The organism is Rhizobium sp. K102 (genome assembly GCF_022385315.1).
In the GTDB taxonomy this organism is placed as follows: Bacteria; Pseudomonadota; Alphaproteobacteria; order Rhizobiales; family Rhizobiaceae; genus Rhizobium; species Rhizobium croatiense.
In genome coordinates this window covers 344,807-402,477 of the sequence record NZ_CP092432.1, presented here as the reverse complement: position 1 = coordinate 402,477, position 57,671 = coordinate 344,807, and the positions used below count along the sequence as shown (strand labels likewise).

Genomic DNA, 57,671 nt, shown 5'->3' with positions numbered 1-57,671 from the left:
GGCCGACGCTCTTTCGCTATAACTCCGCGGCGGTAGGTGGAATCTTTCGTCGGGTCCACCAGGGCGTACTCCGGAAAACCTCCGTTATTGTAAAGTTCCTGGCACAGCGGATAGGGCGCGTCCTTTTCACCATAGTGCGACCAGCTACTCATCTTGCAGACGCCGCGACAGACTGGATAAAACACGCAGTTGCCGCAGACGCCCTTAACCTCGCCACTCACCACCTCGCGTAGCTCATGGAAGAACGGGCTGTTGCGCCAGATTTCCATCAAGGGCATTTCGAAGGCATTGCCGGCGATCATTTCCGGATCATCGTAGGAGGCACTGCACATCGAAACTTGTCCGTTCGACAGTATGCCCAGTACGTTGTCGCCCCAACCGCAAGTATGCACGCCGTTCAGATACTTGAGAGGCATCAGAGCCGGCGGCAGAGTCATGTATGCAGCGCCACTCTCAAAATGGGGAGATTTCAAAAGATCGCCTATCAGTAGCTTGCATTCCTCCAAGCTTATCGCATTGTCCTCATGGCTGCGCGCGTTGCCCATCGGATGTATGTTGAGCAGCGTCCGATGCTTCTTGATGCCCCAGCCGAGCACCAAATCTATAATCGAAATCACCTTGTCATAGTTGTTGCGATAGGCAGTCGTCGTTACCACCGTAGAGATGTCAGTTTTTCCAAGCCGCTGCAGGACAATCGCAGTCTTGGCGAACGCACCCGATTTTGCTCTGAAAGCGTCGTGCGCCTCTGGGTCGAAATGGTCGAGGCTGATGAAGACCGTCAAATTGGGGAGCCTACTTAGCTGCTCGATCGTGAACTCGTCAAAGAGGGTTCCATTCGTCTCGAAAATCAGCTCCTTCAGCCCACAGGATGCGAGATATTCCATGACTGCCATGAATTCCTTGTGAACCATCGGTTCACCCCCGGAAACCTTAACCTTGCGCAGCCCATTGGGTAGTGCTTGCTCGATCAGTCCTTGGATCGCCTCCAGGTTGAAATCAATGCCCTTGGCCTTGGGCCCGACGCCTGCGATATAACAGTGGTGGCATCCCAAATTGCACTTGCGGGTTAGAAACAGATAGATCGTTTTAATTTCGTTTTCCGAGACGACTCGTTTCGAAAGTTCACTTGTGACGAGGGCCTGTAGCGTCTGACTGGCTACATGCACGTCCTGCGGTGTCGAAAGCCAATCAGGGGTATTCATGCGCTTGCCTCCTTACGTCTATGTTGCTGCGCTAGCACGTCATCGCACTGATCACTGGTGCGTCGTCCAATTGACGCCTGCCTTTCAAAACTTCGATTTCGAGTATGAATGCGTATCCGGCGATCTCTCCGCCTTGGGACTTGACAAAATTCCCAGTCGCCCGAGCAGTGCCACCCGTCGCTAGAAGGTCATCAGCAATCAGGCATCGCAGGCCGTCACCGATGAGGCCGGCAGTTACCTCCAGGGTTCCGGAGCAGTATTCACAGCTGTATTCAAATGAGAGGACGTCCCCCGGCAGTTTACCGGGTTTCCTTACCATGATGAAACCGCAACCGAGCCTATCAGCCAATGAGGCGCCCAAGATGAAACCACGCGCATCAACCGCCAAAATGGCATCGATTTCTGTTCCCGACACTTGGCTTGCGACGGTAGAAACGACTTCGCCCAATGCACCTCTACCAGCCAGCATAGGCGCTATATCCTTGAACAAGATCCCGCCTATCGGAAAGTTAGGAAATTCTCGTAATGCTTCTACACCGGATTGGTTAATCCGTGACGCCCCGCTATTTGGAACAGCTACAATCATTTTACTATCCCCCACATGTAACCATCTAAGAGCCTCGTAAGGTGCGATGGCCTCGCGCACTTTGTGGCCAGCCACCAGATGAGGCCCTGGCAAGCTTATCTGCGGCGGCCGCCGCCGCGCCTACCACGTTCCTCCGGGCCGGCACGGGTCCGCTCTCTGACCAGATCACGCCGGAATTCGCCAGCGCCGCGAACAGATGAAACATCAGTCGGCCGCATAATGTTGTCTCCTCGAAAGCGGCTCCGATCATGATTCGTCCAGCCCTGATCTTAGTGCCGAGTCAACTTTACGTCGCTTTGGGGTTCGTCAGGACCTTGTCAAAAGCATCCTTGACCGGCTTTGAGATTTCCTCCACCGCCCTGCTTGAGAGCTCCCGGACTTCCTTGGCGTGCTGCAAACTTGTCTCAACGCGCTTGCGGAAAAAGGTCGACTGCTGTTCGAGGATCTGCGACGGCGAATTCGCGCCCAGCAAAGCTTGCAAATGTGAGAAGCCGGCCTCGGCGTCGGCTTGCAGTGCAGCGATCGTCTTCCACCACAATTCGTTGCCGAATAGACTTGTCGTTTCGAGGATCGGAGGCAGCATTTTCTGTGTCGCTTCAGCGCCGGACGCAAATTTCAAAAGAGCCTCTGTCACCTGCTTGTTCCCCTTTTCAACGGATGCGCCGAACTGATCTGGCACCTTGAGCGACGATGACCCCGGGTTTTCGATCGTTTCAAAGGATCTTTCGGAAATCTTGGTCATTGCATTTTCCTTCTCTTTGAGTTGGTTGCAAGCTGTGACATCGGGATTGACCCCTTCCGCCGGCGGACTATGCATGGCCGCTTTGGTAGAACGCGGATCCGATGACGAACGGTCAGGTGGCCTCCGTTCCGTTCGTTTCATGAACCGGCATCATGCAGACTGCTTTCTGCCGCTTGTAACCAGGGATCAGCAAACACCATGCCAACTGCTCCGACGCGCCAAGAAGATGATTTTCGTTTATCGATGGGCGGGTTGAGGGCAGGTTGATGTGTATTTGGCGGAGAGACCGGCGAACAAAACGTTCCAGTCACGACAAATCTGACAAAAGTGGCGAATGCCCGACATTTGCGAAAAATGTCGACGGTTGCGCTGGGGACAAGGGAATTCACGCGGACTTCAAATCGCGCCAAGGATCATGTGCCTGTTCGTGGCTAAGGGGCGTTACTCGACTTCTCGTGAACGTCCCTGGCGGTCTTATCAACCCTTGTCCTGGTTCCTGCTTTGCACCACCTTCCGCTTGGAGCCATGAAGAGGGTCGTTGTTTCGATAATTTGAGGATGGGCTGCTTGGCGATTTGTTCGTAGCCCAGCTCGGGTCCATACGTCTCGGTACGGTTCGCCTGCCTATCCTGTTCACGGCACTTTCGAACCTAAGACCGAACGTCATCAGAGCGATCGCTGTGATGCGCAACATATTTCATTTGGTACGACGTTTGCTGGTGATCGGTGACGCTGGTTGACCATAGGCTCTGATGCCGATCTCGTCGGACAAGGACGCAATTGAAGTCAACTACGGAGGTTTTCGGGACCTGACACGATGATTGGTTCGGTGCATGCGGAACGCTTGGCGGCACGAGGATGACACCGAAAAGTACGTGGGGTCAAATCAATGGAGTGAAAAATGAAAAAGTATGTTTGCGAATTCTTCGGGACCTTCACACTTGTCTTCCTCGGCTGCGGCACATTGCTTTATATGCGTCAAGAGGTGGGCCTGTTGGGTGTCGCTTTAGCCTTCGGGACGACCGTGGTTGCAATGGCCTACACGATTGGCCCAGTCTCGGGCGCGCATCTCAATCCGGCGGTCAGCCTGGGTTTCCTCGTGTCGCGCCGATTGAGAGTGTGGGACTTTCTCGCGTATGTCTCCGCCCAATGTGCAGGAGCTATCGCGGCGGCAGGCACGCTCTACCTTATCGCTATGAACAAGGTCGGCGGTTACGATATCACCCTAGAAGGTTTCGCCCAAACCGGCTGGGTAGTCTACGGATGGAGAGCTGCGTTCCTATTCGAGTTTATCGCCACGTTCCTGTTCGTAACTGTATTCCTCAAATGCACGGCTGGACGCGGCGCTGTTGCACGATTGGCGATTGGACTTGCCTTAGTTGCGATCCACCTTGGCGGTATCACCGTTTCGGGTTCTTCTGTGAATCCAGCACGATCGATCGGCCCAGCACTTTTCGCAGGAGGGGCGGCACTCTCTCAACTCTGGCTTTATATATGTGCGCCAATGCTCGGCGCTATTGCGGCCGGCCTTCTTCAGCTCAGGGGGATCGTCGCGTCAAGCGAGCCGCAAAGTCTGCGCCAATTTGAATCGCGCGAAATGACCAGCGACATATCCAGCCCGGTTTCATTCTTTCGCCACCGAAGGAGAGGTATCCCAAAAAGGGAAAGCCACTGATCGAGGAGGGGGTCTCGACCTTGACAGGGGAGCGCATCCCCAGACACTGGCCGTTGCATCCCGCATATCTTGACGCTTACTGCGATCTTCCTACGGATTGGGACCACGGTCGTCTCTGACGTATCGACAAACGTCGCATACGGATCGACAATGGCAGCCCAACGTCCAGCTATCATTGGCGGCGATCCAAAACGGCGGCGATCGCGGCCAAAGCCTCGTGTATCGCGATACTCACCGACCTTCCGCTCAAGGTTGTCAAGGGTCCGCGATACTCATCCATACCGCAGATGCGTGTCATTAGGAGCATGAATTTTACAATGGTGAGGCTGCCATATAGGACACGTTGGGCGGCGGATCTAATGGAGCAAATCTCCAGCGTCTGGGGGGTTGCGCTGGGGTGCCGATCCACACCCAAGCGCCGGTAGGTGATAGACGATACCCACAGCGGCTAGGAGCCATTGAATCGGCAATATGTTCTTTTGATACGGTGTCGCGCAAGTTTGGCATGGAGAATCATATGCAATCGCAACAATAGCCGAGTGCAGAGTCAAGCAGCGCTACTTGCATACGCGCAAATGTCCGTTAGAAGATTTCGACGACGTGGCAGCCCAAGCAGTTGCGCGGCAGCGAGTTTAGGCGGGGCGTACGTTGCGGCGAAAAACAGCCAATGGACACGCCGAAAACGGCTACTGGGCCTAAGTCGCCACGGTCGCCCTGTGAACTTGGAACCCAGGCAAATTGTATGACCGTTGGCCGTCGTTCAGCATGCCGAAGTCGGAGCGCTGATCGGAAGCTGGATTAGCCTGCATGATGAACGAGAGGTTGGAAAATGCCGCTTTCAAAGGCTCCCGTAGGCATCGTGAGATGTTGAGAATGCGAGCAAGAATTGTAGGTGGAAAGACAGTGCCTGAGGCGCCAGAGGCCGACGATCGCGATCTAGCTTTAGACTTCGCCAAAGGAATACTCATTGTCTTGGTGATTTTCGGTCACCTGATACAATATATCTTTTACGAGGGTGATGGCTTCTGGGATTCGGCATGCTTCAAATCGATCTACATGTTTCACATGCCTCTCTTTATGGCGATAAGCGGATATCTCTCTAGATCAGGGCTACTAGGCAAATCGTTCAGGCAAGCCATCGGTGATCGCGCGCTGCAGCTCCTGGTGCCGACGCTGTTCTGGTGCACCCTTTTGGAGGCAGTCAAATTGCTCATGTTTCCCCGGCCGCCGGACGCACCTGGCAACCTGTTGCAATTCATGCACGATTTCGTCGGCACATACTGGTTCATCTGGGCTGCGTTTGCTTCTTTTCTTTTGGTCAAACTTATTTCGATCTTCAACTCCGGGTCGGCACGCTCTTTGCTTGTCTCATCCATACTGGTCGCAGTTGCCCCCGTGACGTTTTCTATATTCCCTCTCATAAAGTACACCTATCCCTTTTTCTGCATGGGATTTTCATTTGCGCAGTCGAGAGATTGGTGGACGAGCATAATGCGGTATCATAAGCCACTCCTGATGATGTCCGCCTCTATCGCGGCTAGCTTGTGCTTCATGGCGTGGCGCGAGGACACCTATGTCTACAACAATCTCGCCTTAATCCAGGATCTGCAGTCGGCAAAAGATATCCTTCTGATGTTTTTTGGCTCGACAGTGGCCTCTGCAGTGATGATCGAGATTCTGCTTCAATCCTGGAAAATTGGACGCTCGAACCGGGTGGTTCGCTTTATCGCCGTGGAAGTGGGGCAGAGCACGCTCGTGTTGTACCTGGTGCAGGCTACGGTATTCCGTCTCATGGATTTGATACAATACGGAGAACAATGGGCTCCCACAATGAGGTCTGGCGCGGCGGGAATTCTCGGGACGATGATCATTGCCGTAGCACTAGCAGTTCGCTGGAGCGTGCGCGACATTCCCTATCTGTCCCAGCTCATGCTTGGAACGCCACCCCGCCTCGTTCGTTTGCCGAGCAATCCTGCGAATAACTAGCGGTGTTCAATTCTCAACCTAAACTTCGTCAGCAAGCAAGCATGCCAAGGCACGCGTTAAGGGGCCCATTTTTAAAGGATCCTTTTGCACGAAGATCGGCTGAGGTCCGACTGATGTGCCAATCACGTATCGAGAATCCGCAAACCCCTCGCGCCCAATGCTCCGCGACGACGCGGGCGCTTGACCCCCAGGGTATCGACTCCACCCTCTTTGAGGTTGCCAAAGATTCGGTTTGCTTCGCACTTGTTTGGGGTCCGCTTGCCGCCAGGTCCCGTTGTCCCTGCTAAAATCGCGAGCGTTCGCTAAGGTACCAGAAACGCTTTTCCGGCCTGTGCTAAGCAATGACCGGAAACAGCGAGTATCGCCTCAGCGGTCACACCGAGGCAGCACTGCTCCATGACGGCCGCTGCCACAGTCATCCTCTTGCCGGCGCCGACGGTACCGGCCAGCTAGGTCGTGCCGGCAGCATGATCCCCCGGGTGCCGTGTTCTGGTGCGGATAGAGAGTGAACGCGGCCGACGCACGCCGGCAACTTAAGATACACGCCGCCGAGGCGCCCAGGGGCTGGTTGTTGAAACGGTCCTAAAACCTTGCGGCCGGTCGATCCGGTGGGCATCGGACCAGGACCCGGCCCTGAAGGGCCATCTGATCTTCGTGAGCTTCCCCTTTGCCGGCTACGTCTAACAGCCGTTCACTGTGGAAATTCAGAGCGTTGTTGAGCTGTCGCCGGCGTCGCGGGGGCCTATGCCGCTTTCCATTTGCCCGCGGCATTCCCCCAAATGACGGCGCTAACTGTCGAGGAAGGGAGCTCCAGCCAGTGATGCATGCGGGTCTCGGAGTCCATCACTGGGAGGCGCTGTGATCGCCAAGCAAAGAAGATCGACCGGCTGCACCTCGGCAAGCGGCCGGACATTGCGCCCAATCCGCGAATTGAGAGCGGAGCGGCTTCGGCGGGTGTCATTTGTTGCTGACGTGGCCGGAGAATAGGCTTCCGCCGCTGCACCGGGATGCCATTTCTTCGATCCCCACCGCGTCTTGTCCGGTTCACGACAACGTTGTCCTCGATCAATTCTTCATGGGCTAGCTAAGAAGCTGGAAACAATACAGATGCCGTGTTCCGAACCTCAGCGGAGGAGACTGGCATGAGTCTTGAACTCCCAGAACTACGCGGCGGGCAATCGCCTGGTGGAACGTGTGGCGTCCGGTCGAAGTCGATTTGAACCTTGAAGGGAAAATACATGGCAGGTCTGCATCAGTTCGCACGGAAAAGGGGGGATCGGCAAGTACACGGCCTCTCAAGATACTCTCACTGTCCTTGTCGACCTCGAAAAGCTGATTCCACCCCCCGCCTGATCCTCAATTCGAAAGCCCGAGACACGGTTTTACACCTGGCGGCGAATAGGTTGGTTGAGGGTGGAGTTCGCGGCGAAACCTACCGCCACTGGACTATCGCGACGGGAATCTCGCTTGTGAAGCGCTTTTCGTCAAGCCCGCCAGCGTTGCCCGCCGCTTGCCGTTGTTGTTGCGGCCGCCCCGTTTCGAGGGGCCATGTCATTCGTCCGGGCCAAGTTGCGTCGCCACAGGTCCCATCTGCCGCACCATTTTAAGGGATGGTGTTACCGGAAGCGGGTGTGGCCCTTAGTCAAACCGCATCCAACACTCAGGAGGATTTTAACTGATGTCAAACGTCACCCCTGTCCCCAACAATGCTCGATTAGATGAGAAAGATGCTCTCGCCACGCCTTTCATTAAGTGCCTCTTGCGTCTGATGCGTGCTCAAGACACCTTTGAATTGTGGCAAGAGAAATCGGACACCGATTTGCTCTGTGATTTCATCGTGACGAGGCAGCAGCGTAGGGCGATTCCTCTCATCGGGGGACCTGACCTAGAGGTGCAGTGGCGGCTTGAGATCTTCTATGCCGCCGTAGCACTTGCTATAGAGGAGCAGTCCGGACTGATGGCGTCACCGGTGTTGACTGTGAACCATGAGGGATTCGGTCGGATATTACTCACGGCGGGGCGGCTCGTAGTACTCTCGAAGACGCTCCGCGACGTACATCGATTTGGCTTCGACAACCTCCAAAAGCTCGCCGAGGCGGGAACTGGCCTGGTCGATAATGGCTTAACAACAATTAAGACCTATTCAGATGTAGCGCGCGTTTAAGTGCGGTTGAAACGGCTCATATAGGGCGGAATTCTTCGCTAATCTGCCCAGCAATCAAGCAATCCGGGGGTGTGCCCTAGCGTTCTTGGCGCGGGGGGGGGGCGACATGGAGGAACCTGCATGACAGTGCGTTCACTACTCACTACGGCTCCTCTTTGGCTCCGGCGTATCTCACAAGCACTGATCAAGCGACGTGTATTGGCTGCGCCCCTTGTTTTCTGGTCTGCCAGTGTTCGGCAGGAAGGTAGGTGGTTGGCCTTCAAATGACCTGTCACTGAATTTTCATCCGGCGGCGATTAGAGCCTCGGCGGTCTTGAAACGCTCCCAAACGTTGGACCACCGGATGCTAGAGTTTTCCGGCTTCATTCAGGGAGGCGGGCTGGTTGCGCCTCCCGAATTCACCAACGAGATCGGCACCTTGTTGCCGATCGCACCATGAGGTCTTTCCTCATTGTACAACACGACGACAGAACACCCACGGGACCGAGGTTCGCGAGCTTCTGTATCCGTGGCATCCCTGGTCCGGACGGCTTGTTCACGTGCATGAGGCGGTGTCTAAAGGGACGCATATTTTCCGCTGCAGCCTTTCTGGTTCTTCTTCTGGTCGACTTCTTGAGGTCCCGTCGTGGATGTTCGACCGATCAGTGAGTGGTTGTTGGCGCAGCCTGGCGGTCCCGCACGTCGATCTCGCAAGCCTGCATTCTTTGGCAAGATTGCTGAAGGACGCTGATGCCTCATCGCAATCTTCGGTAATGGGCGCAGCATTGGTCTCTCACGAAACGAGTCGGAGAGATGTTCATGCCTCGCCAGCCCATGACATGCCAGTTCGATCTGTTCTCGGCCCCGCAGCGGGGGAAGACGGCAGGGACGCCGCAATGGTCGGAGTTGCCGGAGGAGACCCGCCAAGCGTTGACGGTGCTCATCGTGCGGCTGTTCGTCGATCACGCAAAGTGCGGACATGCCTGCCAACAGAAGGAGGCCGGTCATGATGCATGAGAAGATCGCGCCGCATCATCTGGAGCGGAAGGCCATCCTCTATGTTCGGCAGTCCTCGGCTCACCAGGTTCTGCACAATCGAGAGAGCAGCGCCCTCCAGTACGCCATGCGCGACCGTCTGGCAGCGCTTGGATGGTCACATATAGAGACGGTGGATGACGACCTTGGTCGTTCGGCCGCCGGCGGCGTGACCCGCGCTGGATTTGATCGGATGGTGGCGGAAGTCTGCCTTGGCAAGGTAGGCGCCGTGGCCGCGCGTGAGGTATCGCGCTTCGCCCGGAACAGCCGCGATTGGCAGCAACTCATCGAGATGTGCCGCGTTGTTGATACCGTCCTGGTCGACCAGGAAGCAGTTTATGCGCCCCGCCAGGGCAACGACCGCCTGCTCTTGGGTTTGAAGGGCAGCCTCAACGAGTATGAACTCGATCTCTTGCGTCAGCGTTCCCTTTCCGCCCGCTATGAGAAGGCTCGCCGCGGTGAACTCGTCGTCACTGTTCCGGCCGGCTTCGTAAAGGCCGGTGACAGGATCGAGAAGGATCCCAATCGGCGCATCCAGGAAGCCATCGCACTCGTCTTCGACAAGGTCACCGAACTCGGGAGTGCCCGGCAGGCCTTGCTATGGTTCCTTGAGCAGGGATTGGACCTGCCCGTCAGGTGCGCCAACGGTGACGTCATCTGGCGCAGGCCAAATTATGCCACCATCCACCGGATGATTGCGAACCCGATCTACGGCGGCGCTTATGCTTATGGTAAGAGTCGTTCCGTACCAGGATACGATGGCCGATCTGGAATTCGCCGCAAGGCGCGTGATGAATGGCTGGCGCTGATCCCGGATGCGCACGAAGGTTACATCAGTTGGGAACGGGCGGAGGAGATCCGCAAGATGGTCAGCGACAATGTACCGGCCAGTCGCCATCATGGAGCGCCGAAGCATGGCGGCGCTCTGCTTGCCGGCCTGTTCCGCTGCAAAAGGTGCGGCCGGAAGCTGACGGTTCGTTACACAGGAGCCAACCATAACATCCCGCGCTATTCCTGTTGGCGAGGGTTGCTCGACAACGGCGAACCACGTTGCATCGCCTTCGGCGGTCTGCGGGTCGATGACGCGATCGAAGAGGCACTTCTCGGCGTGGTCGAGCCAGGAGCCATTGCCGCCGCCGTCGAGGCGGAACGCAATATGGCCAACCAACGCGATCAGGTTCAGGATGCCCTGATGCGCGACCTCGAGGCAGCACGCTATGTAGCCGACCGGGCATTCCGGCAATATGACGCGGCTGATCCGGAGAATAGGCTGGTGACGTCGGAGCTGGAAGCACGCTGGAACAAGGCGCTGACTGGCGTCGGTGAGATCGAGGCCAAGATTGCCAAACATCGGACAGTTACGCCGCATCCGTTCCCCATGTCCGCATCACAGGTAACCGCACTTGCGGGAAACCTTCGCGCCGTCTGGACGGCGCCGACAACCGATGCAAGGCTGAAGAAGCGCATCGTGCGCACGCTCATCAATGAAGTGGTCGCCGATCTCGATGATGGAACCTCTGAGATCGTCCTCGTCATTCATTGGGTTGGAGGCGTCCACACCGAACTGCGCCTGCCGAAGCGACACCGTGGCCAAAGAAATGCGACCCCTGACGACATTGTCGACGCTGTGAAACAGCTCGTCTTGATCGCCAATGATGATGTGATTGCCGGTGTCCTCAATCGCAACGGACTGACGACCGGCAATGGCAATCGCTGGACACGGGAGCGGGTCACCGCGCTGAGGTCATATCGCAAGATTCCGGTCTTCCGTCCGCAGATCGACGGGGTTGAGCCATGGCTTAATCTGGGCGGTGCGGCGAAGTTACTCGGGATATCGCCAAAGACGCTGCGTCTGGCGGCCGAGGCTGGCGATATTAAGGGGGCTCATCCGCTACCCGATGGCCCATGGATCTTCAGCCGTTCCAAACTCGCGACCCCGCAAGCACGTCAGATTCTCGATCGTGTACGGAAGAACCCTCGCCACCCCGCGGGATCGCCTCCAGATCAGGAAAATCTATTCCTTTCGATGACATAGGAAGATGGGAGTTATGAAACAGGATTGTAGTATCTACGCCAATCCTCCATCTTTTCGCGGGCATCCGCAAGGGTCAGGAACCAATGCTGGTTCAGGCATTCTGCACGGAAGCGGCCATTGAACGCTTCGATGAAAGCATTATCAGTCGGCTTGCCGGGGCGTGAGAAGTCCAACGTCACACCCTTGGAATAGGCCCGCAGGTCCAAGTCGCGCGACACGAACTCGGTCCCTTGGTCGACACGGATCGTTTTCGGATAGCCGGCTTTTTGGCACACCCGTTCAAGGGTTTGCACAACGTCTTCGCCTCTATAGCTATGACGTGGATCAAGCACCGGCACGTAGCGCGAGAAGGTGTCGACCACCGTCAGCACGCGCAGTTTCTTACCCGTTGCGAGTTGGTCGTGAACGAAGTCCATCGCCCACGTTCCGATCACCGCCGCTTCAAGTTCACAGCCGACAATGTTGCCATGCTGCTTAACCGTGACGTTCACAACCGTTTTCAATCCTCGAGCCGACAGGGCCTACACGGATCACGACCTTGGCGCCCGCCATAATCGAGCGTAAGGGCCATCAGTTCTCACTAGGTCAGCGTGCTTTCCCTCCTCAATGACCCGCCCCTTGTCCAGGACCACAATATTGTCCGCCCCACGAACGGTGCTCAACCGATGAGTGATGACTATGATGGTCTTCCCAGCGCGAGACAGATCCTCAACAACCCGCAGCACAAATTCTTCGGCTGCCGAGTCCAGAGAGGAGGTCGCTTCGTCAAGGATTAGAACGTCGGGATCCCGGTACAGGGCCCGAGCCAATGCGAGGCGCTGCTTCTCACCTCCGGAGAGGCGAACCCCGTTCTCGCCCAGATGGGCCTGGAACCGCCCGGGCCAGCGCTCGATGCACTCCCGCAGTCCTATTCGATCACAGATGCGTACGATCTTATCGAACTCCGGTTCGAACTCGCCCAGGGCGATGTTCTCGATCACGGAACCGGAGAAGACGTCTATCGATTGCGGTACTGCAGCCATGACCTTGTGCAGTGATGCGCTCGAGAAATCCTGGAGGGCATATTGGCCGATCCGAATGCATCCATCCTCAAGCTGGTAGACATTCTGCAGCAGAGCCGCAAGGGTGCTTTTGCCCGAGCCGCTCTCACCCACGACGGCCGTCAACTCTCCTTGGCGAAAGGAGACGCTTAGATCGCTGAAAACCTCCGCCTGCGCGCCATAGCGGAATGTGACGTTCTCCAGGCGAATATCTCCGAGATCGGTCTTCGTAGCATCGATGCCGCTGCTGCTTGCCGACTCCAGTTCAAAGATCTCGAAAAGTCTATCCGCCGCGATAAACGCGTCTTGAACGATCCGGTTGGTCTGGATCAGGCGGGCGACCGGCCGGGTGATATAGCCAAGCAACGTATAGCAGGACAGCAATTCGCCGGGCGTGACGGCCTGTTCGAGCGCAAGCGTGGTTCCAAACCACATCAGCACGATGGTGAACAGGACCGACAGCAACGTCGAGGCGTTGTCGCCGCAGATTGAGATCAGCCCGGAGCTGTAGACGGAATGCAGCATCTTTACGAAGCGGGTCTCCATTTTGAAGTTTGCGAAGCTCTCGACGCCGGAAGTCTTAATGGTGGAGACAGCTCCGAGTGATTCTACCAGTTGCGCCTCGAGTTTGGCGTCATTTTCCATGATAACTCGTTGGAGATTTCGATTCATCCGATTGATGGCCCAATATACCAGGATGTACATTGGAATGGCGAGCGCCACGATCAAAGCAATATTCCAGGAATAGATGAACATCATTCCGAACGAGAACAGTATCATTAAAATGTCAACAAACATGTTTATCGAAACGTCGTTCAGGAAGCTCCTGATTTTCACAGCGTCGTTCATGCGCGACACGATTTCTCCCATGCGCATGCTATCGAAGAACTTCTGGGGCAGGGCCAGGATGTGATTGTAATAGCCGAGGATCAAGCATACGTCGATCTTCTGCCCCGTCTGCAGGACGAGTCGGCCTCTTAGGAGGTTGATCAGGATCTGTATCGCTAGGATCAGCAGCATTGCGATGCTCATCAAGTTGAGCAGGTTGCGGTTTCCCGCTGGGATCACGTGATCAACGATCTTCTGAACGTAGATCGCCGTCGAGAGACTGAGGACGGTCGTCACAAGAGCGCCGACGAGAGCCTGCGCCATCACCGTGCGGTGTGGCGCGAGTAGGCGGGCGAATCGGGCGAGGGGCGACGTGGTCTCGTCTCGACGATTGAATGTGTCTGCCGGAACCAGCAAAACCAGAACGCCGGTCCATTGCTCCATGAATTCCTGATGCGGCACTTTGCAGATTTCGCCCAAGGCCGGGTCCATGACGATGACCCACTTGGCGTCGATCGCATGGACCACTACGAAATGGTGCAGGTCCTCCTTGACGACGTGCGCGATAGCGGGCTTGGGGATCTTGTACAGGCTGTCGAAGCCACCTTTGACGCCTTTCGCGATGAAGCCCAGCTTCTGCGCCGCTTCCGTGAGCCCCAGCACACTCGTACCGGAGCGGTCGGTCGACGCATACTGGCGGATGCGCGCCAATGGCAACTTGTAGCCATAGAAGGCTGCGACAGATGCGAGGCTGGCGGCGCCGCAATCCGTGATGTCACGCTGTTTGAACTTAATGGCCTTACTCGACATGGAGGCTCGCTGGCTGTTGGGACAATATTAGCGCCCCGCCAGCATCGGGTTGAGCCAATCGTCTGCCTCGTCGTAGAGCAGTTGCAGGAGAGTGCGATTGGCCAACAGAAAGCGAGCCCGCACGGTCATGCCTTTCTTCAGGTGGCCGATGGCCCCGCTTTTCAGCGCGAGTTCGCTGCGAGAGAGCGCGCACTGGACCTTGAAGACCGGGTTCCCGTCATGCAGAGTGAAGTCCTGCGCCACCTCGACCACCCTTGCTTTGATGACACCCCATTGGTTGTAGTTAAAGGCATCCACTTGGAGCCGCACCGGCTGACCAGGCTGCACAAAGCCAATGTCGTTGGGGGAGACGTAGATTTCCGCCACCAGATCGTCGTTCGGCGAGATCCAACCAACGGTTTGCCCGCTCTGCACGTAGCTTCCGTGCGCGAGGCCGGAGAACTGCTCGAGAGCACCCGATACTGGGGCGCGGATGCGGTGCAGGTCCCGTTCGTGCTCGAGCTGATGCAAGGTGGCCGTGAGTTCCTTTAAGCGCAGGTTAGCATCAAGGAGCTTCTGGTTCCAATCAGCGGTTTTGCGTCGCACGAGGATCTCGCCTTGGACCTCGATATTTTGGAGAGCGAAAGCCTTCTCGTCAACGGTCTTCGCGGGCGCCGCAGCAGCCGAGACAAGTCGCTTTGCGCGGTCGAGTTCCGCCGCGGCGTTACTGCGCGCATTTTGGTTCTCGCGCAGCAAGTTGAGAAAATGCACCCTTTCAGCCGTCGCGGATTCGGTTTGGAGGGGGGGCGAGACGCTGAGCCTTGCGCCGGAAGAAATCAGCGTTTGGAAGTCATGGGCAAGATCGCTCTTGGCATGAATGTCGGCTAAAACCCCGCTGAGCTTTTCCTCGATTACATGATCGTCAAAGGCGATTATTTCCTTCCCCTTAGCAACGACATCGTTCTCAAAGGCAAGGACACGGGAGATGCGTCCGGAGACGGGCGCTATCAGGGGCGTCTTCTCCACGATCGGGCGAATAGTACCGACACTCTGCATGGAGACCGGGATGGTAACGAGTGGCAGTGAGCCAAATGCCGCGGCGACGAAGAGCAAGATCGCCCTATAAATGCTCAAGGATCGTCCTGATCGTCGCGCCAGTATGCTTTCTGCGGTGCAGCTGGCCGTTTCAGCAGAAAGGGGAACTGCTAGTCTGTAGTCACTAGGAGCCATCGAGAGCCAGCTCGCTTATCAACCAAACAAGTGTCCGTAACGTCGCAAAAACAAGTAAACCCAAAAATACCAACCTCCGGAGGTTTCAGCTGCTTCTTGAGGGGTTAATTCGGTTACACGATAGGCTGCCATGTTGTTCATCATTGGTGTCTCCGTTCAGAGCTGGATTGAGAAGATGCCAAGGTCCCCGTTGGGAGCTCCTAGCGGCGCGCAACAAAAAGGTTCAAGATTCGTGCCAATGCAGAAGGAGCGAAAAGCATCAGAAAACTGTTCTGTATGTTATTCAATGGCTGCCCTAGAGCGCCGAGACGTGCCAAACCGCACATCACGCTGTCGCAAGCACGACAAACCGAGTAGGGTTCTGAATGAACGTCCTGAACAGGATCGACAGCTCCAAAGTTCGGTGGCGACGGTACAGTTGAGACTCGGCGCTCAGTAAGCGCGCCCCCATCCGCGTAGCCCCCATCGAGTTTGCCGTCGATTTTTGTTGCTGCTGATTCACTCTGAAACCTGGTGAATTGTTGGTGGCCCTCCGCACGATAGTGGGCGCGGATGCGCCGCTTGGTGCCGCGGGCCGTCGCCTTGCGCTGTGGCGGCAAATAATAGGCCGTCGCTCGAAGCCGGAGTGCCCATGGATCGGTAACCCCGCCTGCGCCTCGACCACCCTGGCTAGCGCCCGGTCGTAGGCTTCGCTCTCGACATGCCACTGTCGAACACGGATTAACACCCACAAGGTGTGGGTGTCTGTGGCATCGGCCATCATGCGCAGGCCAAAGCTAGTCTCTTCTGCGAGGATGACGTTCATCGCAGGGCGCTCCTGTACGCAGATGACTGAATGCTTCGCAGAAGCCAGTCGCAGCATCCACGTCTGGACGTCGCCTTCGCAATCGAGCCGCCCGGAATCGTAACAGCCCGAGCTGGCGCGGCCAAGCTCGCGTAACCGGATGTCGAGGTGAGCTTGAGATTTGCCAGCTATCCTCCTGTCGCAACGGCCCCGCGAGACGATCGCTGTCGGCCACAGCCTGGGCCGGAACAAGTGCAGGTCTGAGATCGCCATAGCGTCGGGACCCGCCCAAGCATTGCCCAATAGGTCTCGTGTTTCTTTTCGCATCCGGTGGATCTTTTACTTGACACATCCGGCCATAGCATCTGCCAATAGGGACAAGGCCACGCCCTGGTAAACGTGAAATACGGCAGGATGCTAGGCCTTCAGGCCTACAGCCAGGTCTCGGATCGATACGGGTCGATCCGTCTGTCGTCCTCGTCGATCAGACGCTTGAGCCATTCCAGCGCCGCGATGGCGGACCCGATGTGCTGCATTGTTCCGGAATTCGAGCAGGCTCAGCAGCCTCGGCAACATGCGTGGATAATGAAATGCCGTAGGAGGAACGTGGCACCGCCTGGGCTCGCTGCTTAGGAACCGCCAGTCTTGTATTTGCGGACCAGAGCCGAAAGTATCGCCTGTTCGGCAATTTCGGCACCGCTCCGTCGAGGGCCTTGATCGCGGACCCGGCGATGCGAGCCAAAAGGCGCTCCTCGCTGGCCCCTTTTCAATTTCTTGGCGATCGAGGCGACGACCCTACGTTCCCATTCGCCACCATCTTGTGCACTTTGATCTGAACCCTTCAAACTGGACCAGTTTTGGTTAGAGTTTTCCGGTGCATTTTCCTGGCTGGGAAAGGGACCAGAAGACGATGAAAGCGTCGCAGTTTTCGGACGCTCAGAAGGCGTTCATTCTGAAGCAAGGTGATGAAGGCGTGTCGGTTGCTGAAATCTGCAGGAAGGCGGGGATCAGCCAGGCGACTTATTTCAACTGGAAGAAAAAATACGCGGGCATGCTGCCACCGGAGATGAAGAGGCTGAAACAGCTCGAGGACGAGAATTCGCGCCTGAAGAAGATCGTCGCGGATCTGACGCTGGACCGCGAGATGTTGCAGGATGTCATCCGCCGAAAGCTCTAAGGCCTGCTCGGAAGCGGGAGATGGTGAAAGGCATGTGCTGCGATTGGGCGATCTCGATCCGACGTGCTTGTGGAGCGTTGAACTTCGATCGATCAACTCACCACTATACCTCTCGCCGTGCTGATCAGGCCGGTCTGGAACGTCGTATTCGCGAGATCTGCGAGATCCGTGTGCGGTACGGCTGTAAGCATCCGGTGAAGGACGCAGGTCAGGCCGCTTGAGCATCCAGCGCCGTCGGCGTCCAGTTCCACGGAAGCAATTGTTCCAGTTTGCTCGTCGGCGTGTCAGCGATGTTGGCGAGGACATCAGCAAGCCAGGCTTGCGGATCGATGTCGTTGAGCTTTGCGCTCATGATCAGCGTCGCCATGAAGGCTGCGCGATCAGCACCACGATCCGATCCGGCGAAGAGCCATGACTTCCTTCCGAGAGCAAAGCCTCGCAGCGCCCGCTCGGCTGCATTGTTCGTCAGGCAAATTCTCCCATCTTCCAGGAATGACGTGAAGCCGTCCCAACGCTTCAGCATGTAATCGATAGCCTCGGCGACAGGAGAACTGCGCGACAGCTTTGCCCGCTCGGTCCGCATCCAGTCCTCGAGTTCTTTGACGAGTGAGAGGCTGTCGATGCGACGGCGCTGCAGGCGTTCGTCGGCGGCAAGCCCGTTGATCTCCCGCTCGATGTCGAACAGGGCATCGATCCGTTTGACAGCCTCCAGCGCCAGCGGCGAGATCGGCATGGCACGGCTGCCGCGTTTGGCATTCGTGGCAATGTCAGCGAGCACAAAGAACTTGCGGCGTGAGTGCGCCCAGCACAGTGCCTGCGTCAGCGGATCGGGATCGCGGTCAACCTTGAACAGGGGATTGTAGCCGCCATAAGCATCCGCTTGCAGAATGCCGGTAAAGGTCTTCAGGTGGCGCTCGGGATGCTCCTGCCGCCGGTCCCGCGACGCATAGTAAAGAGCTGCCGGTGGTGACTGCCCGCTGAACGGTCGGTCATCCCGGACATATGTCCAGATGCGCCCCGTATCGGTTTTGCCTTTCGCCAGGATCGGCACGGTGGTGTCGTCGCCATGCAGCCGCTCGGCGGCCAGAACATGCGCCTCGATCAACGAATGAATGGGCTTCAGCGCCGCCGCGCAAGCACCGACCTGGTCGGCCAGTGTCGATAAGCTGAGGTCGATCCCCTCTCGGCCATAGCGCTCGCTCTGGCGGTTCAGCGGTTGATGCTGGGCGAACTTCTCAAACAGGATCATCGCCAGCAGGTTCGGCCCGGCAAAACCGCGCGGCGTCACATGGAAAGGTGCGGGCGGCTGAGTGATCTTCTCGCATTCGCGGCAGGAGAACTTCTCCCGCACAGTCTGGATGACTTTCCACTGGCGCGGGATCACCTCCAGCGTCTCGGTGATGTCCTCGCCGAGCTTCGACAGCCTGGCGGAACCGCAGCAGCGGCAACTCGTCGGGGCGGCGATGACGACGCGCTCGCGCGGCAGGTGTTCGGGAAACGGCTTCCGTGATGGACGCTTTCGCTCGAACGCCCGGACTGTAGAAGCCTTGGCAGCAATCTCCGCCGCCAGTTCGTCTTCACCAGCGTCGGCTTCGAGTTCCTCGAGTTGCAGCTCCATCTGCTCGAGAAGTCGCGCCTTGCGCTCGGACCGGCTGCCGTAAAGTTCACGGCGAACCTTCTCGATCTCCAGCTTCAACCGCGCGATCAGCGCTTCTGAATGTGACACGAGCGCCTTGGCACTGGCGGCTTCCGCCTCGGCTTTCATACGCCAGGCACGCTCTTGCGCCAGCAGTGCAAGCGCACTGGCAAGATCGTCAGGAAGCTGTTCGGCCGCATCGTTCATGGTAGGATGGAATCATATTCGACCCAGCCATTCCAGTGCTTTTGCTCATCCTGCCGACGTCGGTCGCCAGGTTTTTTGCGGCATCCGCCAGTCTATACCTTCCAGCAGATAACCGAGCTGCGCCGGTGTGATCACCACCGATCCATCTGCCGCCGACGGCCAGACGAAGCGTCCGCGTTCAAGCTTCTTCGTAAACAGGCAGGCTCCCTGGCCGTCATGCCAGATGACCTTGATCAGGCCACCACCGCGACCGCGGAACACGAACAGGTGTCCGCACATCGGATCGCGCTTCAGCGTCTCCTGCACCATCAGCGATAGGCCGGGGAAGCCTTTGCGCATGTCCGTATGGCCTGTCGCCAGCCAGACCTTCACACCACTCGGAACCGGGATCATCTCCGTTCCAGCACGACATCGAGAATACGGCCCAGCGCCTCGGTATCGATGTCGCTGTCCACGCGAATACGACGGCCCCGACCCAGCTCAATCGTCACATCGCTACGCTTCCGGCGGGACTGCGATGGGGCAGGCGGCCCCGAGGGAATGGGCGTGGCTGGAGGCGCGGCCTCGGATAGGATCACCGGCACCAACGTGCTCGCCGTTTCCGTCTTCGGCTCCTCGATTTGGCAAAGCTCCTTGCGCCAACGGAAAAGCTGGCTGACATGGATACCGGCCGCACGGGCAATCTCGGAAAGCACCGCATCTGGCTCAAAGCAGGCCGCAACAAGCCGCTCTTTGTCTTCCCGAGACCAGCGCCGTCGGCGCTCGACAGACGTGATCACTTCAATCGGATGCTTCGTCATAGGACTACTCCTAGTGTTTGCACTAGGACTTCCGATGTTCGTCTCAACCTCGCAAGACGGCCCTCACCGGGCGCTTACGTACGGCTATCGCCGCGTGCATGTGCTGTTGGAACGCGAGGGTTGGGGCACCAACATCAAGCGAACCTACCGCATTTACAGGGACTTGGGGCTACAGTTGCGGAACAAGACACCGAAGCGGGGGGTAAAAGCCAAGCTTCGCGAGGATCGGCACATGGCCGTCGGACCCAACGACGTCTGGGCGATGGACTTCGTTCACGACCAACTCGCAACGGGTAAGAAACTGCGCGTGCTGACGGTGGTCGACACCTTCTCGCGCTACGTGCCGGTGCTTGATCCACGTCATAGCTATAGAGGCGAAGACGTTGTGCAAACCCTTGAACGGGTGTGCCAAAAAGCCGGCTATCCGAAAACGATCCGTGTCGACCAAGGGACCGAGTTCGTGTCGCGCGACTTGGACCTGTGGGCCTATTCCAAGGGTGTGACGTTGGACTTCTCACGCCCCGGCAAGCCGACTGATAATGCTTTCATCGAAGCGTTCAATGGCCGCTTCCGTGCAGAATGCCTGAACCAGCATTGGTTCCTGACCCTTGCGGATGCCCGCGAAAAGATGGAGGATTGGCGTAGATACTACAATGAGGAAAGACCTCATGGTGCGATCGGCAACAAGGTGCCGATCTCGTTGGTGAATTCGGGAGGCGCAACCAGCCCGCCTCCCTGAATGAAGCCGGAAAACTCTAGCATCCGGTGGTCCAACGTTTGGGAGCGGTTCAGAAATTCTCAGTGGCAGGTCAGACGCCGGATGAAAATTCAGTGGCAGGTCACACTGTCTCGACCAAGAGATGGAGGACCGCGTCAGCGGTTTCCGCCTCGCCTAAAAAGATAGCGTAAATGCCAAGGTGATAAGGCTGAGGATGCCGCCGAACTTCCCGCGCAGTTTCTTGGCCGAAACGACGATACAGCCGCTCCCCCTAGCAGCGCCTGCACCGGCCGTCAGGCCGGTTAAGCGAAGCGGGTTACCTCGATGAAGCTTGTTTACGGAGGAAACATTTGATTGATGAAAGGATAAACGCGCGCGAGACCGGCTTCTTACTTTTGCTTTCCCACAATAAAACTCGCTAAAATTTCCTGGCTTTTCGATCGACTCTCTTTTGAGAGGAACCCACAGGTGCCCCAGAAGACGCTGGCGATTTATCAATAGATGAAGAACTTGCCGTTGCCATCCCTTCCTCAGGAAGCGTAGCTACTTGAGCGGCACTGTCAATCGCTCTACGGCAGTCATCAAGGAAGTCAGCTATATATTCATTGACATAGACAACCAACGGCTCCTTTGGAACAACAATCAGACGCCGTTTGTCCGTTTTATCCCGAGTGATGTCGATGAACCCACGCAAATGCGCTGCCTCGACATACTTTTGGCAAACAGTCTGGTTTTTGAAAGGCAGATAGCGACACGCCTGCATCTTCGTCATGGGTTTGTTATTGGCGTCCATATGATATACTTTAAGCATCAATCCAAGAATATTCCTCAGGAATAGTTTTTCTTCGGAATTTTCGCTAAAGAGATCTGACAAAAACGAGTCGAATTTTCTCAAGCTTATGCTTTACGCCGACGTCGATCTGTTCTGGCGTATATATTTTTCTTCGTGTTGTCTTCGTCACGGCCACGCCTCTGCGCAATGGGTCGTTCTGTTTTCACCCAAAGCCTGTTACCGGATCCCATCGCGGCGACATTTATCATATGTATGTCTTCATAACTACGACGAATATAAGAATTTGCGGGCGGTCGTGAGACTAACCTTCATCGTGCACGAGCCCCCGCTCTTGTTTTCACATCCATTTAAAAAAACAGTTACACAAGTGTAACTACGAGTGCTATCAAAAATTCGGGAGCTTCGCTTCCGATGGAAGGTCGGTCTCTTGATTGGCCCCCGACCAGCTCGCCCGCCGCCCGAGCTGGCATGCAAGAGCCCGACCTTCCGTTTTGCACGTGGCTTTTCGAACCAGGGATCCGAAATGAATAAAGAGATTTGGAAAGATTACAGCCAACCTTTCGGGACGATTGGTCCATTGATGACAGTGGGCGAAATTCTGGAAAAGAATATTGATGCGGGATACAACGCCTATGATGAGTATGCAAACGCAGCTCTTCAGAAATTTGCTCGGTATGCCTCAGAATTCCTCTCCAATCCACATCCTCATTTAGGTCGGGACGGGAGCGTTTGCCCTTTCGTTCCCGAGGCTCTGACGAAGGGGCTTTTACGGGTTGCCGCGTCGCAAGCTGTTGCAGTTGACGAAATCGAAAACGATTTGGCGCGTATGCTCGCCGTCTTCAGCCAGATGAAACCCGTAAAGTCCTTCAACGATCGAACGGGCGACTGGATCTATAAGGCCATTATCATTGCCCTTCCTGGAATACAGGATGAAGGAGAGATCATCAGGATTGGTCAACTGCAAAAACGGCTGAAGCCCGACTTCATTCAGGAAGGTTTCATGATCGGTGAATTTTATCCAGGTTGCCCGGAGCCCGGTTTGCACAACAGGATGTTTCGACCGCTCGACACAACGGTTCCAGCCTTGGCTATTCGGCATATCACCAAATATGATGCTCCTTTCATGCTCGATAGCGATAAGTGCCTGGAGGCTTACTTCAGTATTTTTGGGAACGAGGGTCGCCGCCGCATTAGGCAGCTTTTGGAGCGAACCGCCTGAAACTTACTCGCAAGAGGGCTGTACTCGCAGTCGCTGAAACAGCTATCCTCGATCGTCCTACCAGGTGAACCGGAAGGAAACGACTATGTTGGACGTTCATCCGAACGTACTTGCTGAACTGCACCAGATCGGAGCGTCGACGGTACGATTGTGGCGCTATAGTGAGTTCGCCACCCCTATTACATCTCCTTCCGATTTAGCCTCTGCTATCGGCGTTCCCGTGGGGCGCGTTGCAAAGACGATGATTATTGCCGAGCAGAAAGCGAACGATGTGATGCGCCGGTCTCATCCTGCGCGCCACCTTTGTGCCGTTTTGCTGCCATCACCTTCAAAGATTGACATGAAAGCGGTTGCTGGCACGTATGGATGGAAACGAGCCGAGCTTGCTCAGAAAGAACAGGTACTCGATCTCTTCGGCTACCCGTCAGGAAGCGTATCACCATTCGGTCTCCAGAAGATCGCTGTACTGATCGACACCGCCCTTTTTTCTTATCCTACCGTAGTCACAGGTGCGGGCAAGGTTGGAGTCGAGCTTGAGATCGACACAAGCATGCTTTGGAAGATCGGGCAGCCGTTACAGACGCGTGGACGGGCCAGTCAAACCTAACGCCTCGTCACCTTTCATAGAGATGCCGTGAGGTAGGTTATTTCTTCGGGAAAGGAAATGCGGTTCCACGTAACGGCGCCTCGATTAGAGAATGAGGGTTCAATACGTATGTTGCGTAATCGGACTCATAGTGCGCACTATAACGAAAATCGTCACACCCGTCCCAACGTCTGCACGACATCTTCACCTCGATAGCTGTGAGGCGGATCAAGCGCGGGAACATAGCGTGAGAAGGTGGCGACCACCGTCAGGACCCGCAGTTTCTTTCCGGTTGCGAGCTGGTCGTGCACGAAGTCCATCGCCCACACGTCATTTGGTCCGACAGCCATTTGCCGATCCTCGCGAAGTTTCGCCTTAACACGGCGCTTCCGAGTCTTATTCCGCAGCTGCAGTCCCAAGTCCCTGTAAATGCGATAGGTTCGCTTGATGTTGGTGCCCCAACCCTCGCGTTCCAAAAGCACATGCACGCGACGATAGCCGTAGCGCACCCGCGCTTACAGGTCTAGACCGGCCTCGGCGCGGCGAGAGATGTAGTGATCGGTCGACCGATCGAAGTTCAACGCGCCACAGGCACGCCGGATCGAGATCGCCCAATCGCGGCACATGACACCACCTCCCGCTACCCCTCAGGCCTTAGAGCTTTCGGCGGATGGCGTCCTGCAGCATCTCACGGTCCAACGTCAGATCCGCGACGATCTTCTTCAATCGCGAATTCCCGTCCTCAAGCTGCTTGCGCCTCTTCATCTCTGGCGGCAACATGCCGGCGTACTTTTTCTTCCAGTTGAAGTAAGTCGTCTGACTGATCCCCGCCTTGCGACAAATCTCCGCGATCGAGACGCCCTCATCACCCTGCTTCAAAATGAACGCCTTCTGAGCGTCCGAAAACTGCGATGCCTTCATCGTGTTCCGTTCCTTTTCCCAGCCAGGAAAATGCACCGGAAAACTCTAACCAAAATTGGTCCAGTTTGAAGGGTTGAGAGCAATTTCCCTATCGTAAAACCTGTGATCCTATGAAGTTAAGATGGGGAATGTTAAGGACATATAACAGCGTGCACGAAAGACGCGGAAGCCAACTGCGTCACATCTATTTCTGGTATCGGCGCTGTTGCGCTGCGGCCAAAACCGCACTGGCTCCTGATCCTTCCACCTTCGGAAGGGGCCGTGATCTCGCCTGGGTCGACCGTATGCTAGTTCGATCAGCAACCCTTTGACGGTGAAGATTCCTGGTTATTCACCTGGTGGATCAATGCCATACAAACAATCAATTTTACGAAGCCATGGGATGTTATTAAACACCTCGATTATGAATTGGGGACCCCATGATGTTGCTCCACCGAGAGCAGCCGAGGGCAAGGTCACAGACCTGGCCGGTAAATGGAGACGAACATGGCCAACGTGGAACTGCAGAAGGCGCTCTCGTCTGCCAATCAAGCGCCGAGACATAGCTCTGGGTCCTTTCTTCGCCTACTGCAGGAGCCTCGTCGCATTAAACCGAATACCAGCTTTAACACATTTGGGTCGCCACAAAAGCTGAACAACCACTATCCGATCTTGCCAATCCTTGGCTTCTCAAAAGTGAACGGAGCTGTGGGTATGCGAGATGGGGTGTTACCCACCGCGAAGTCATACATGAATACGAATGATTCAATGTCATTTCAACGTGAGCATTATGATTAGCTCATCGGCGTCAGCATCGTTTTTTAGAACCAGCAGCTTTTCGATGATTCCTGGCGAAAGACATCGGGGCCACCCTCCGGTCTTGGTCACCGAAAATTCGCCGCCAAACTTGGAGACATTTAAATGACAAACTCTCTTCCCGCAAAGCTGATGGTTGGTATCTTCGACCATTTGGACGAAGACGGAAGGGAGATTGGGCGCCAGTATGAAGATCGGATGAAGTTGGCAGAGGTCTGCGATCGCCTTGGCTTTTATGGATATCACGTCGCAGAGCACCACTGTACTCCCCACGGCAGAGGACCTTCGCCGAATCTATTTCTAGCAAGCGTAGCTCAGCGCACGCAGCATCTTCGTCTCGGTCCTTTGGTTATGCTGTTGAATCTTTATCATCCGTTACGTGCGTTTGAAGAAATTTGCATGCTGGATCATCTGAGCGGTGGCAGGCTCGAGTTGGGCATGGGGCGCGGCTCCTTACCAATCGAATGGAGCTTTTTCGGTATTGATGAGGAGGTGGCGACATCGCGCTATCTCGAAGCCAGCGAGATCGTCATCCAAGCGATGAAGGAAGGAGCTCAGGCTCTTTCCTACAAAGGCGACCACTTTGAACTAGACAAAGTCCCGTTGATGTTGCGGCCACACCAACGTCCTCAGCCTCCGAGATGGATTACAACCAGTCGTCCTGAGGTTGCGCGCTGGGCGGCTGAGAACGATACAAATCTTGCCTGCGGGGGCCCTGCTTCTGCTGTTCGCCAGATCACTGATGCCTACCGAGCACACGAGAGACGTACCGCCGGGGGCAGGAAACGGGCGCCGTTCCTTGGGTTGGTCCGAATGGTGGTGGCCGGCAGCACGACGAAGCATGCCATTTCGCTCGCGGCCCCGGCTTATCAACGGTGGCTTCGGAGCTTTAGGTTTCTGTACGAGATTAACGGGATACAGACTCCTCAGAACCTCCCGCCGGATTTTGATGCAGCAGTAGACTGTCAGTTGTGCGTAGTTGGTACTGCTGCTTCAGTTAGGCAAGATCTTCTCGATCATGTCGAGGAAGCAGGTGCTAATTATCTTCTTTGCCAGCTGGCGTTTGGTGATTTGCCATTGGAGGCTTCCTATTACACTGCAACGAGCGTTCACTCTGGAGTTATGGCTTAATCTGGACTGGCCTCAGGTTGCTTTCCGATCACAGAGATTAAGTCTCTGTGGCCGCGCCCTCAAATCGATTGAGGAGCGTCAAGGCGAATTCAGCCATCGCCGTAGGAACAGCCATTGTGGAATGGGCTGCACTATTGGATAGTTAAAAGATATGCGATTTAAGGGCCTCGATCTAAATCTCCTTGTCGCGCTCGATGCACTAATGATTGAGCGCAACCTTACTGCGGCGGCACGTAGCATTAATCTGAGCCAGCCCGCAATGAGTGCAGCTGTCCGCCGGCTCCGCTCCTATTTCCGCGATGAACTATTTACGATGCGTGGTCGTGAGTTCGTTCCAACTCCGCGTGCGGAAGACCTCGCGCCTGCGATTCGTGAGGCTTTACAGCATATTCGGCTCAATATCATACCCTGGGATAAATTTACTCCTGATCAATCAGATCGTCATTTCCGAGTAAGCTTATGCGATTTCGTTACAGTTGTTCTTTTTCAGAAGATACTGGAGCGTCTTGCGCGGGAAGCACCCGGCATTAGTTTTGACTTGCTGCCTCTTACTGACAATCCAGACGAGCTTTTGCGACGCGGCGACGTAGACTTCCTTATTAGCCCACCGCTATTCATGTCGAGCGCGCACCCTAAGATAGATCTATTTCAGGAACGACTGACTTGCGTCGGCTGCAGTAATAACAAACAACTTGAGGAAGCCCTTACTGCCGAGGAGTATTCTTCAATGGGGCACGCGGTAGTTAGGTTCGGTCGGACGCAGCAGCCTACCATAGAAGATTGCTTCTTGCAGGAGCATGGCCTCAAGAGGCGGGTCGAAGTCGTTGTTTCAAGCTTTAGCATGATCCCCGCCGCCCTAATGGGCACCGATCGCATCGCAACCGTTCCGTTACGACTAGTTGGGCTTTTTGAGGACACGATACCATTGCGGATGACTGCGCCCCCGATAGCGCTGCCGACATTCACCGAGGCAGTCCAATGGCCGGTACTTCACGACAAAGATCCGGCAAATATCTGGATGCGAGATATAATGGTTCAGGAGGCAGCGCGATTGCCGTGACCATCCTGAAACCTAGGAAGCTGGGCTGCATTGGGAGCGACGACCCGCGACGCGGCCGATTAGCTGAAGACGGCACCACCTGTGAGTGACCCGCAGGCCATTTTATCGACGAAGCTGAGCGCTACGCCCGTCGCCGATCGGCCGCCCTTCGGACGATTGCGCGACGTGCTGTCTAGCACCTTCGGCGGCAAATCGAAGGGTGCTGGGGGACCACAATTGCTCCGCACCGCAACCCGCCGCTACCGCCGCAAATACAGCAACCCAAAACCGTCGGAGCGAACTCAAAACTGGATAAAACTTGGGGGCAAGGTCAGCGGCCTTCCCCGGATGGATACCTTTGAAAAGCCTCTTTGGTGGCTGTTGAACTTATTCGGGCTCGGGCGGATCTTACTCAAGCAGGAACCTTGGTCAGGAACCGGATTGTTGTAGCAACCCATGTATTTTAGGTGCGTTGGAGGACATCATACGGGAAGCTTCCTCAACCAATATCTCCCTGAACCAGATGCTCCCTGGATCGGCATTATGGAGCGCTGGCCATTGAACAGCTTCTGTGAAGACGGGGAGCGGTAACGGAAGGTTGATGATCCGCAAAGGGAAAGTACTTTCGTAATGCTCGACTAAGCGAAGCGGTAGGTTAGCTATGCGGTTCGTGCCACGCAGGACTGGTGGTATTAAGCTAAACCCTTGCACGACGACCTCCACCCGCCTCTGAATACCATTCTCGAGCAAGAACCAGCCCTCGACCGATGGCTTCAAAAAGCGCCCAAACGCGGCAGCGACGTGTCCCGTGGAGACATATTGCTCGATCGTCAGCGCTGAAGGTAGGTCCACATTTGTCGAACAGGCTACACATACAAACTTCTCTGTGAACAGTTTTGCACTCGGGTGTGCGCCCGAGAGAAAAATTCAGGCACGATGAGGAAGTCGACGTCACCGCGGCTAAGCATCTCGTACGGATCACTATCCAAAGGCAGCAACTCAAAGCTGACTGCGGGCGCTTCTCGAGCAACTCGCTCAATGATTTTATTGAAGTATATCAGCATCATGAAATCGGACAGAACTATTCTAAAGCATCTGTCAGACTTCGACGGGTTAAACGGCTCCCAAGAGATGATTGAGCATTGTACCTGCAAGAGAGTTTCACGCACTGCCGAGGCAAGTCCTTCGGCACGGGGCGTCAGCCGAAGTTCTCGACCATTCATTGTAAACAATTCGTCGCGGAAATAGTCCCGAAGCCTACCAATGGCGGCACTCATTGCTGGTTGACTTAGATTGATACTACGTGCGGCAGCCGTTAGGTTGCGCTCGGTCGTGAGCGCATCCAATGCAACGAGCAGGTTTAGATCAAGGCCCTTGAAACGCATCTTTAGTCACATCCAAACAACGGATATTTTATATCCAAACAATCGATTTTTCCAGTACAGAACCTTCCAGCATAGATCCAATGAAGGTTCGTCAAAAAGGCTTAGGTTAGTTTGGTGATCAATTAAGTAGGCCGCATAGTTACGATAGACGTTATAGTTGCAGATAATCCACTTTAAATATCGAATGGCACCTTAGCAATAGGCGATGTGGAGCGGCGTCACCGAGCGACATGAAATGCTAGTGAACGGATGGGCGGAAGTAGGTTCATCATATCGCGATACCGGAGAGGCTTTGCCGTACGCTGGCTATCGACTGGCGGGCTCCTTCTGTTTGGAAGCATGTTCAAGATATTGGTGGCGTGCCAGTAATTTGTGATGAAAAGATCAACGCGCCTGAAGGCGCTTGAGGAAGAGAACGCCACACTGAAGAGACTGCTCGCCGAGCAGATCCTGGATACGGCCCCACTTCCCGAGCTCCTTAAAAAATAGAAAGGCCCGCCGCCAAGCGCGACGCCGTCGCACGCCAGAAAGCCGTCGTGGGCCTTTCGGAACGAAGTAGGTCGCCCGACTGCCGCCTTGCGTTCTCCGCTATCGAGATGCCGTCATCCGGTCGGCGTCCGCGTTACTCGCCTCGGGATCGTCAAAGCGGTTGCCGTCATTAAAAGCTAAGAATTCGGCCGGACTTGCCTAAATCGTCTTTCATAAGCCTCTATGAAGGCTTCCGGAATCGGGTCGCTAAACAATGGGAAATCAACCGGTTTGCGTAAGCCGGTGCTTGGCCGGATAGTGCCGCCATCGAGCCCCGGCCGCCATCCGGCTCCGAAAAGAAAGCACCATACCGCGCCGCAAGCATCGGGGTCACAGGATTAAGAAGGCTTAGAAATACGGAAACTTCCGCTGCGCTGACTGAGGTATCTGCCCTTGAAAAAGACGCAACGTCGAAAAAGGCGTCTATGGCGTCCATGGCATCCCAGACGCGCAAGTCCTGCACCGCTTCGGAATATCGTTTAACATTGTGGTTCTGCTCGACTGTCAGCTTGTCGGCCGTCAGCGTCTCGTTACATCCGGCGTACTTGCGCAAAGCCGTTTCGAAAGCACGAATTCTAGCCGCGGTCTGAAGCAGCCCCTCGATCAGAAAATCGTTGTCGTTTGCGCCAAATGGCTTGGCGATGCTAGCCAAATAGTAGCGCAGCACGTTCGTGTCGATATCTGCTGCCACCTCGTCAGCCCACACAGCGTGGTCACGGCTAGTAGAAAATTTCGCGCCTTCGAGCTTATAAAAGTCCTGAATTGCATGGTTGTATGGAATCGCATAACCGCGCGAGAACAAACTAGCAGTAACGCCGATCGTGTAATAAAACCGGTTATCCTGACCCATGAAGAATACGAGTCTCGTGCTCGCGTTGCGCATAGTGTCATCGAGATCTGCGCCATTTTGCTTGCAGAGGCGTTCGATTCCTGTCTCATAGCACCACAATCCTTCAAACCAAGTCATTAAAGTTTGGCCTGCCACCTCCACCGGGGAGTTCAAAGTCACACCACGGTCGAAATGCCGCGACATCGGCAATGCCATCAGTTTTGACCGTAGCCAGTCAAGTTCTTTGCGCTTTATGGATTCCGGCCATCCGCTCGCCTCAATGGCGTGATCGAGCCCCGGAGCAAATTTTTCAAGCTCAAAATGAACCTGTCGAATCGGGCGCAAGATAAGGCTCTGGCCGCATGTCGTGTGAATCGGGTTGCGTAGTAGATTGTGTTGCAGCGCCGAGCCGCAATCTTCGCAAAGGTTACTATCTGTTGGCGCGTTACAAGCTGGACACTCTCCGACCGCGAGTGAGTTTGCGGCGAACTCTTCGCACGTCCCGCAATACAGTTGCTCTCCGTCGCGCAGCTCAACGTAGCCGGACGCTCTTAGTTGGTCGTAGATCGCCAAGCTGCGGTCTTTGTGGTCTTCGCTTGAAGTCCTTACAAATACGTCCGGTTCAATATCAACTGACCGCAGACACTGCAGAATTTCTTCAATGTGCATGTGTGCGACGTCATCAACCGGCCTGCCAAGCTTTCGGGCTTTCACCAGCGTGTAAGTGCCATGTTCGTCCGCACCTGTCACGTGATAGGCCGCGTTGCCTACCATGCGGTGGTAGCGTACGAACACGTCGGCGAGAAGGTACACGCCACCTATATGCCCAAGATGCAGCTTGCCGTTCGGGCACGGCGGCGCCGAGCAGGCAAAAAAAGTATGTTGGTTTGCTCTCAATTCAATCCCACCATATCGAAAGGAACTTTAAGCTGGTTTGAGGGCTGCTATTTTTGATCGCGTGTTTTTGGTGCGGCGCTATATAGACCATCGTGTCCCCACTGACTGCGGAGGTTTCTCCATCGGATTGAAACACGCCGCTGCCCGAGATCAATACCCAGAGTTCGTGCTCTGGGTGCGAATGAAGATCGACCGCATCGCCAGGTACCACCTCCACAATCGATGTGCCGAAAGCCGTTGCGACTGCCTGCGGTAGATGCTCAAGTAACCGGCACACCAGAACGCCATACTCCTGGCGCATGATTGAGCGGTCGATCTGTTTCGTATACATGTTTGCCTCTGTCCTCTGCCTTCAATCGCGATAGAAAATGCCGTTCGGCGGCTTGAGCTCGTCGATGTTGGAGACCTTGCCCTCGGGAGGGTTGTAGGCGCGTTTCAGTTTGTTGTATTCGGCCCTCGTTGGCCCACCAGTTGAGGCACGCTGGAACACGAGATAAATCACCCTTCGAGAATTTTCACTTTTGTTGGGCTTTGAGTAATGTGGGGCATAGTCGTCAAAGATGAAAATGTCACCGGCCTTCCACGTTACGGGCTCCCAGGCCAGCCTGTCCGCGACCTCGGGGTACATTACGCCGCCGGCGTCCATTGGGAACACGCCCTTTTTGTGGTTCCCGGGGCTGAAGAAAAGCCCTCCGTTGTCTGGGCCGGAATCGTCGATGCCTATTGCAACAATCGCGTGCACCATCCGGTCTGGTAGCTTATGTGGGATATGGTAGATGTCCTGATGCGGGCGATAGCCGCCGCTGTCGGAGTACTTAAAGATCAGCAACTCTTTGAGCATGCGGGCATCTTCCCCCAGTAACTCTTCGACGATCAACTCGATACGGTGGTCAGCCAGCAGTAAATCACGCACGGGGGCGTTAAATTCGAGGAAGTTCTCGACCTTCGAAATGATCCTCCTACCGACAGTTGTTTTTTCGAACCATATCAGCCATTTGTCTTCACTTGTCTCCCAGCACGAAACATCAGCCACAAGAGCTGAAAGTTTATCTCGGCTTTCTAGATCGAGAAATGACTCAATCCTAATGTATCCAACGTCATCCCATGTTGATTTTTGTTCTTTGGTTAACATGTGTAACTCCTTTTTAGATTTAAAGCCGCCTGGTAAAGCTGCGTCGTGAGCAGGCGCCCCGAGCTGCACTGCACTGGAGTGTTATCTTGCGTTTTGTGTCTCTTGAGCGGGAAGTAAACCTAGGCACCCAAGGATCGGCCGATCTGGGACGTTCAGATAGTATTCACGCCGAAGCAGGCTATTGATGATGCGACCGTTTCGGTAGGCGACGAGCGATAGATTCACACTCTGCAAGCCACTTTGGACTGGGGATCGGTTTTGCAGATATACCTGGCCGGGGGCGTTGTCCTCGAATTGAACGGAGTAATCGTCCTTCACGACCGGCAGACCGCCTTCCATAGAAGCGGAAGCCAATAGGCGATCGATAAACGCTAGCGGGCGAGGCTCGAAACCGGTGGCGAGTACGACCCGATCAGCCACTACAGTCGGTCGCTGACAGGTGCCGTGCGAAGCCAACAGCGCGTGCCAACCGTCCGCATGAGGAGACAACTCCTTCATGACGACTGCGGGTAGCAGTTGAATGACATCGTCAATATTGCCAGTCGCGCTGCGGTGATAGATAGTTTCGTAAATGCGGTTGCTCAATTCTGCTGAAATGCCGTCACTGGTGAGTTTTTCGTCGTCGACAATAGTGCGACGTTTTTTAAGTGGCAGCGAATGAAAGCGCTGGCTGTAAGACGGCGTGTATGACACGTTGATAAAAGAGCTGTCATCCCTCGTGAACAGGTTCCCGCGTGACGTCACCCATGTAATTTTACCGATACCCGGACTGCCCAATAGGTGTTCAACAACCTCCGCACCGCTCTGCCCCCCACCAACGACTAATACGCGTTCACCGATGTCGATTTGTGGCCGATCCAGATAGCTCGCCACATGGTAGACCTTCTCGCCCAGCCAAGGTTTGGCGCATTCGGGAATTGTTGCAACGACACCGACGCCAATCGCAACTGAGCGTGCATGGTAGTGATCTCGAGTCGTCGTCACGCGGTAACCCTCGTCTAATCTGGTTACGTCGGTAACCTCCTCCCCAAACCGGAGTTGTGGCAACTGATGCGCAACCCATTGGAAATACTGTGTGAACTCTCTTCGCGACGTGGTCGCGTCGCACCGGTTTACGAAGCTGTACAGCCGTCCATGCACCGCGAGGTAGTTGAGAAACGAAAACGGACTGGTCGGATCTGCAAGTGTCACACAGTCCTTCAGCGGAGATACCTGCAGGCGACTGTTGGGCAGCAGCAGCCCAGGATGCCAATCGAAGCCGCTTTCCTTTTCGAAAAAGGCAGTGCGCAGCGGCGTCGGACACGCGAGTGCTGCAAGACTAAGATTAAAGGGTCCGATGCCTATACCGATGAGATCCAGCACTTGCATAAACACACTTCCTTTGGTTGGGCGGGCACGTGGGCAGCGATACGGAAATCATTATGAAGGACGTCTGTCTCCTACACCGCCCTCCACAATGTCTGACTGGCGATTGCGATGTTGAGAGCGACCAGACCCGCCATCACGAGCATGGCAACGTCGATGCCATAAACAGCAATTAATGTGCCACCGAGATACGGGAATTCGAACGAACCCACGAAAATAAGCGAGTGTAAAGACTTGGGAGGCCGTTGAGATTGACAGACCACGTTCGCCAGCGAGGTTCACCACCATCGCATTCAAGGTCGAATAAGTGAGACCGTAGCCTATCGCAAAGAGAACGGTGGCGACGACGTACAGCAGCTCGCTTCCCGGGTTCAAAACCAAAAGTCCGATCCCAATCAGTGTCGTCACGAAGAGGGTGAGTGCTAGGCGCCCAAGCGGCAACTTACCGATCATACCCGCGACGGAGAATCGCAATGTGACAGTCGTGACGGTGAATGTCAGAAAGAAGACATTCGGTGAGAGTCCGCGCGTTTCGGCATATATGCTTTAAAACGTGGACAGGCCTGCGAACGTACAAGCACCGATCGCCAACATGACCACCGGCAACACCGTTCTCCCCCACAAAATAGACATGGTCGTCGGATCGGATAAGCGACGGCGCTGGTAGAAAGTTGCGGCTGATGCTGATCTGAACCCTTCAAACTGGACCAATTTTGGTTAGAGTTTTCCGGTGCATTTTCCTGGCTGGGAAAGGGACCAGAAGACGATGAAAGCGTCGCAGTTTTCGGACGCTCAGAAGGCGTTCATTCTGAAGCAAGGTGATGAAGGCGTGTCGGTTGCTGAAATCTGCAGGAAGGCGGGGATCAGCCAGGCGACTTATTTCAACTGGAAGAAAAAATACGCGGGCATGCTGCCACCGGAGATGAAGAGGCTGAAACAGCTCGAGGACGAGAATTCGCGCCTGAAGAAGATCGTCGCGGATCTGACGCTGGACCGCGAGATGTTGCAGGATGTCATCCGCCGAAAGCTCTAAGGCCTGCTCGGAAGCGGGAGATGGTGAAAGGCATGTGCTGCGATTGGGCGATCTCGATCCGACGTGCTTGTGGAGCGTTGAACTTCGATCGATCAACTCACCACTATACCTCTCGCCGTGCTGATCAGGCCGGTCTGGAACGTCGTATTCGCGAGATCTGCGAGATCCGTGTGCGGTACGGCTATCGCCGCGTGCATGTGCTGTTGGAACGCGAGGGTTGGGGCACCAACATCAAGCGAACCTACCGCATTTACAGGGACTTGGGGCTACAGTTGCGGAACAAGACACCGAAGCGGGGGGTAAAAGCCAAGCTTCGCGAGGATCGGCACATGGCCGTCGGACCCAACGACGTCTGGGCGATGGACTTCGTTCACGACCAACTCGCAACGGGTAAGAAACTGCGCGTGCTGACGGTGGTCGACACCTTCTCGCGCTACGTGCCGGTGCTTGATCCACGTCATAGCTATAGAGGCGAAGACGTTGTGCAAACCCTTGAACGGGTGTGCCAAAAAGCCGGCTATCCGAAAACGATCCGTGTCGACCAAGGGACCGAGTTCGTGTCGCGCGACTTGGACCTGTGGGCCTATTCCAAGGGTGTGACGTTGGACTTCTCACGCCCCGGCAAGCCGACTGATAATGCTTTCATCGAAGCGTTCAATGGCCGCTTCCGTGCAGAATGCCTGAACCAGCATTGGTTCCTGACCCTTGCGGATGCCCGCGAAAAGATGGAGGATTGGCGTAGATACTACAATGAGGAAAGACCTCATGGTGCGATCGGCAACAAGGTGCCGATCTCGTTGGTGAATTCGGGAGGCGCAACCAGCCCGCCTCCCTGAATGAAGCCGGAAAACTCTAGCATCCGGTGGTCCAACGTTTGGGAGCGTTTCAAGACCGCCGAGGCTCTAATCGCCGCCGGATGAAAATTCAGTGGCAGGTCATTTGGTCTCGATGTTGCACAAGGAGCCAATTCCAGCGGCCACGAAGTACTTGGTATGCACCCGTGGGAACAACATGGGCGCTTCAATTGAACGGAAACTCAAATTTATGGCTGGCTCTGACAAATTACGGACGATCAGCGATAGTTCGGGTCTCCAGCGGGATTGCAGCATGAGGCCGGCAGTCAATACCAAAGGACATTACTGCGACTTCGCCGAATGCCGGTAATAGACATCCGCCAGAATGTGGTGGTCATGGCGGTAGACTTCGGCCATGATATTATAGAGGCTTGGATCGTGAGCCTCGAAATCTTCTGATGTGGCAATGGTGAGATTGCCTCGGCTGTAAGCCAAGTTCGTATTGAACCAAAATCGCGTGCCCTCGGCCCAATACTCATCGACGTTGTTCTCCATATAGGAACACGCCCAGAGGCCTTTCTCGTAGGCGTGCGAATAGGCACGTTCAACTCGTGCAACGAGATCAGGATCTACCGTGCGCAGCGCGTTGAAAATATTATGTGAGAATTCGTGAACAAGAATGTTCCCGCCGTAATACCGCGTGCCCGGCACGCCCATCAAATTCTCCACAGCTCCCGTCGTGTAGAGCCCGCCCATGCCGCGCGCCCTTTGTGCCCAGTAGTCTCGGGCAGTCATCTTGCCGATCGTGTTGGCGTAATCCCGCCGCTCGTCAGGGGTGAGACGTGGATCATCGGGAAGAGGCTTCTTCCAATCCCGCTGCTCGGGAATATCAGTCGTCGTCTCGTCAATTGCCATGACGCCCACCCGCGCTCCAGCCTGGATTAAAGCATCGCGGACATCACGGCGTTCTGACAACATGTAGAGGACAATGTCACGTGAGATCAATAGTGCCGTGTCTGGAACCTTGTTTGACGAAATAATAGGTATGCCCGCTGCGTCAGCATATTTGGCATAAAATGGATCCAGATTGAGTGATGTCGGTGGGCTGCGAACTATGAAAGTCTCGAAACTCGATACATCAGCCGCGGACAAAGGCGAGTCAGATAAGACATTCTCAGCGCCGCCGAGTCTGCCTGCGGATGCAGCAAGAAGGTACCCACCGCACAACACCATCCCCATCGAGCATACATCCATCATCGTGACCTCTCGTTAACGGCTGTCTTTCGTGAGACGACGCAACAACCGTGCCAGTCACTAAGTATTTCCTCGGGGGCTCATCGGCGCCGCCGGCTCTGTACCAGACCATGTGCGTGACGATCGGCATCCGGTGACCAGGGTATGACGATCACCTCATACCGTTATCTAGGAGAAAATTGCGATCTCGCGGCCGCCTCGCCAGTCCTGGGAGGCGTTTGCTGTGTCCGGGGTCCTAAAAGCTTGCACCGGAAACGCACTGATCTGCGAATCCATTCCTGTACCCATCATCTTCTCCCGAGGTCGGGATCGCCAGGCAAGTATGTCCTCTGGCAATCTTCGCCGATACCCAGCGTGCCGGTCCATGGGCTGCGATAGCCAAAGCGAACCAGGGCGTTTTGCGAGGGGAACCCCTTTCAGATTCAACAGGAGAATGCTGCTGCCTATCGCCGCGTCCCATTTTGTGTGGAATCAGACTGTCGCAAACCGAACATTCCGAAAAAACCCCTCCGCCAGGTCGGGTCGTTCGACGACTTTCGACGCCGGGATAGACCAGCCCGGTTCCGCCGAGGGTTCTAATGTGATCTCGACAATTTGCCTGATTATCGCCGAAAACGTCTTTGGCTTGCTTCTGCCTGAGTAGCGAGCCTCTCAGTCATGGTCAACTTTTCAGTTCAATGTCCTGGATGCCTGATCAAGATGATCCAGCATGATGGACAAGGCGGCATGTTCACGAAGAAGTTGGAGCCCGGCCGCTTCATCTGGCGTCGGCAGCCGATGGCAGGCCGATTGATTGGAACGCATCCATTGGACGGATGAGTTCCATCCAAACAAATGATTTCACCAGCTTATACCAGTGCCATTAGAAGCGCCCCAACGAGTGCGTATCAAGTAGTTGCTCTGTCGACGCCTGGACAGAGTATTAAGTGGAGGTTTAGGTATGAGCCCTCAGGTGCGGTGGAAAGTGTGCTGGGAAAACGAGTTGGAGCTCTCTGACCACACGGAGCTCGCAGATTTCTTTCGGAAGACCTATGGGCCAACTGGAGCTTACAACGCCCTTCCATTCGAAGGTGCTCGTAGTTGGTCAGGAGCTAGGCCCGAGCTTCGCGTAATAGGCTATGATGCGCACGGTGTGGCCGCTCACATGGGGTTGTTGCGTCGTTTCGTTCGGGTTGGCGAGGTCGATCTACTCGTATGCGAGCTTGGATTGTGGGGCGTGCGTCCAGATCTTGAGGGGTACGGCATTAATTCGATGCGCATTGTTTACCCAGTGCTGCAGCAACTTGGCGTTCGGTTTGCGTTCGGCGGTGTTCGGCAGGCGTTGCGCAACCTTGTTCTCAGGCTCTGCCGAAATGGTCTTGCGACGGTTTTGGAAGGGGTACGCGTGCGATCCACCCTTGCCGATGTTTATCTCAACCTCCCGCCGACGCGCTGTGAAAACGTAATTTTGGTAGTATTCCCAATAGGATGCTCAATGAGTGATTGGCCATCGGGGACCTTGATCGAGCGGAATGGCCCTGAGCTATGAAAGAGCATGGTCCCATAGCTGAAGTTATCCGAAGAGACGGTGGCGGCCCAGTGATCGGTGCGTCTATTTAACCCTCGATGACGGACCGACCCACACGATGACACATCCCGCACCTTTCGATCTGCGAACGCTTAGACGTCAAGCGTGAGATATTCGAGACAAGCAGGACCATCAGGAACATATGCCCCGAAGCCTCGGTACCGCAATCCGGGCACCTGGTGGAAGTATGAACATCATCGGCTAATGCCGTATTTTTGCGCGCTCGCGGGTTCACGATCCGCGCTCCTCGTTCGACCCGCTAACTGACGCCACTGCCGCAGAGCACGGCATCGGAGCCTGCGCACAAGCGCACTGCCGACCATACTGCGATGGCCGACAACCCAGATCTTCTTGTTGGACAAGTCGTACACTCAGAGCTCTTCCCGGCTGTTCAGGGCCTTCCAGTGCTTGACATCCTCGCGCACCATCTCGGCGACGAGCTCCTGAACCGGGGCCTTGTGTTGCCAGCCCAGCTTCTGGCGGGCCTTGGTCGGATCACCGGCAGAAGATCAACTTCCGTCGGGCGGAGGTATCGAGGATCGACTTCAACAAGGCAGGCACCGGACGCGGAGTCGTAGCCAGTCGACGCCGGACGCCTTCCATTCCAAAGTAATGTTCAAGTCGGCAAAAGCCCGCTCGAGAAATTGGCCGACACTCGTCGTCTCGCCGGTCGCCAAGACGTGGCCATCCGGTTTGTCCTGCTGCAGCATGCGCGACATGCCCTCGACATACTCACGTGCGTGGCCCCAGTCGTAGCTCCTGGCGCTGTTTTTGGCCAGCTGTCGGGCGCGGCGGGCCTGCGCGATCGAAGTTGGCTTGTTCAGCCACAAGGCGAAGCTCTATCACTGGGCGCTCGCAGCGTCTCCCGTGCGATACGCCATTTCTCTCTTGGCTACAGGGATGTGCGATTGTCTCCTGTTTTCAAAGCTCTTTGTCCTGCTGATGGTCGCGGTCGCGCTGGCGCGCGGTCGACCTAGACATGTCCTGCGATTGATGAATCGATTGTGAGGTGACGAGAGCGACCGAAGCTGATTCAACATCCACAGCGGAGAGGTGGATGATGGGACAGGCCCTGAGCGATGATCTCCTAATACGGGTTTTGAAAGCGTCTGCGGCGGGCATGTCGGCTCGACAGGCTGCGGCTCGTTTCGGAGTTGGGATTTCGACGGCGATCCGCTGGATTGAAGAGCGAAAGAGGGTGAGTTAACTGCTCTGCCACAGAGCTGGAGACGACCTTCGGCAGTGGATGCACACGAGGAATTCGTTGTCGCGTTGATCAACGAGCGTAGGGATGTGACGCTCGATGAGATGGTTGAGCGCTTGTCCGTCGAGCGGCAGGTGAAGATCAGCCGCAGCGCACTTGGCGCCTGGCTTCGAGGCCGTGGGTGGACCTTTAAAAAAAGACCGCACACGCACTGGAGCAGGACCGACCGGACGTCCTGAAGCGCCGGCGCGCCTGGTTCGATGGTCAATTGGACCTCGATCCGGAGAAACTGATCTTCATCGACGAAACCGGCCTCTCGACCAAGATGTCACGTCTGCGCGGACGTCCATTGCGAGGTGAGCGTTTGCCGTGCCGGCGTGCCGCACGGCCATTGGAAAACAACGACTTTCACCGGTGCGTTGCGCCTCAGCGGAATGACCGCCCCATTCGTCTACGATGGCGCGATGAACGGCAACGTCTTCCTTGCGTATGTCGAACAGGTGCTGGTGCCGCCCCTGGAGATCGGCGACGTCGTCATTATGGATAACCTGCCTGCACACAAGATAGCCGGTGTCCGCGATGCCATCGAACGTGCCGGCGCCAAGCTCATGTTCCTGCCGCCCTATAGTCCGGACTTCAATCCAATCGAGAACGCATTCTCGAAGCTGAAAGCCATGTTGCGAGGCCGAGCCGAGCGAAAGATCGATGCTCTATGGGATGCGGTCGGGGCCTTGATACCTCGCTTCACTGCGGCAGAATGCGCAAACTACCTTAAGGCCGCTGGATATGACCCAGATTGAGCAGGATTTGCTCTAGCGGTGCAAGTGATGCCATCACGACACCGTCTGTCGGCTTTGTCTGATCGGCGACATTAGGTTTGTTTGGCAGTTTCCTGTGGTGGTTCGGAGTAACTTTCTGAAACCCAACAAAAGGATCTTTCCTTTGGCTCGATCGGCCCACATGGCACGGGTTTTGAAGATTGCCATGCGAGGCGGCGCGAGCTGCCTGCCTTTTACTCAGCGATGGATGGAACGAAAGAAGGAAGGCGATATGTCAGATTTGCGTCAAATCGCATTTTACGGCAAAGGGGGGATCGGCAAGTCCACCACCTCCCAAAATACGCTCGCAGCGCTTGTCGACCTCGGGCAGAAGATCCTGATCGTCGGATGCGACCCGAAAGCCAACTCCACCCGGCTGATCCTGAACGCCAAAGCACAGGACACGGTTCTGCATCTGGCAGCGCAGGAAGGTTCGGTGGAAGACCTTGAGCTCGAGGACGTGCTCAAGGCCGGCTACAAAGGCATCAAGTGCGTGGAGTCCGGCGGTCCGGAACCGGGCGTCGGCTGCGCCGGGCGCGGCGTCATCACCTCGATCAATTTCCTTGAAGAGAACGGTGCATATGACGATGTCGACTACGTCTCCTATGACGTGCTCGGCGATGTGGTGTGCGGTGGCTTTGCGATGCCGATCCGTGAGAACAAGGCCCAGGAGATCTACATCGTGATGTCCGGCGAGATGATGGCGCTCTATGCCGCCAACAACATCGCCAAGGGCATCCTGAAATATGCCCATTCCGGCGGCGTGCGGCTCGGCGGCCTGATCTGTAACGAGCGCCAGACGGACCGCGAGCTCGACCTCTCCGAGGCGCTGGCTGCCAGGCTCAATTCCAAGCTCATCCACTTTGTGCCGCGTGACAACATCGTCCAGCACGCCGAGCTCAGGAAGATGACGGTGATCCAGTACGCGCCGGAACTCCAAGCAGGCCGGGGAATATCGGGCGCTAGCCGAGAAGATCCATGCCAATTCGGGCCAAGGGACCATTCCGACCCCGATTACCATGGAAGAGCTCGAAGACATGCTGCTCGACTTCGGCATCATGAAGAGCGACGAGCAGATGCTGGCCGAACTACAGGCCAAGGAGTCAGCGGTGGTTGCGGCTCAATAACTGCCGCTGTCGACAGGACGCGCTGGCCCTTGCGCCAGCGCGTCCTTCCAAGAAAGCCGCTTCGGCGACGACGACCTAACCCGAACCTTGAAAGGGGGCAGGGGCCCATGAGCCTTGATTACGAGAATGACAGCGTTTTGCATGAACAGCTCATTGCGGAAGTATTAGCGCAATATCCAGACAAGGCGGCGAAGCGCCGCAAGAAGCACCTCAGCGTCGCAACGAGCGGCGACGAGCCTGGCGATGAGCCGAAGGCCCTTTCCGAATGCGACGTCAAATCGAACATCAAGTCCATTCCGGGCGTGATGACGATCCGCGGCTGCGCCTATGCCGGTTCCAAAGGCGTGGTATGGGGGCCGGTCAAGGACATGGTCCACATCTCGCACGGGCCGGTCGGTTGCGGTCATTATTCCTGGTCGCAACGCCGCAACTACTACGTCGGCCTGACGGGCATCGACACGTTCGTGACGCTGCAGTTCACCTCAGACTTCCAGGAAAAGGACATCGTGTTCGGCGGCGACAAGAAGCTTGAACAGGTCATCGACGAGATCGAGGAGCTTTTCCCCTCAACAACGGCATCAGCGTGCAGTCGGAATGCCCGATCGGGCTGATTGGCGACGACATTGAGGCGGTGTCGCGCAAGAAGGCCAAGGAGCACGAAAAGACGATCGTGCCGGTACGCTGCGAGGGCTTCCGCGGCGTCTCGCAATCGCTCGGCCACCACATCGCCAACGACGCCATCCGTGACTGGGTTTTCGACAAGAACGAAGTCGAGTTTGAGACCGGCCCTTACGATGTCAACGTCGTCGGCGACTACAATATCGGTGGCGACGCGTGGGCTACGCGCATTCTATTGGAGGAGGTGGGGCTGCGCGTGGTCGGCAACTGGTCGGGTGATGCCACGCTCGCTGAGGTCGAGCGCGCGCCAAAGGCCAAGCTGAACCTCATCCACTGCTACCGCTCGATGAACTACATCTGTCGGCACATGGAGGAAAAATACGGCATCCCGTGGATGGAATACAATTTCTTTGGTCCGTCCCAGATCGAAACCTCCCTGCGCGAAATAGCCAAGCACTTCGGTCCGGAAATCGTCGACAAGACCGAGGCTGTCATCACCAAGTACCGGCCCCTGGTCGATGCTGTCGTCGACAAGTACCGGCCGCGCCTCGAAGGCAAGACGGTGATGCTCTATGTCGGCGGCCTGCGTCCTCGCCACGTCATCACGGCCTATGAGGACCTCGGCATGCGGATCGTCGGCACCGGCTACGAGTTCGCCCACAACGACGACTATCAGCGCACCGGCCATTATGTGAACAAGGGTACGCTGATCTATGACGACGTGACCGGTTACGAGCTGGAAAAGTTCATCGAAGGCATCCGCCCCGACCTTGTTGGGTCCGGCATTAAAGAGAAGTATCCGGTGCAGAAGATGGGCATCCCCTTCCGCCAGATGCACTCCTGGGATTATTCCGGCCCGTATCACGGCTATGACGGCTTCGCCATATTCGCCCGCGACATGGATCTGGCCATCAATAATCCGGTGTGGGATCTCTACGACGTCCCCTGGAAAAAAGAGGCCGCGCCAGCTGAGGCGGTTGCGGCCGAATGAGAGCCTGGCCTGTCTTGGGAAGGGGCAGGCCAGGCTCTTCCTATCGGACTTGATCCGCACTCGTGACAGATGACATCCCATTGCCGCCACCGGTGCGGCGCGATGAAAAGAAAGGTGCTTACTATGCCGCAGTCGGCGGAAAAAGTTCTCGACCATGCTCCCCTGTTCCGCGAGCCGGAATACAGGCAGATGCTCGCCGAGAAGAAAGCCAATTTCGAATGCCCCCACCCGGATCAGGTCGTTGCCGATCAAAACGACTTCACGAAGACCTGGGAGTATCGCGAAAAGAACCTGGGCCGCGAAGCCCTGGTCGTGAACCCGGCCAAAGCCTGCCAGCCGCTCGGTGCCGTCTTCGCAGCCGCAGGCTTTGAGCAAACGATGTCCTTCGTCCATGGCAGCCAGGGCTGCGTCGCTTATTACCGTTCGCATCTGTCGCGTCACTTCAAGGAGCCTTCATCGGCGGTCTCGTCCTCGATGACGGAGGACGCGGCAGTGTTCGGCGGGTTGAAGAACATGGTCGACGGGCTCGCCAATACATACAAGCTCTACGATCCGAAGATGATCGCCGTCTCGACCACCTGCATGGCCGAAGTCATTGGAGACGACCTCCACGGCTTCATCGAAAACGCAAAGAACGAAGGGTCGGTCCCGCACGACTTCGATGTTCCTTTCGCCCACACGCCTGCCTTCGTCGGCAGCCACGTCGATGGCTATGACGGCATGATCAAGGGCATTCTGGAGAACTTCTGGAAAGGCAACGAGCGGAAGGAGGTTGCTCAAGCCATCAACATCATTCCCGGCTTCGACGGCTTCTGCGTCGGCAACAACCGCGAACTGAAGCGCCTGCTCGACATGATGGGCGTATCCTACATCTTCATCCAGGATGCCTCCGACCAGTTCGACACGCCGTCTGACGGTACGTACCGCATGTATGACGGCGGCACGAAGATCGAGGACTTGAAAACGGCGTTGAATGCCGAAGCGACCCTGTCGCTGCAGCACTATAACACGCGCAAAACGCTGGAATATTGCAAGGAGGTCGGTCAGGTTACGGCTTCGTTCCATTATCCGCTGGGTGTTCAGGCGACCGACGAATTCCTGATGAAGGTCTCGGAGATTACCGGCAAGGAAATTCCTCCGGCAATCGGCCTGGAACGCGGCCGTCTCGTCGACGCTATGGCAGATAGCCAAGCCTGGCTGCACGGGAAGAAATACGCGATCTACGGCGATCCTGACTTCGTCTACGCCGTTGCCCGGTTCGTCTTGGAAACCGGCGGTGAGCCGACCCACTGCCTTGCTACCAACGGCACGTCGGCCTGGGAAGCCGAGATGAAGGCGTTGCTCGCATCCTCGCCCTTCGGCAAGGATGCCCAGGTCTGGGCGGGCAAGGACCTGTGGGCGTTGCGCTCGCTGCTCTTTACCGAGCCGGTTGATCTTATGATCGGCAATTCCTATGGCAAGTATCTCGAGCGCGACACCGGCACCCCATTGATCCGGCTGACCTTTCCGATATTCGACCGGCACCATCACCACCGTTTCCCGCTCATGGGCTACCAAGGCGGCCTGCGCGTCCTGACGACGATCCTCGACAAGATCTTCGACAAGCTCGATCGCGAGACGAGCGAGCCGGGTGTGACGGACTATTCTTACGACCTGACCCGCTAGGAGCGGCGGCGGTCGGCCTTGTGAGGCCGGCCGCCTTCATCTGAACTTGGAGACCGCAATGCCCTTGCTCAATGCTAAAGTCCAGGATGTCTTCGACGAGCCTGCCTGCGAGAAGAACCGCAGCAAGGATTCCAAGGCGCGCAAAAACGGCTGTTCGAAGCCGCTGATCCCGGGGCGGCAGCCGGCGGATGCGCTTTCGATGGCGCCAAGATCGTGCTGCAGCCGATCACCGACGTCGCGCACCTGATCCATGGGCCTCTCGGCTGTGAGGGCAATTCCTGGGACAATCGCGGATCGGCTTCCTCAGGTCCAACGCTCTGGCGCACGAGCTTCACGGCGCTGACCGAAGCAGGCGCCATTGAAAAGAAGCCTTTCGATGAGGAGGACTAAGAAATGGGTACATTGACAGGAAGTACGAATGGCCCTGCTGTCAACGAAGATGGGGATCTCGCCACCCCTTTTCTCAGATGCCTGATAAGGCTCATCCGCGCTCAGGATGCCCATGGGGCGTGGGAAGGCAAATCGGACGCTGACCTGCTGGCCGACTTCATCCTCACCAAGGAGCAGCGCCGTAAGATCCCGATCATAGGCGATCCGGATCCTGATGTGCTGTGGAGGCTACAGAATTTTTACAGTTGCGTGGGGCTTGTGATCGAAGAGTGCACAGGCCTGTTGGCATCGCCGATCATGACGATCGGCCATGAGGGCTTCGGCCGCTTGCTTTTCACGACTGGACGGTTGGTCGTTCTGTCGAAGACCCTGCGCGATGTCCACCGGTTCGGCTTTGAGACGCTAGGCAAGCTCGCCGAGACCGGCACGAAAATGGTCGATGACGCTATTGAAGTTATCGAAACCTATCCCGACGTGGCGCGGGCATCATGAAATCAATTTTCGAGGAAAGAGATCATGTCAGACATTGTGGAGCAGCTGAAGAAGGTCCGCAAGCTGCAGTCCCGCGCCGCCGCTGCGAAGATGGAGTTGCACGATCTTGCCGAGGACCTTCCGATTAATTGGGCTAGAATCAAGACCATTGCAGGAGAGACGTTCGACGCCTTCGCCGAGTTGAACGCTGCGAAGGAAGAGCTCGCTGCATTGGAGAATTCACGATGACTGGCCCTTTCGTCACGCGCGACGGCTCCAGCTGGGTGCCGGAGTACCTGACCTGCATCGATGCTACAACCTGCATCGGCTGTGGCCGATGCTTCAAAGCCTGCTCTCGCGAAGTCATGCACCTCTATGGCGTCGGTGAAGCGGGTGAAATCCTCGGCATCTGCGACGACGAGGAGGAAGACTTCGATGGCGAGCTCAATCGTATGATCATGGTTGTCGATGAGGCCGGCCGCTGCATTGGTTGCGGCGCCTGCGCGCGCGTCTGCCCGAAGAACTGTCAGACCCATGTCGCGGCAGACAAGGTTACTGCGTGATCTCGCGAACAAGTCAACGCTGTTACCTTCAGATCGTTTGTTGTCTCCTGCTGCTCGTCGTCTGCGCAAACGAACGAACGTAGTTACTTCGTGTGGCATTCCATCCACAAAGTTAGCGCTGCGATGGTGGCTAGTTCGTCGCTTCTTTCAATAGGACTTTTTTAAAAGCGCGAAGTGGCGATCGCTGTCTCGTCGCCCTCGGCGATGAACTTATCCGGTTGCCAAGGCAGATGCCCCGCGATTGGATCGCCACAGATCGTGCCGTTCGTGTCCCATGCCTGATCCGCGGATGCGGCGGTTCTAATCAATGGCGGCCGGTGCAAAGAAGGCACTGCAATTGCACGCAATGTCTCGCGCAAGCTGACCGTCAAGGTAAGCACCAGTGCGCAGCTGACGGAGGCACTTGCGGCGAGGACCGCAAAGCCACTTTCCACCCCGCAGGCTCAATACGATCCGACACAGGACGATCCTGAGCGCGGTTGAATTACATGCTAATTCCCTTGTCCCCAGCGCAACCGTCGACATTTCTCGCAAATGTCGGGCATCCGCCACTTTTGTCAGGTTTGTCGTGATTGGAACGTTTTGTTCGCCGGTCTCTCCGTCAAATACACATCAACCTGCCCTCAACCCGCCCATTGATAAAAGAAAATCATCTTCTTGGCGCGTCGGAGCAGTTGGCATGGTGTTTGCTGATCCCTGGTTACAAGCGGCAGAAAGCAGTCTGCATGATGCCGGTTCATGAAACGAACGGAACGGAGGCCACCTGACCGTTCGTCATCGGATCCGCGTTCTACCAAGCGGCCATGCATCCGCCGGCGGAAGGGTCAATCCCGATGTCACAGCTTGCAACCAACTCAAAGAGAAGGAAAATGCAATGACCAAGATTTCCGAAAGATCCTTTGAAACGATCGAAAACCCGGGGTCATCGTCGCTCAAGGTGCCAGATCAGTTCGGCGCATCTGTTGAAAAGGGGAACAAGAAGGTGACAGAGGCTCTTTTGAAACTTGCGTCCGGCGCTGAAGCGACACAGAAAATGCTGCCTCCGATCCTCGAAACGACAAGTCTATTCGGCAACGAATTGTGGTGGAAGACGATCGCTGCACTGCAGGCCGACGCCGAGGCCAGCTTCTCACATTTGCAAGCTTTGCTGGGCGCGAATTCGCCGTCGCAGATCCTCGAACAGCAGTCGACCTTTTTCCGCAAGCGCGTTGAGACAAGTTTGCAGCACGCCAAGGAAGTCCGGGTGCTCTCAAGCAGGGCGGTGGAGGAAATCTCAAAGCCGGTCAAGGATGCTTTTGACAAGGTGCTGACGGACCTCAAGGCGACGTAAAACTGAGGAGACCCTAGAAATACCGCGCGGTGATCTGCCCGGTGAAGAAACACCTGAAGTTCGCACTCGCTTCGATGACCGCCCGGTAACCCCGATCTTTCCCATTCATCTTCTGTGCACGGCTGATGCGCGGGACCATGTCTATGGCGCTTATATTCGCGCCCGAATGCAGAGCCCGCTTGAGCAACTCATTGTTGGCTGCGGGATAGAAGAAAGCGATCAGCGTCTTTTCAGGCGACAGCAGGGCGACCTCATTGATCGAGGCGCACCTTGACGATCACGTCGGCGGCCGCGGCGAGGGCCTGTGGAATTGGAAAACGACCACGACTTCCGCGTTTCGGTAGGCTTCGCTCGAGATTCCCGCCGTTAGGCCGGCACCAGTTCCACTGGCGATCAACAAACTATCGCCGGGGGCCAGCGCATGGAGCGAGCCGAAACCGTGGGATGGCTCGACCGGCGACAGCACGCGGACACCAATTTGTTTCACCCGTTTTGCGTATCAGTCATTCTTGCTCATTTCCTTGTGGCACGTCTCTTCGAACAGCCGGGACCGCGGCTCGACCCATGTCAGAACGAGATGTTAGGCGGGTTCGAAAGTGCTGACTTTCACAGCGGACAAAGATCCGGCTGATTCTGGCCTGAGACGTCATCATTGATTTGGGACAAGGAAGCCGGCGCGGCCGGAGGTCATAAAGCATCCTGTTTTGAAAAGGGATGCGAAAATGTCTGATGATCTGATCGCCAAATACGGCGATGCGCGGGTTCCGCGTTATACGAGTTACCCGACGGCGGCGGCTTTTTCTGCAGCCGTGGGGCCGGATGAATATGCCGGCAATCTCGCCCATATCGCCGCGGCTGGCCCGGTTTCGGTTTATCTCCACGTCCCGTTCTGCCGTTCGATATGCTGGTACTGCGGCTGCCACACGACCATCACCCGGCAAGACGCTCCGGTCGCCGACTATCTCGACGTGATGAAGGAAGAGATCGAGCTCGTCTCTTTTGCGGCCGGAAACGACGTGCCCGTCAAGTACGTGCATTTCGGCGGCGGCACGCCGTCGGTCATGAAGCCGCAGGAATTTTCGGCTCTAATGGCAAAGCTCAGGAGTGCCTTCACGTTTGAAGCGAAAGCCGGCGTCGCAGTCGAGATCGACCCTCGCACATTGGTCGCCCCCATGATCGATGCGCTCGCCGAAAACGGCGTCGACCGCGCAAGCCTCGGCGTCCAGAGCTACGATCCGATCGTGCAGGCCGGTATCAAGCGGCTGCAATCCTTTGAGCAGACGGAAAGGGCGGTCGCCGGGTTGCGCTCAGCAGGCGTCAGCAGCATCAACTTCGACCTAATTTATGGCCTTCCGAAACAGACTGTCCAATCTTGCATCGAGACGGTCCGGCTGGCTGCAGAACTGCGTCCCGAACGTTTCGCCGTTTTCGGTTACGCTCACATACCCGCTTTTAAGAAACATCAGCGCCTGATCGACGAAGCATCGCTGCCGGACGCAAAACAGCGGAACGAGCAGGCGGAAGTGATCGCCGAGGAGCTCCAGAAGGCCGGATATCTGCGCATTGGGCTCGATCATTTTGCACTGCCGAACGATCAGTTGGCGCTCGCCGCGCGCAACAGAACGCTGAGGAGAAACTTCCAGGGCTATACCACGGATGATTGCGATAGCCTGATCGGCCTCGGCGCATCTGCGATCGGGCGGCTGCCGGCCGGCTATATGCAGAACCACGTGCCTCTCGGCCTCTATGCCGAGCGAATTGCCTTCGGGGTGCTGCCGACCGCCAAGGGATATCTTCTCAGCGAGGAGGACAAGCTTCGGGCGAGGGTCATCGAGAGGCTGATGTGCGATTTCGAAGCCGATCTCGGCCAGTTGAGCAGCGGATCGGGTTTCGACACCGGCTTCCTTGTCGAGCGCAACGACCGTCTCGGCGAGCTCATGGCCGACGGCGTCGTGACGATCAGCGGTGAGCGGATTGTCGTATGCGAGGAGGCGCGCTTCATGGTCCGTGCAGTCGCGGCGGCATTCGACGCCTATTTTAGCTCGCACGGGCACACGCACAGCAAGGCAGCCTAGTACTTGTCGCCGGAAGTGTGCATCGGTTCCGGCGACACGAAACGCATCAAAGGCCGCGCGAGAAGACATCGAGTTCCCGTTTCTCGATCGAGGACCCTGCAGTTATCTTCCCAGGAGTCCCGTCGACAACGGCACGTCGAGGAGGATCGACGTCGCAAGTTCGTGTGAAGCAGGGCGGGCGCACTCACAAATACGGTCATCGGGCCGCCCTGTCACAAGTAGATGGGCGCCCGTATCACCGCCTGGACGTCGAGGTCGTTATCGTCGAGCTTTTCGGCTCATTCAAATACAGCTCGATCTCGGCAGGCCCCGGCCCAGGGTATCGTTGGCGACTGACGTCGAACCTTTAAGGTGGCGTGGGCAAGCGCCGGTCCGCAGAGTTGTGCCCATCGCGATTATGGCGGCCGCGCAGGCGCCTGAAGGAGCCTTTTCGCGAGGTGAGCTACCGAGCGCCACATGATCGACGGCTCTCGCCCTCTCACGAACGCGGTTGTTCGAGCACGTCGAAGGACGAGGCAGGGGTCTCCTAGTTGTAGGACTTGCCTGCCGCGGGGATTTCGATCAAACGTTCGACGGCGCCTTCCGTGCAATTCTTGGGTAACCAGAACGAGACCCCGGGTTTTGGCTGGCATCTCCTTCGCGACTGCCGCGCAAAAAAACGACCTCGTTATATTCGTCGTCAGCGAGATTGCCGCCGGGCTAGTGATCTTGCCCACGCGTTCCTTCACAGGTCTGCCGTGCAGATCATAGCTCTTTTCACAGGCCACATTCACTTTCTCGACGGTCCCACCAGGTTTCGGCATCGGCTTTGCCGACAACCGTGTCCGACCACTGCCTTGGACGTCTTGCCTGACAGCGCCTGGCTCTGCTCGATGCTCACTGAGCATCAGCTGCTCCTGGCGAGGCAAACAGCTGCCACGAAAGCCATCGTCATGGGCTGCGCGGTCATCCGCACCTGCTGTGTCTCACTGGGTGATGTTTGTGAGGTCGGCATCGAGCCGCTTGCGCACCATGTTCGGCACCTTTGCAGTCTTGATCGCTTCGAGATTGGGCGGACTGTCACCCACCTGGATCAGGGCAACCATGCCCATGCCGGAATGTGGGGTGCATTTCAGGACATAGACGCCTGGAACATCGAATTTCGCGCGATATAGCTCATTCGGCTTTGACTTGAAGTCGGCAACGCCATCCGGAATGAGGCCTTTGAAGGTTTCGACGTTGTGGCCCTTGTCGGTGGGGATGAAGGTGACGGTGTCGCCGGGGGCGATCTTCAGGAAGCCAGGCTCGAACACCATCGCGCCTTCCGTGCCTTTGTTGAGCATCCGAACCTGGTGGTCGGCCGCCATCAACGGCGCTGCCGAAACAATCAAGGCTGCCGCTGCAGCGATCAGACCGAATTTTAACCGCATTTGCAAGCTCCTTTTCTGCGAGACCCAATCAGCCTCATGAATGTGTCTTAGCAGATGCCGGAATTGGGCTCTTTGACGCCCGTCAAATTCGGGGAAAAAAGGCAGAAGGTCCCAATTTTTGCCTGCTTGCCCAGCGCCCTTGCGAGGGACATGGCAGCCTGCAAGCGATGTAGGAATCACCGAAGGACAAGCACGCTCGGCGAACGTCGGCGCTGCTGAACAGCTTAGGATTGCCGTGACTGAGCTCATATCGCGTCGAGAAGTTCGCGGAGGGCATGAATGTCGATCCCGCGGCTTGTCGCGTGTGTTGAGGTTTACCCTCTGACAGAAATCCTCGGAAAAATCATCAGTGTCGCCCGATAACCGTACCAGCGGGCAAGATTGACGTTCCGCAGGTCGTGCCTGCCCTCGGGAATAACGATGTTGCGCGACGCAAGTTTCGTAACGGTGTGGGCCAGGGTCTCAATGGTCAGGCCGAGATGATCCGCAATGTCTTGACGATTCATGGAAACGCGCAACGGACCTTGGCGGACGCGGGTTGCGCCGGAATGCAAGCTTCACGATGAAGCTGCAGGGGCGCTCCTCGGCGTTCTTCTTCGGCAACAGCACCATCTGTTCATGCGAAGCGGCCGCCTCCTGCCAGAGCAACGAGAGCTAGGTCGAGCGAGCGCATTAGACCGAGCGACTTCCCCGTGGAAACTCATGTGCGATATCCGGCGGATCTTGCATTTCGTGACGGCCTCAGCCGTAAATAGGAAATCGTTTTGCAGCGACGCGCCGTTGAGATCGCCGGCGAATTGAAGAGCGATTATCACCCGACGATCTTTCGCCGATGATACGAAGCAGGCGCACGACACCTTCTTCCACCTGGACAAGATGGTTGCTTATCACCCTCCCACCAAATCGCCTTACCGGCTGCGACGGCCTCGGCCGCCGAGCCTACGAACAGCGAAGAGAGGGATTGGCCGGCATGTATGGCTTCGCGCCCCTTCGCGCCATTGTCGAACGCGTGGTTGTTCTGCACAGCATCTTCATCGCCCCTTGTGGCAGTGGGTGCGGTAGAAAGCAGCTGCGTCACACGGGAGTAAGCGGGCGGTGCCAAAGGGGGAAGTTTGCAACAGAGTGTAACAACGTCGGTTCGTCCACCGCTTCCAGTCCGCTTGTTGATGTAGATCAAGGAGCCGTTCCCGTCTTCGTGACAGTCCTGCCTCGAAATCCGAGAAAGCCGGCCGCGAGGCGGTCGTCTGCGCACTGGAGACGACATCATGAATTACACGACAGAAACGATGGTGATCGCGGTCGCAGCGTTTCTGGCGCTGCTCGCGGCCGCATTCGCGCACGATCATCTGTTTGCAGTCCATATGGGTATACTTTGCCTCTGCCTGGTTGCGGGAACGCTGCTGCTTGTCAGAAACGCAGAGTTTTCGCCGACGGGCCAACAGCGCAAAACAGAGCTTACGGGCTATTGCGACGAGGTAATCCGCTACGGCCTGATCGCTACGGTGTTCTGGGGCGTCGTCGGCTTCCTCGTCGGCGTGATCATCGCGCTGCAGCTCGCCTTTCCCGACCTCAACATCGCGCCCTATTGGAATTTCGGAAGATTGCGGCCGGTTCACACATCGGCGGTGATCTTCGCCTTCGGCGGCAACGCGCTGATCATGACATCCTTCTATGTGGTGCAACGCACCTGTCGCGCGCGTCTCTTCGGAGGAACACTCGCCTGGTTCGTCTTCTGGGGCTACCAGCTGTTCATCGTGATGGCTGCGACCGGCTACGTGATCGGCATCAATCAGTCGCGCGAATATGCCGAGCCCGAATGGTACGTCGACCTGTGGCTTACCATCGTCTGGGTCGCCTATCTGGCCGTCTATCTCGGAACGATCCTGAAGCGCAAAGAGCCGCATATCTACGTGGCAAACTGGTTCTATCTCAGCTTCATAGTCACCATTGCGATGCTGCATGTGGTCAACAACCTCGCTGTTCCGGCGTCGTTCCTCGGCTCCAAGAGCTATTCTCTCTTCTCCGGCGTCCAGGATGCACTCACCCAATGGTGGTACGGCCACAACGCCGTCGGCTTCTTCCTCACCGCCGGCTTCCTGGGGATGATGTACTATTTTGTGCCGAAGCAGGCCAACCGGCCGGTTTATTCCTACCGGCTGTCGATCATCCACTTCTGGGCCCTGATCTTCATGTATATCTGGGCCGGCCCGCATCATCTGCATTACACGGCGCTGCCTGACTGGGCGCAGACGCTCGGAATGGTCTTCTCCGTCATGCTCTGGATGCCCTCCTGGGGCGGCATGATCAACGGTTTGATGACCCTTTCGGGCGCCTGGGACAAAATTCGCACCGACCCGATCATCCGGATGATGATCGTCGCCATCGCATTTTATGGGATGTCGACCTTCGAAGGCCCGATGATGTCGATAAAGGCTGTCAATTCGCTCAGCCACTATACCGAATGGACGATCGGTCACGTGCATTCCGGAGCACTTGGCTGGGTGGGTATGATCACCTTCGGGGCGATATACTACCTGACGCCGAAACTGTGGGGGCGCGAGCGCCTCTACAGCCTGCGGATGGTCAACTGGCACTTCTGGCTCGCGACGCTCGGGATCGTGATCTACGCCGCGGTGCTCTGGGTCGCGGGCATCCAGCAGGGGCTGATGTGGCGAGAATACAATTCCCAGGGCTTCCTCGTCTATTCCTTCGCTGAAACGGTCGCGGCGATGATCCCCTATTACGTGCTGCGTGCCGTCGGCGGAGCACTCTACCTAGCGGGTGGCCTCGTCATGGCCTGGAACGTGTTCATGACGATCCGCGGCCACCTGCGCGACGAAGCGCCAATCCCGACCAGTTTGGTGCCCCAGGCACAGCCTGCCGAGTGAGGTGAGACATGGCATCGTTACTTGATAAACATAAGACCCTCGAGAAGAACGCGACGCTTCTTCTGGTCGGCTCGCTGCTGGTCGTCAGCATTGGCGGCATCGTTGAAATCGCACCGCTGTTCTACCTGCAGAACACGATCGAAAAAGTGGAAGGCATGCGGCCCTACACGCCGCTAGAGCTCGCCGGACGGAACATCTACATCCGTGAAGGCTGCTATCTCTGCCACAGCCAGATGATCCGGCCGTTCCGTGATGAGGTCGAACGTTACGGCCATTATTCGCTCGCCGCGGAATCGATGTACGACCACCCGTTCCAATGGGGATCCAAGCGGACAGGGCCCGATCTGGCCCGCGTCGGGGGGCGTTACTCGAACGAATGGCACGTCCAGCATCTCGCAAATCCGCGGGCCGTGGTGCCGGAATCAATCATGCCGAGCTACGCCTTCCTCGAAGAGAAGGAGGTGACGGTCAGGAGTATCGGAGAGGACCTCAAGGCCAATGAGGACGTGGGCGTGCCTTACAGCGACGACATGCTGGCGAATGCCGAGGCCGACATGAGAGCCCAGGCCGATCCGAACGCGGACACGGCGGCTCTACTCAAGCGCTACCCAAATGCGAATGTCGGCGATCTCGACGGCGATCCAACCCGGCTGACCGAGATGGACGCGCTGGTGTCCTACCTGCAGATGCTCGGAACGCTGGTTAATTTCTCGACCTATGACGACGCGACCGGCTACCGGTGAGGTGATCCATGGAAACTTACACTGCAATGAGACACTTCTCCGACAGCTGGGGCCTCCTGGCAATGGCCGCATTCTTCGTCGGCGCGGTCATGCTCACCCTTCGCCCAGGTAGCAAGCAGACGGCCAAAGATGCCGCCGATATTCCCTTGAAGGACGATTGAGATGTCGCAAAAGCATATCGATGAACTGAGCGGCGTCGAAACGACGGGTCATGAATGGGACGGCATCCAAGAGCTCAACAATCCCATGCCGCGCTGGTGGATCTGGACCTTCTACGTGACGATCCTCTGGGCGATCGGCTACGCCATCGCTTACCCGGCCATCCCGATGATCACTTCCGCCACTAACGGCTATCTCGGTTATTCAACGCGCGCCGAGCTGCAGCAGGACCTCAATCTCGCTAAGTCATCGCAGACGGAGTTCCATGACCTGATCGCTGCCAAGACAGTGGAGGAGATCGACGCGGATCCTGCTCTTCGTAAATTCGCGATCGCTGGCGGCGCATCCGCTTTCAAGGTGAACTGCGCGCCCTGCCATGGATCGGGAGCGAGCGGCGGTCCGGGGTTTCCGAATCTCAACGACGACGACTGGCTGTGGGGCGGGGATCTGAATGCCATCCAGGCCACGATCTCTCATGGCATCCGCTTCGACGGCGATACGGATAGCCATTCCTCCGAAATGCCGCCCTTTGCCGGTGTTCTGGAGCCCATCCAGATGAAGCAGGTCGCCGCCTTTGTCTGGGGGCTGACCAATACGCCCTCGGATGTCGGTCTGGCGGCGGCCGGAAAACAGGTTTTCTTCGACAATTGCGCCCCATGTCACGGCGAGGACGCCAAAGGAAAGGTGGAAATGGGTGCGCCGGATCTCGCCGACGCAATCTGGCTGAAGTCGCGGGGTGAAGACGCCATCCTTCGTCAGGTTGCCTCTCCCAAACATGGCGTAATGCCTGCCTGGGCAGCGCGCCTGGGGGACACAACGGTAAACGAGCTTACTATTTTCGTTCATGCGCTCGGCGGCGGCACGTAAGGAGAAAAGACATGACAGCCCACGACCGCAATCCGATCCTCCCTCTCTACGGCGCGCCGCGTACTGTTATCCGATCGCGTGTCTCAGCCCGCGCCCAACAGATGCCTGCGTCTTCGGAGCAGGACGACCCGGCAAAAATCGGCAATTCGATGGTGAGTTTGATCTGCCTCAAAGACCACAAGCAGACGAGCCGATAGTTTCAGCTCCTGTGGAGGACGTCCCAGCGGTTTCTCCGCCGCTGTCCTCCGGCCACGCCCTTACTCTGGGGCGTGGCCTTTTCGCTTCTGCACGGTCGTTCTTGATCTGCATCAAGGAACGGATCCGCCACGGCTGGGAAAAGAGTGGTGAAAATCGGACAGGTCCTATGAATCTCTATACCCGCCCTAATCTAAATGACATTGACCACGTTCGCGTCGAACCCGTCAACGCCCGGCGCAACCGCCAGTCTCTCTATGCGCCGCGCAAGAAGATCTTTCCGAAACGAGCCGAAGGGCCCTTTCGCCGGTTCAAATGGGTCTTGATGCTGCTCACGCTTGGCACATATTACCTCGCGCCGTGGATTCGCTGGGACCGCGGTCCCTATGCGCCCAATCAGGCAATCCTCGTCGACCTCGCCTCGCGGCGCTTCTTCTTTTTCTTCATCGAGATCTGGCCGCAGGAATTCTACTATGTGGCGGGCCTGCTCGTCATGGCGGGCTTCGGCCTCTTTCTCCTCACCGCCGCTGTCGGCCGCGCCTGGTGTGGCTATGCCTGTCCGCAGACCGTCTGGGTCGATCTCTTTATCGTCGTCGAACGCGCCGTCGAAGGCGACCGAAACGCTCGGATGAAGCTCGATGCCGACCCCTTCACTTTCGACAAGCTCAGGAAGCGGGTGATCAAGCACGCGATCTGGTTGCTGATCGCCGTCGCCACGGGCGGAGCATGGATCTTCTATTTTGCCGACGCGCCGAGCCTGGCGGCTTCACTGTTTGACGGCAGCGCTCCTGCCGCTGCGTATGCCACGATCGCCACCCTGACCGCGACGACCTATGTGCTTGGCGGCCTCATGCGCGAACAGACATGCACCTATATGTGTCCGTGGCCGCGCATTCAGGGCGCGATGCTGGATGAGAATTCGCTTGTTGTCACCTACAACGACTGGCGGGGCGAGCAGCGGTCGCGCCATGGCAAGAAGGCTCAGGGTCTGCCGGTGGGCGATTGCGTGGACTGCAATGCCTGCGTCGCCGTCTGCCCGATGGGGATCGACATCCGCGACGGCCAGCAGATGGAATGCATCACATGCGCCCTCTGCATCGACGCCTGTGGCGGCGTCATGGACAAGCTCGGGAAGCCACACGGCCTGATCGCCTATGCGACGCTCAAGGAATATTCGAGCAACATGTCGCTTGCTACTGACGGAGGACGGACAGCCATCCAGCCCTCCAATGTCCGAAACGACGACGGAAGCTTCATGCCAGCTGTCCGGAATTTCGACTGGCGCATCATCTTCCGCCGAAGAATTGTCTTCTACGGTGTCGTCTGGGCATCGATCGGCGTCGCCATGGTCGTCCATCTCGCCTTACGCGATCGGCTCAGGCTCAACGTTATCCACGACCGGAACCCTCAATATGTTCTGGAAAGCGACGGCTCCATCCGAAACGGCTACACGCTGCATGTCCTCAACATGGTGCCGAAGCCGCGGGACGTGACCATCACCCTCGTCGGGCTGGAGGGGGGCACAATGCGCATTCCCGAGTTCGGCAGGCAGGATGCCCGCAGCTTCACCGCTCACGTCGAACCCGACGCGGCCACGACGCTCAAGGTCTTCGTCACGCGCGCCCCAGACGGGGCAGAGATCAACGAATTCCTCTTCGTCATCGAAGATATAGGTCAAGACGCAGGTCAAGCCGACCGGGCGAGCTATCGCGCCGCGTTCAACGCGCCGGGAGACGTGAAATGAAGACTTCTACTCAGGGCTTTACCGGCTTGCACGTGCTGCTTGCCACCTCGGCATTCTTCGCCGTAGTGATCGCCGTAAACGCCACCATGGCCTTCTATGCTGCGTCCAGCTGGAGTGGCATCGTCGTGGAAAACACCTATGTGGCCAGCCAGGAATTCAACACCAGGGCGGCAGCGATGAAGGCAATGGCCGCCTCCGGCGTCGAGGGCGCGCTCGTCGTTAAGGGCATCCAAATCCGTTACGACATCCACGACAAGGCCGGCACGCCTGCGATCATCGATGATGTCACGCTGAACTTCAAACGGCCCGTCGGCGATCATGAGGATTTCCGCGTGACGCTCCGGAAGACGGGCGAAGGGCGGTTCGAAGCCGATCACCAGGTTGTCGCCGGCGACTGGATCGTCGAGGCCATATCGAGAATGAACGGGGCGGTCGTCATGCATGAGGCCAAACGCTTCGACACCGCGGAGTTCCGCCAATGACCTGCTGCTCGATGGATGCGGAAAGCGTTCTCGGCCTCAGCGCGACATCCGC

Annotated in this window: 44 protein-coding genes and 15 pseudogenes (2 of these 59 running past the window's edge); 34 read left to right on the top strand and 25 right to left on the bottom strand. The window is 56.7% G+C overall.

Annotation, left to right across the window (positions count from 1 at the left end; genetic code table 11):
* The 3 genes from MHI61_RS01930 to MHI61_RS01920 form a co-directional block, all read right to left on the bottom strand.
* Positions 1-1,202, bottom strand: partial view of a radical SAM protein gene (locus tag MHI61_RS01930; protein ID WP_029875532.1) — the 5' portion only. It extends 67 nt beyond the left edge of the window; only the first 1,202 of its 1,269 coding nucleotides appear in the window; the start codon lies at positions 1,200-1,202; the stop codon falls past the left edge of the window.
* Between the two features lie 31 nt (positions 1,203-1,233).
* Positions 1,234-1,788: an adenine phosphoribosyltransferase gene (locus MHI61_RS01925; RefSeq protein WP_004672710.1), complete on the bottom strand. Its 555-nt coding sequence runs from the start codon at positions 1,786-1,788 to the stop codon at positions 1,234-1,236.
* Positions 1,789-2,074: 286 nt separating this feature from the next.
* Entirely contained in the window at positions 2,075-2,530 is a 456-nt protein-coding gene (locus tag MHI61_RS01920; protein ID WP_010029250.1) for a phasin, read from the bottom strand.
* A 900-nt stretch (positions 2,531-3,430) separates the two neighbouring features.
* Here MHI61_RS01920 and MHI61_RS01915 point away from each other — a divergent pair.
* The 6 genes and pseudogenes from MHI61_RS01915 to MHI61_RS01890 all read left to right on the top strand — a co-directional run bounded on the left by MHI61_RS01915 (position 3,431) and on the right by MHI61_RS01890 (position 11,403).
* Positions 3,431-4,204, top strand: coding sequence for an aquaporin (locus tag MHI61_RS01915; RefSeq protein ID WP_004677031.1), 774 nt, complete (start codon positions 3,431-3,433; stop codon positions 4,202-4,204).
* A gap of 873 nt (positions 4,205-5,077) precedes the next feature.
* Complete coding sequence (nolL, locus tag MHI61_RS01910; RefSeq protein ID WP_309506638.1) at positions 5,078-6,190, top strand: nodulation factor fucose acetyltransferase NolL; 1,113 nt, start codon at positions 5,078-5,080, stop codon at positions 6,188-6,190.
* Between the two features lie 1,251 nt (positions 6,191-7,441).
* Positions 7,442-7,587: pseudogene (nifH, locus tag MHI61_RS01905) on the top strand (nitrogenase reductase); the annotation flags it as partial.
* A 281-nt stretch (positions 7,588-7,868) separates the two neighbouring features.
* Complete coding sequence (locus MHI61_RS01900) at positions 7,869-8,354, top strand: NifX-associated nitrogen fixation protein (RefSeq protein WP_004677039.1); 486 nt, start codon at positions 7,869-7,871, stop codon at positions 8,352-8,354.
* Between the two features lie 798 nt (positions 8,355-9,152).
* Positions 9,153-9,350: a hypothetical protein gene (locus MHI61_RS01895; protein WP_011053487.1), complete on the top strand. Its 198-nt coding sequence runs from the start codon at positions 9,153-9,155 to the stop codon at positions 9,348-9,350.
* Complete coding sequence (locus MHI61_RS01890; protein ID WP_011053488.1) at positions 9,340-11,403, top strand: recombinase family protein; 2,064 nt, start codon at positions 9,340-9,342, stop codon at positions 11,401-11,403. The genes MHI61_RS01895 and MHI61_RS01890 overlap by 11 nt, the downstream gene beginning before the upstream one ends.
* Before the next feature lie 23 nt (positions 11,404-11,426).
* On the opposite strand, the pseudogene MHI61_RS01885 reads toward MHI61_RS01890, so the two are convergent.
* The 5 genes and pseudogenes from MHI61_RS01885 to MHI61_RS01870 form a co-directional block, all read right to left on the bottom strand.
* Positions 11,427-11,825, bottom strand: a pseudogene (locus MHI61_RS01885) (DDE-type integrase/transposase/recombinase); the annotation flags it as partial.
* 108 nt (positions 11,826-11,933) lie between these two features.
* A complete protein-coding gene (locus MHI61_RS01880; RefSeq protein ID WP_004676279.1) occupies positions 11,934-14,081 on the bottom strand; it encodes a peptidase domain-containing ABC transporter in 2,148 nt (715 codons plus the stop codon).
* A gap of 27 nt (positions 14,082-14,108) precedes the next feature.
* The gene (locus MHI61_RS01875; protein ID WP_008533948.1) at positions 14,109-15,194 is read right to left on the bottom strand and encodes an HlyD family efflux transporter periplasmic adaptor subunit; all 1,086 of its coding nucleotides are present in this window, start codon (positions 15,192-15,194) and stop codon (positions 14,109-14,111) included.
* A 114-nt stretch (positions 15,195-15,308) separates the two neighbouring features.
* Positions 15,309-15,434, bottom strand: coding sequence for a hypothetical protein (locus MHI61_RS32570; RefSeq protein WP_004676277.1), 126 nt, complete (start codon positions 15,432-15,434; stop codon positions 15,309-15,311).
* A gap of 462 nt (positions 15,435-15,896) precedes the next feature.
* Positions 15,897-16,159: pseudogene (locus tag MHI61_RS01870) on the bottom strand (Tn3 family transposase); the annotation flags it as partial.
* Positions 16,160-16,984: 825 nt separating this feature from the next.
* Here MHI61_RS01870 and MHI61_RS01865 point away from each other — a divergent pair.
* Positions 16,985-17,433: pseudogene (locus MHI61_RS01865) on the top strand (IS3-like element ISRel21 family transposase); the annotation flags it as partial.
* Between the two features lie 26 nt (positions 17,434-17,459).
* Here the strand turns inward: MHI61_RS01865 and MHI61_RS01860 are convergent.
* Genes MHI61_RS01860 through MHI61_RS01850 form a run of 3 tightly spaced genes read right to left on the bottom strand, consistent with a single transcriptional unit; the run spans position 17,460 to position 19,894 of the window.
* The gene (locus tag MHI61_RS01860; RefSeq protein WP_029875830.1) at positions 17,460-19,094 is read right to left on the bottom strand and encodes an IS66 family transposase; all 1,635 of its coding nucleotides are present in this window, start codon (positions 19,092-19,094) and stop codon (positions 17,460-17,462) included.
* Between the two features lie 45 nt (positions 19,095-19,139).
* Positions 19,140-19,487 (bottom strand): IS66 family insertion sequence element accessory protein TnpB, encoded by a 348-nt coding sequence (gene tnpB / locus MHI61_RS01855; protein WP_008536947.1) that lies wholly within the window; start codon positions 19,485-19,487, stop codon positions 19,140-19,142.
* The gene (locus MHI61_RS01850) at positions 19,484-19,894 is read right to left on the bottom strand and encodes a transposase (protein WP_029875829.1); all 411 of its coding nucleotides are present in this window, start codon (positions 19,892-19,894) and stop codon (positions 19,484-19,486) included. The genes tnpB and MHI61_RS01850 overlap by 4 nt, the downstream gene beginning before the upstream one ends.
* A 79-nt stretch (positions 19,895-19,973) precedes the next feature.
* Here MHI61_RS01850 and MHI61_RS01845 point away from each other — a divergent pair.
* Positions 19,974-20,633, top strand: a pseudogene (locus tag MHI61_RS01845) (IS3-like element ISRel21 family transposase); the annotation flags it as partial.
* Positions 20,634-21,030: 397 nt separating this feature from the next.
* Here MHI61_RS01845 and MHI61_RS01840 read toward each other — a convergent pair.
* The gene (locus MHI61_RS01840) at positions 21,031-21,507 is read right to left on the bottom strand and encodes a hypothetical protein (RefSeq protein ID WP_239789237.1); all 477 of its coding nucleotides are present in this window, start codon (positions 21,505-21,507) and stop codon (positions 21,031-21,033) included.
* A gap of 421 nt (positions 21,508-21,928) precedes the next feature.
* Between MHI61_RS01840 and MHI61_RS01835 the strand changes: the two genes are divergently transcribed.
* Positions 21,929-22,624, top strand: coding sequence for a DUF6875 domain-containing protein (locus MHI61_RS01835; RefSeq protein ID WP_004677746.1), 696 nt, complete (start codon positions 21,929-21,931; stop codon positions 22,622-22,624).
* An 85-nt stretch (positions 22,625-22,709) separates the two neighbouring features.
* Positions 22,710-23,231 carry a YbaK/EbsC family protein gene (locus MHI61_RS01830; RefSeq protein ID WP_004677747.1) on the top strand — a complete coding sequence of 174 codons (522 nt, stop codon included), beginning with the start codon at positions 22,710-22,712 and terminating at the stop codon, positions 23,229-23,231.
* 155 nt (positions 23,232-23,386) lie between these two features.
* Here MHI61_RS01830 and MHI61_RS01825 read toward each other — a convergent pair.
* Positions 23,387-24,131: pseudogene (locus MHI61_RS01825) on the bottom strand (transposase); the annotation flags it as partial.
* Positions 24,132-25,031: 900 nt separating this feature from the next.
* Here MHI61_RS01825 and MHI61_RS01820 point away from each other — a divergent pair.
* From MHI61_RS01820 to MHI61_RS01810, 3 genes are all read left to right on the top strand, one after another.
* Positions 25,032-26,057, top strand: a complete 1,026-nt coding sequence (locus MHI61_RS01820; RefSeq protein WP_011053483.1) for an LLM class flavin-dependent oxidoreductase — start codon at positions 25,032-25,034, stop codon at positions 26,055-26,057.
* 151 nt (positions 26,058-26,208) lie between these two features.
* Positions 26,209-27,117, top strand: coding sequence for a transcriptional regulator NodD3 (gene nodD3 / locus MHI61_RS01815; RefSeq protein ID WP_004677763.1), 909 nt, complete (start codon positions 26,209-26,211; stop codon positions 27,115-27,117).
* A gap of 81 nt (positions 27,118-27,198) precedes the next feature.
* Positions 27,199-27,546 carry a hypothetical protein gene (locus MHI61_RS01810; protein WP_012489591.1) on the top strand — a complete coding sequence of 116 codons (348 nt, stop codon included), beginning with the start codon at positions 27,199-27,201 and terminating at the stop codon, positions 27,544-27,546.
* On the opposite strand, the pseudogene nodD2 reads toward MHI61_RS01810, so the two are convergent.
* Positions 27,526-28,481 (bottom strand): annotated as a pseudogene (gene nodD2 / locus MHI61_RS01805) (transcriptional regulator NodD2). The gene MHI61_RS01810 and the pseudogene nodD2 sit on opposite strands and share 21 nt — an antisense overlap.
* Before the next feature lie 384 nt (positions 28,482-28,865).
* On the opposite strand from nodD2, the pseudogene MHI61_RS01800 reads away from it, so the two are divergent.
* Positions 28,866-29,035 (top strand): annotated as a pseudogene (locus MHI61_RS01800) (IS3 family transposase); the annotation flags it as partial.
* Positions 29,036-29,190: 155 nt separating this feature from the next.
* Here MHI61_RS01800 and MHI61_RS01795 read toward each other — a convergent pair.
* From MHI61_RS01795 to MHI61_RS01780, 4 genes are all read right to left on the bottom strand, one after another.
* On the bottom strand, positions 29,191-30,735 hold the full coding sequence (locus tag MHI61_RS01795; RefSeq protein ID WP_239789236.1) for a class I tRNA ligase family protein: 1,545 nt from the start codon (positions 30,733-30,735) through the stop codon (positions 29,191-29,193).
* Position 30,736: 1 nt separating this feature from the next.
* Positions 30,737-31,066, bottom strand: a complete 330-nt coding sequence (locus tag MHI61_RS01790) for a cupin domain-containing protein (protein WP_004677772.1) — start codon at positions 31,064-31,066, stop codon at positions 30,737-30,739.
* Positions 31,067-31,087: 21 nt separating this feature from the next.
* Positions 31,088-31,867: a phytanoyl-CoA dioxygenase family protein gene (locus MHI61_RS01785; protein ID WP_239789235.1), complete on the bottom strand. Its 780-nt coding sequence runs from the start codon at positions 31,865-31,867 to the stop codon at positions 31,088-31,090.
* Positions 31,868-31,948: 81 nt separating this feature from the next.
* The gene (locus MHI61_RS01780) at positions 31,949-33,235 is read right to left on the bottom strand and encodes a SidA/IucD/PvdA family monooxygenase (RefSeq protein ID WP_010009012.1); all 1,287 of its coding nucleotides are present in this window, start codon (positions 33,233-33,235) and stop codon (positions 31,949-31,951) included.
* Positions 33,236-33,998: 763 nt separating this feature from the next.
* Here MHI61_RS01780 and MHI61_RS01775 point away from each other — a divergent pair.
* Positions 33,999-35,101 (top strand): IS3-like element ISRel21 family transposase gene (locus MHI61_RS01775; protein ID WP_085994809.1). Its coding sequence is split into 2 segments (ribosomal slippage): positions 33,999-34,260 and positions 34,260-35,101, totalling 1,104 coding nucleotides; the frame shifts between segments, so codons are not numbered across the junction.
* A 300-nt stretch (positions 35,102-35,401) separates the two neighbouring features.
* Here MHI61_RS01775 and MHI61_RS01770 read toward each other — a convergent pair.
* Positions 35,402-36,316: a hypothetical protein gene (locus MHI61_RS01770; RefSeq protein WP_010034735.1), complete on the bottom strand. Its 915-nt coding sequence runs from the start codon at positions 36,314-36,316 to the stop codon at positions 35,402-35,404.
* Positions 36,317-36,380: 64 nt separating this feature from the next.
* Positions 36,381-36,589: pseudogene (locus MHI61_RS01765) on the bottom strand (insulinase family protein); the annotation flags it as partial.
* Between the two features lie 664 nt (positions 36,590-37,253).
* Between MHI61_RS01765 and nodA the strand changes: the two are divergent.
* Positions 37,254-37,841, top strand: coding sequence for a nodulation N-acyltransferase NodA (nodA, locus tag MHI61_RS01760; RefSeq protein ID WP_004679687.1), 588 nt, complete (start codon positions 37,254-37,256; stop codon positions 37,839-37,841).
* 410 nt (positions 37,842-38,251) lie between these two features.
* Here nodA and MHI61_RS01755 read toward each other — a convergent pair.
* Positions 38,252-38,632: pseudogene (locus tag MHI61_RS01755) on the bottom strand (GDP-mannose 4,6-dehydratase); the annotation flags it as partial.
* Between the two features lie 308 nt (positions 38,633-38,940).
* Between MHI61_RS01755 and MHI61_RS01750 the strand changes: the two are divergent.
* The 8 genes and pseudogenes from MHI61_RS01750 to fdxB all read left to right on the top strand — a co-directional run bounded on the left by MHI61_RS01750 (position 38,941) and on the right by fdxB (position 45,727).
* Positions 38,941-39,884 (top strand): annotated as a pseudogene (locus MHI61_RS01750) (IS630 family transposase).
* A gap of 250 nt (positions 39,885-40,134) precedes the next feature.
* Positions 40,135-41,029: pseudogene (gene nifH, locus MHI61_RS01745) on the top strand (nitrogenase iron protein).
* Between the two features lie 107 nt (positions 41,030-41,136).
* A pseudogene (gene nifD / locus MHI61_RS01740) lies at positions 41,137-42,638 on the top strand (nitrogenase molybdenum-iron protein alpha chain).
* Between the two features lie 123 nt (positions 42,639-42,761).
* On the top strand, positions 42,762-44,303 hold the full coding sequence (gene nifK, locus MHI61_RS01735; protein WP_004677342.1) for a nitrogenase molybdenum-iron protein subunit beta: 1,542 nt from the start codon (positions 42,762-42,764) through the stop codon (positions 44,301-44,303).
* A gap of 58 nt (positions 44,304-44,361) precedes the next feature.
* Positions 44,362-44,639: pseudogene (locus MHI61_RS01730) on the top strand (nitrogenase component 1); the annotation flags it as partial.
* Between the two features lie 57 nt (positions 44,640-44,696).
* On the top strand, positions 44,697-45,185 hold the full coding sequence (locus MHI61_RS01725; protein ID WP_004679071.1) for a NifX-associated nitrogen fixation protein: 489 nt from the start codon (positions 44,697-44,699) through the stop codon (positions 45,183-45,185).
* A gap of 24 nt (positions 45,186-45,209) precedes the next feature.
* A complete protein-coding gene (locus MHI61_RS01720; RefSeq protein ID WP_009991124.1) occupies positions 45,210-45,413 on the top strand; it encodes a CCE_0567 family metalloprotein in 204 nt (67 codons plus the stop codon).
* The gene (gene fdxB, locus MHI61_RS01715; RefSeq protein WP_004677870.1) at positions 45,410-45,727 is read left to right on the top strand and encodes a ferredoxin III, nif-specific; all 318 of its coding nucleotides are present in this window, start codon (positions 45,410-45,412) and stop codon (positions 45,725-45,727) included. Before MHI61_RS01720 ends, fdxB begins: the two co-directional genes overlap by 4 nt.
* 161 nt (positions 45,728-45,888) lie before the next feature.
* Here fdxB and MHI61_RS01710 read toward each other — a convergent pair whose 3' ends face one another.
* Positions 45,889-46,098: a hypothetical protein gene (locus MHI61_RS01710; protein WP_225880317.1), complete on the bottom strand. Its 210-nt coding sequence runs from the start codon at positions 46,096-46,098 to the stop codon at positions 45,889-45,891.
* A 503-nt stretch (positions 46,099-46,601) separates the two neighbouring features.
* On the opposite strand from MHI61_RS01710, the gene MHI61_RS01705 reads away from it, so the two are divergent.
* Complete coding sequence (locus MHI61_RS01705; protein ID WP_012489581.1) at positions 46,602-47,057, top strand: phasin; 456 nt, start codon at positions 46,602-46,604, stop codon at positions 47,055-47,057.
* Between the two features lie 13 nt (positions 47,058-47,070).
* Here the strand turns inward: MHI61_RS01705 and MHI61_RS01700 are convergent, their stop codons facing one another.
* On the bottom strand, positions 47,071-47,301 hold the full coding sequence (locus MHI61_RS01700; RefSeq protein WP_225880318.1) for an NAD(P) transhydrogenase subunit alpha: 231 nt from the start codon (positions 47,299-47,301) through the stop codon (positions 47,071-47,073).
* 478 nt (positions 47,302-47,779) lie between these two features.
* On the opposite strand from MHI61_RS01700, the gene hemN reads away from it, so the two are divergent.
* Complete coding sequence (gene hemN / locus MHI61_RS01695) at positions 47,780-49,132, top strand: oxygen-independent coproporphyrinogen III oxidase (RefSeq protein ID WP_008536465.1); 1,353 nt, start codon at positions 47,780-47,782, stop codon at positions 49,130-49,132.
* 965 nt (positions 49,133-50,097) lie between these two features.
* On the opposite strand, the gene MHI61_RS01690 is transcribed toward hemN, so the two are convergent.
* Positions 50,098-50,541, bottom strand: coding sequence for a pseudoazurin (locus MHI61_RS01690; RefSeq protein WP_004674399.1), 444 nt, complete (start codon positions 50,539-50,541; stop codon positions 50,098-50,100).
* Between the two features lie 306 nt (positions 50,542-50,847).
* Positions 50,848-51,565 (bottom strand): annotated as a pseudogene (locus MHI61_RS01685) (cyclic nucleotide-binding domain-containing protein); the annotation flags it as partial.
* A gap of 241 nt (positions 51,566-51,806) precedes the next feature.
* Here MHI61_RS01685 and ccoN point away from each other — a divergent pair.
* The 8 genes from ccoN to MHI61_RS01645 form a co-directional block, all read left to right on the top strand.
* Positions 51,807-53,429, top strand: a complete 1,623-nt coding sequence (gene ccoN / locus MHI61_RS01680) for a cytochrome-c oxidase, cbb3-type subunit I (protein WP_004674403.1) — start codon at positions 51,807-51,809, stop codon at positions 53,427-53,429.
* Between the two features lie 8 nt (positions 53,430-53,437).
* Positions 53,438-54,172 carry a cytochrome-c oxidase, cbb3-type subunit II gene (gene ccoO, locus MHI61_RS01675; protein WP_004674404.1) on the top strand — a complete coding sequence of 245 codons (735 nt, stop codon included), beginning with the start codon at positions 53,438-53,440 and terminating at the stop codon, positions 54,170-54,172.
* 8 nt (positions 54,173-54,180) lie between these two features.
* Entirely contained in the window at positions 54,181-54,333 is a 153-nt protein-coding gene (locus MHI61_RS01670) for a cbb3-type cytochrome c oxidase subunit 3 (RefSeq protein WP_004674411.1), read from the top strand.
* Position 54,334: 1 nt separating this feature from the next.
* Positions 54,335-55,198, top strand: coding sequence for a cytochrome-c oxidase, cbb3-type subunit III (gene ccoP / locus MHI61_RS01665; RefSeq protein ID WP_004674413.1), 864 nt, complete (start codon positions 54,335-54,337; stop codon positions 55,196-55,198).
* 11 nt (positions 55,199-55,209) lie between these two features.
* On the top strand, positions 55,210-55,395 hold the full coding sequence (locus tag MHI61_RS01660) for a hypothetical protein (protein ID WP_029875589.1): 186 nt from the start codon (positions 55,210-55,212) through the stop codon (positions 55,393-55,395).
* Between the two features lie 167 nt (positions 55,396-55,562).
* Positions 55,563-57,137 carry a cytochrome c oxidase accessory protein CcoG gene (gene ccoG / locus MHI61_RS01655; RefSeq protein ID WP_004674417.1) on the top strand — a complete coding sequence of 525 codons (1,575 nt, stop codon included), beginning with the start codon at positions 55,563-55,565 and terminating at the stop codon, positions 57,135-57,137.
* Positions 57,134-57,619: a FixH family protein gene (locus tag MHI61_RS01650; protein WP_004674419.1), complete on the top strand. Its 486-nt coding sequence runs from the start codon at positions 57,134-57,136 to the stop codon at positions 57,617-57,619. Before ccoG ends, MHI61_RS01650 begins: the two co-directional genes overlap by 4 nt.
* Positions 57,616-57,671: the 5' portion of a cation-translocating P-type ATPase gene (locus tag MHI61_RS01645; RefSeq protein WP_029875590.1), read on the top strand. The gene runs 2,215 nt beyond the window's last position; only the first 56 of its 2,271 coding nucleotides appear in the window; its start codon is at positions 57,616-57,618; its stop codon lies beyond the right edge, outside the window. The genes MHI61_RS01650 and MHI61_RS01645 overlap by 4 nt, the downstream gene beginning before the upstream one ends.

Excerpts from the sequence above, each read along its gene's own strand:
- MHI61_RS01770 (WP_010034735.1), bottom strand. The coding sequence starts at position 36,316 with ATGATGGATGTATGCTCGATGGGGATGGTGTTGTGCGGTGGGTACCTT.
- MHI61_RS01780 (WP_010009012.1), bottom strand. The coding sequence starts at position 33,235 with ATGCAAGTGCTGGATCTCATCGGTATAGGCATCGGACCCTTTAATCTT.
- MHI61_RS01650 (WP_004674419.1), top strand. The coding sequence starts at position 57,134 with ATGAAGACTTCTACTCAGGGCTTTACCGGCTTGCACGTGCTGCTTGCC.
- MHI61_RS01925 (WP_004672710.1), bottom strand. The coding sequence starts at position 1,788 with ATGATTGTAGCTGTTCCAAATAGCGGGGCGTCACGGATTAACCAATCC.
- MHI61_RS01890 (WP_011053488.1), top strand. The coding sequence starts at position 9,340 with ATGATGCATGAGAAGATCGCGCCGCATCATCTGGAGCGGAAGGCCATC.
- MHI61_RS01880 (WP_004676279.1), bottom strand. The coding sequence starts at position 14,081 with ATGTCGAGTAAGGCCATTAAGTTCAAACAGCGTGACATCACGGATTGC.
- nifK (WP_004677342.1), top strand. The coding sequence starts at position 42,762 with ATGCCGCAGTCGGCGGAAAAAGTTCTCGACCATGCTCCCCTGTTCCGC.
- MHI61_RS01830 (WP_004677747.1), top strand. The coding sequence starts at position 22,710 with ATGTTGGACGTTCATCCGAACGTACTTGCTGAACTGCACCAGATCGGA.
- MHI61_RS01915 (WP_004677031.1), top strand. The coding sequence starts at position 3,431 with ATGAAAAAGTATGTTTGCGAATTCTTCGGGACCTTCACACTTGTCTTC.
- MHI61_RS01670 (WP_004674411.1), top strand. The coding sequence starts at position 54,181 with ATGGAAACTTACACTGCAATGAGACACTTCTCCGACAGCTGGGGCCTC.
- nolL (WP_309506638.1), top strand. The coding sequence starts at position 5,078 with ATGCGAGCAAGAATTGTAGGTGGAAAGACAGTGCCTGAGGCGCCAGAG.
- MHI61_RS01725 (WP_004679071.1), top strand. The coding sequence starts at position 44,697 with ATGGGTACATTGACAGGAAGTACGAATGGCCCTGCTGTCAACGAAGAT.
- MHI61_RS01785 (WP_239789235.1), bottom strand. The coding sequence starts at position 31,867 with ATGTTAACCAAAGAACAAAAATCAACATGGGATGACGTTGGATACATT.
- MHI61_RS01835 (WP_004677746.1), top strand. The coding sequence starts at position 21,929 with ATGAATAAAGAGATTTGGAAAGATTACAGCCAACCTTTCGGGACGATT.
- hemN (WP_008536465.1), top strand. The coding sequence starts at position 47,780 with ATGTCTGATGATCTGATCGCCAAATACGGCGATGCGCGGGTTCCGCGT.
- MHI61_RS01895 (WP_011053487.1), top strand. The coding sequence starts at position 9,153 with ATGCCTCGCCAGCCCATGACATGCCAGTTCGATCTGTTCTCGGCCCCG.
- MHI61_RS01920 (WP_010029250.1), bottom strand. The coding sequence starts at position 2,530 with ATGACCAAGATTTCCGAAAGATCCTTTGAAACGATCGAAAACCCGGGG.
- MHI61_RS32570 (WP_004676277.1), bottom strand. The coding sequence starts at position 15,434 with ATGATGAACAACATGGCAGCCTATCGTGTAACCGAATTAACCCCTCAA.
- MHI61_RS01705 (WP_012489581.1), top strand. The coding sequence starts at position 46,602 with ATGACCAAGATTTCCGAAAGATCCTTTGAAACGATCGAAAACCCGGGG.
- nodA (WP_004679687.1), top strand. The coding sequence starts at position 37,254 with ATGAGCCCTCAGGTGCGGTGGAAAGTGTGCTGGGAAAACGAGTTGGAG.
- ccoG (WP_004674417.1), top strand. The coding sequence starts at position 55,563 with ATGAATCTCTATACCCGCCCTAATCTAAATGACATTGACCACGTTCGC.
- MHI61_RS01690 (WP_004674399.1), bottom strand. The coding sequence starts at position 50,541 with ATGCGGTTAAAATTCGGTCTGATCGCTGCAGCGGCAGCCTTGATTGTT.
- MHI61_RS01720 (WP_009991124.1), top strand. The coding sequence starts at position 45,210 with ATGTCAGACATTGTGGAGCAGCTGAAGAAGGTCCGCAAGCTGCAGTCC.
- MHI61_RS01660 (WP_029875589.1), top strand. The coding sequence starts at position 55,210 with ATGACAGCCCACGACCGCAATCCGATCCTCCCTCTCTACGGCGCGCCG.
- ccoO (WP_004674404.1), top strand. The coding sequence starts at position 53,438 with ATGGCATCGTTACTTGATAAACATAAGACCCTCGAGAAGAACGCGACG.
- MHI61_RS01820 (WP_011053483.1), top strand. The coding sequence starts at position 25,032 with ATGACAAACTCTCTTCCCGCAAAGCTGATGGTTGGTATCTTCGACCAT.
- MHI61_RS01900 (WP_004677039.1), top strand. The coding sequence starts at position 7,869 with ATGTCAAACGTCACCCCTGTCCCCAACAATGCTCGATTAGATGAGAAA.
- MHI61_RS01850 (WP_029875829.1), bottom strand. The coding sequence starts at position 19,894 with ATGACGAAGCATCCGATTGAAGTGATCACGTCTGTCGAGCGCCGACGG.
- MHI61_RS01860 (WP_029875830.1), bottom strand. The coding sequence starts at position 19,094 with ATGAACGATGCGGCCGAACAGCTTCCTGACGATCTTGCCAGTGCGCTT.
- nodD3 (WP_004677763.1), top strand. The coding sequence starts at position 26,209 with ATGCGATTTAAGGGCCTCGATCTAAATCTCCTTGTCGCGCTCGATGCA.
- fdxB (WP_004677870.1), top strand. The coding sequence starts at position 45,410 with ATGACTGGCCCTTTCGTCACGCGCGACGGCTCCAGCTGGGTGCCGGAG.
- MHI61_RS01790 (WP_004677772.1), bottom strand. The coding sequence starts at position 31,066 with ATGTATACGAAACAGATCGACCGCTCAATCATGCGCCAGGAGTATGGC.
- tnpB (WP_008536947.1), bottom strand. The coding sequence starts at position 19,487 with ATGATCCCGGTTCCGAGTGGTGTGAAGGTCTGGCTGGCGACAGGCCAT.
- ccoP (WP_004674413.1), top strand. The coding sequence starts at position 54,335 with ATGTCGCAAAAGCATATCGATGAACTGAGCGGCGTCGAAACGACGGGT.
- ccoN (WP_004674403.1), top strand. The coding sequence starts at position 51,807 with ATGAATTACACGACAGAAACGATGGTGATCGCGGTCGCAGCGTTTCTG.